The 57,671-nt window shown below is 35.1% G+C and carries 48 protein-coding genes, 1 tRNA gene, 1 pseudogene and 1 riboswitch (2 of these 51 only partly in view); of the genes and pseudogenes, 32 read left to right on the top strand and 18 right to left on the bottom strand.

Annotated features, from left to right (window positions below):
* Positions 1-1,030, top strand: partial view of a TonB-dependent receptor domain-containing protein gene (locus tag ACQ65V_RS06375; protein ID WP_430467302.1) — the 3' end only. The gene continues 1,805 nt to the left of window position 1, outside the view; only the last 1,030 of its 2,835 coding nucleotides appear in the window; its start codon lies beyond the left edge, outside the window; its stop codon occupies positions 1,028-1,030.
* A gap of 87 nt (positions 1,031-1,117) precedes the next feature.
* On the opposite strand, the gene ACQ65V_RS06370 is transcribed toward ACQ65V_RS06375, so the two are convergent.
* A complete protein-coding gene (locus ACQ65V_RS06370; protein ID WP_155088829.1) occupies positions 1,118-1,477 on the bottom strand; it encodes a nicotinic acid mononucleotide adenyltransferase in 360 nt (119 codons plus the stop codon).
* Between the two features lie 401 nt (positions 1,478-1,878).
* Between ACQ65V_RS06370 and ACQ65V_RS06365 the strand changes: the two genes are divergently transcribed.
* Both ACQ65V_RS06365 and ACQ65V_RS06360 read left to right on the top strand, forming a co-directional pair.
* The gene (locus tag ACQ65V_RS06365) at positions 1,879-3,084 is read left to right on the top strand and encodes a porin (protein WP_273290535.1); all 1,206 of its coding nucleotides are present in this window, start codon (positions 1,879-1,881) and stop codon (positions 3,082-3,084) included.
* A gap of 79 nt (positions 3,085-3,163) precedes the next feature.
* The gene (locus ACQ65V_RS06360; RefSeq protein ID WP_273290533.1) at positions 3,164-5,467 is read left to right on the top strand and encodes an inorganic phosphate transporter; all 2,304 of its coding nucleotides are present in this window, start codon (positions 3,164-3,166) and stop codon (positions 5,465-5,467) included.
* A gap of 54 nt (positions 5,468-5,521) precedes the next feature.
* Here ACQ65V_RS06360 and chrA read toward each other — a convergent pair whose 3' ends face one another.
* Positions 5,522-6,649 (bottom strand): chromate efflux transporter, encoded by a 1,128-nt coding sequence (gene chrA, locus ACQ65V_RS06355; protein WP_430467301.1) that lies wholly within the window; start codon positions 6,647-6,649, stop codon positions 5,522-5,524.
* A gap of 197 nt (positions 6,650-6,846) precedes the next feature.
* On the opposite strand from chrA, the gene ACQ65V_RS06350 reads away from it, so the two are divergent.
* Positions 6,847-7,698: an OmpA/MotB family protein gene (locus ACQ65V_RS06350; RefSeq protein WP_155088836.1), complete on the top strand. Its 852-nt coding sequence runs from the start codon at positions 6,847-6,849 to the stop codon at positions 7,696-7,698.
* 81 nt (positions 7,699-7,779) lie between these two features.
* Here ACQ65V_RS06350 and ACQ65V_RS06345 read toward each other — a convergent pair whose 3' ends face one another.
* Together ACQ65V_RS06345 and ACQ65V_RS06340 are read right to left on the bottom strand one after the other, a co-directional pair.
* Positions 7,780-8,538 (bottom strand): CPBP family glutamic-type intramembrane protease, encoded by a 759-nt coding sequence (locus tag ACQ65V_RS06345; protein WP_430467300.1) that lies wholly within the window; start codon positions 8,536-8,538, stop codon positions 7,780-7,782.
* A gap of 17 nt (positions 8,539-8,555) precedes the next feature.
* Positions 8,556-9,125 carry a hypothetical protein gene (locus tag ACQ65V_RS06340; protein ID WP_430467299.1) on the bottom strand — a complete coding sequence of 190 codons (570 nt, stop codon included), beginning with the start codon at positions 9,123-9,125 and terminating at the stop codon, positions 8,556-8,558.
* 16 nt (positions 9,126-9,141) lie between these two features.
* Between ACQ65V_RS06340 and ACQ65V_RS06335 the strand changes: the two genes are divergently transcribed.
* On the top strand, positions 9,142-9,864 hold the full coding sequence (locus ACQ65V_RS06335; protein ID WP_430467298.1) for a DUF6503 family protein: 723 nt from the start codon (positions 9,142-9,144) through the stop codon (positions 9,862-9,864).
* 181 nt (positions 9,865-10,045) lie between these two features.
* On the opposite strand, the gene ACQ65V_RS06330 is transcribed toward ACQ65V_RS06335, so the two are convergent.
* Positions 10,046-11,845, bottom strand: a complete 1,800-nt coding sequence (locus tag ACQ65V_RS06330) for a ribonucleoside-diphosphate reductase subunit alpha (RefSeq protein ID WP_430467297.1) — start codon at positions 11,843-11,845, stop codon at positions 10,046-10,048.
* A 6-nt stretch (positions 11,846-11,851) separates the two neighbouring features.
* On the bottom strand, positions 11,852-13,141 hold the full coding sequence (locus ACQ65V_RS06325) for a ribonucleotide-diphosphate reductase subunit beta (RefSeq protein WP_273290521.1): 1,290 nt from the start codon (positions 13,139-13,141) through the stop codon (positions 11,852-11,854).
* Between the two features lie 839 nt (positions 13,142-13,980).
* On the opposite strand from ACQ65V_RS06325, the gene ACQ65V_RS06320 reads away from it, so the two are divergent.
* Both ACQ65V_RS06320 and ACQ65V_RS06315 read left to right on the top strand, forming a co-directional pair.
* Entirely contained in the window at positions 13,981-14,715 is a 735-nt protein-coding gene (locus ACQ65V_RS06320) for a LytR/AlgR family response regulator transcription factor (protein WP_430467296.1), read from the top strand.
* A gap of 18 nt (positions 14,716-14,733) precedes the next feature.
* Positions 14,734-16,662 (top strand): tetratricopeptide repeat-containing sensor histidine kinase, encoded by a 1,929-nt coding sequence (locus tag ACQ65V_RS06315; RefSeq protein ID WP_430467295.1) that lies wholly within the window; start codon positions 14,734-14,736, stop codon positions 16,660-16,662.
* Between the two features lie 3 nt (positions 16,663-16,665).
* Here ACQ65V_RS06315 and ACQ65V_RS06310 read toward each other — a convergent pair whose 3' ends face one another.
* Positions 16,666-17,238 carry a DUF3109 family protein gene (locus ACQ65V_RS06310; RefSeq protein WP_155088848.1) on the bottom strand — a complete coding sequence of 191 codons (573 nt, stop codon included), beginning with the start codon at positions 17,236-17,238 and terminating at the stop codon, positions 16,666-16,668.
* A gap of 90 nt (positions 17,239-17,328) precedes the next feature.
* Here ACQ65V_RS06310 and ACQ65V_RS06305 point away from each other — a divergent pair, with 90 nt between their 5' ends.
* Genes ACQ65V_RS06305 through ACQ65V_RS06295 form a run of 3 tightly spaced genes read left to right on the top strand, consistent with a single transcriptional unit; the run spans position 17,329 to position 18,732 of the window.
* Positions 17,329-17,910 (top strand): MarC family protein, encoded by a 582-nt coding sequence (locus ACQ65V_RS06305; protein ID WP_155088850.1) that lies wholly within the window; start codon positions 17,329-17,331, stop codon positions 17,908-17,910.
* A gap of 10 nt (positions 17,911-17,920) precedes the next feature.
* Positions 17,921-18,124 carry a hypothetical protein gene (locus ACQ65V_RS06300; RefSeq protein ID WP_430467294.1) on the top strand — a complete coding sequence of 68 codons (204 nt, stop codon included), beginning with the start codon at positions 17,921-17,923 and terminating at the stop codon, positions 18,122-18,124.
* Entirely contained in the window at positions 18,121-18,732 is a 612-nt protein-coding gene (locus tag ACQ65V_RS06295; protein WP_430467293.1) for an FAD-dependent oxidoreductase, read from the top strand. The genes ACQ65V_RS06300 and ACQ65V_RS06295 overlap by 4 nt, the downstream gene beginning before the upstream one ends.
* Here the strand turns inward: ACQ65V_RS06295 and ACQ65V_RS06290 are convergent.
* The 3 genes from ACQ65V_RS06290 to ACQ65V_RS06280 form a co-directional block, all read right to left on the bottom strand.
* The gene (locus ACQ65V_RS06290) at positions 18,722-20,329 is read right to left on the bottom strand and encodes a S41 family peptidase (RefSeq protein WP_430467292.1); all 1,608 of its coding nucleotides are present in this window, start codon (positions 20,327-20,329) and stop codon (positions 18,722-18,724) included. The two genes, ACQ65V_RS06295 and ACQ65V_RS06290, sit on opposite strands and share 11 nt — an antisense overlap.
* Positions 20,329-20,760: a deoxycytidylate deaminase gene (locus tag ACQ65V_RS06285; RefSeq protein ID WP_430467291.1), complete on the bottom strand. Its 432-nt coding sequence runs from the start codon at positions 20,758-20,760 to the stop codon at positions 20,329-20,331. Before ACQ65V_RS06285 ends, ACQ65V_RS06290 begins: the two co-directional genes overlap by 1 nt.
* 76 nt (positions 20,761-20,836) lie before the next feature.
* Complete coding sequence (locus tag ACQ65V_RS06280) at positions 20,837-21,424, bottom strand: HupE/UreJ family protein (RefSeq protein WP_412561833.1); 588 nt, start codon at positions 21,422-21,424, stop codon at positions 20,837-20,839.
* Between the two features lie 135 nt (positions 21,425-21,559).
* A riboswitch (SAM riboswitch) is annotated at positions 21,560-21,684 on the top strand.
* 103 nt (positions 21,685-21,787) lie between these two features.
* Here ACQ65V_RS06280 and ACQ65V_RS06275 point away from each other — a divergent pair.
* From ACQ65V_RS06275 to metF, 4 genes and pseudogenes are all read left to right on the top strand, one after another.
* On the top strand, positions 21,788-22,801 hold the full coding sequence (locus tag ACQ65V_RS06275; RefSeq protein ID WP_430467290.1) for a homocysteine S-methyltransferase family protein: 1,014 nt from the start codon (positions 21,788-21,790) through the stop codon (positions 22,799-22,801).
* Positions 22,801-23,592 (top strand): annotated as a pseudogene (locus ACQ65V_RS06270) (dihydropteroate synthase); the annotation flags it as partial. The gene ACQ65V_RS06275 and the pseudogene ACQ65V_RS06270, both read left to right, overlap by 1 nt.
* A gap of 207 nt (positions 23,593-23,799) precedes the next feature.
* Positions 23,800-25,914: a vitamin B12 dependent-methionine synthase activation domain-containing protein gene (locus ACQ65V_RS06265; RefSeq protein WP_430468621.1), complete on the top strand. Its 2,115-nt coding sequence runs from the start codon at positions 23,800-23,802 to the stop codon at positions 25,912-25,914.
* Between the two features lie 125 nt (positions 25,915-26,039).
* Positions 26,040-26,996, top strand: a complete 957-nt coding sequence (gene metF, locus ACQ65V_RS06260; protein ID WP_430467289.1) for a methylenetetrahydrofolate reductase [NAD(P)H] — start codon at positions 26,040-26,042, stop codon at positions 26,994-26,996.
* Here metF and ACQ65V_RS06255 read toward each other — a convergent pair.
* Both ACQ65V_RS06255 and ACQ65V_RS06250 read right to left on the bottom strand, forming a co-directional pair.
* Positions 26,993-28,378: a tetratricopeptide repeat protein gene (locus ACQ65V_RS06255; RefSeq protein ID WP_430467288.1), complete on the bottom strand. Its 1,386-nt coding sequence runs from the start codon at positions 28,376-28,378 to the stop codon at positions 26,993-26,995. The two genes, metF and ACQ65V_RS06255, sit on opposite strands and share 4 nt — an antisense overlap.
* Positions 28,379-28,522: 144 nt before the next feature.
* Positions 28,523-28,604, bottom strand: a tRNA-Leu gene (locus tag ACQ65V_RS06250).
* A 143-nt stretch (positions 28,605-28,747) separates the two neighbouring features.
* On the opposite strand from ACQ65V_RS06250, the gene ACQ65V_RS06245 reads away from it, so the two are divergent.
* The 3 genes from ACQ65V_RS06245 (at position 28,748) to pth (ending at position 31,273) form a co-directional block, all read left to right on the top strand.
* Complete coding sequence (locus ACQ65V_RS06245; protein WP_155088869.1) at positions 28,748-29,689, top strand: ribose-phosphate pyrophosphokinase; 942 nt, start codon at positions 28,748-28,750, stop codon at positions 29,687-29,689.
* 207 nt (positions 29,690-29,896) lie between these two features.
* Positions 29,897-30,565 (top strand): 50S ribosomal protein L25/general stress protein Ctc, encoded by a 669-nt coding sequence (locus ACQ65V_RS06240; protein ID WP_155088871.1) that lies wholly within the window; start codon positions 29,897-29,899, stop codon positions 30,563-30,565.
* Between the two features lie 75 nt (positions 30,566-30,640).
* Entirely contained in the window at positions 30,641-31,273 is a 633-nt protein-coding gene (gene pth / locus ACQ65V_RS06235; protein ID WP_430467287.1) for an aminoacyl-tRNA hydrolase, read from the top strand.
* 44 nt (positions 31,274-31,317) lie between these two features.
* Here pth and ACQ65V_RS06230 read toward each other — a convergent pair whose 3' ends face one another.
* The gene (locus ACQ65V_RS06230; protein WP_430467286.1) at positions 31,318-32,220 is read right to left on the bottom strand and encodes a PorP/SprF family type IX secretion system membrane protein; all 903 of its coding nucleotides are present in this window, start codon (positions 32,218-32,220) and stop codon (positions 31,318-31,320) included.
* A gap of 29 nt (positions 32,221-32,249) precedes the next feature.
* Positions 32,250-37,199, bottom strand: a complete 4,950-nt coding sequence (locus ACQ65V_RS06225) for a thrombospondin type 3 repeat-containing protein (protein WP_430467285.1) — start codon at positions 37,197-37,199, stop codon at positions 32,250-32,252.
* Positions 37,200-37,302: 103 nt separating this feature from the next.
* Between ACQ65V_RS06225 and ACQ65V_RS06220 the strand changes: the two genes are divergently transcribed.
* The 13 genes from ACQ65V_RS06220 to ACQ65V_RS06160 all read left to right on the top strand — a co-directional run bounded on the left by ACQ65V_RS06220 (position 37,303) and on the right by ACQ65V_RS06160 (position 49,681).
* Positions 37,303-38,211: a bifunctional riboflavin kinase/FAD synthetase gene (locus ACQ65V_RS06220; RefSeq protein WP_430467284.1), complete on the top strand. Its 909-nt coding sequence runs from the start codon at positions 37,303-37,305 to the stop codon at positions 38,209-38,211.
* The gene (locus ACQ65V_RS06215) at positions 38,204-39,511 is read left to right on the top strand and encodes an HTTM domain-containing protein (RefSeq protein ID WP_430467283.1); all 1,308 of its coding nucleotides are present in this window, start codon (positions 38,204-38,206) and stop codon (positions 39,509-39,511) included. The genes ACQ65V_RS06220 and ACQ65V_RS06215 overlap by 8 nt, the downstream gene beginning before the upstream one ends.
* Before the next feature lie 78 nt (positions 39,512-39,589).
* On the top strand, positions 39,590-40,861 hold the full coding sequence (gene serS, locus ACQ65V_RS06210; RefSeq protein WP_430467282.1) for a serine--tRNA ligase: 1,272 nt from the start codon (positions 39,590-39,592) through the stop codon (positions 40,859-40,861).
* Between the two features lie 564 nt (positions 40,862-41,425).
* Entirely contained in the window at positions 41,426-43,213 is a 1,788-nt protein-coding gene (locus ACQ65V_RS06205; protein WP_430467281.1) for a tetratricopeptide repeat protein, read from the top strand.
* 53 nt (positions 43,214-43,266) lie between these two features.
* Positions 43,267-43,587, top strand: a complete 321-nt coding sequence (locus tag ACQ65V_RS06200; protein ID WP_430467280.1) for a DUF4286 family protein — start codon at positions 43,267-43,269, stop codon at positions 43,585-43,587.
* Positions 43,588-43,748: 161 nt separating this feature from the next.
* Entirely contained in the window at positions 43,749-44,522 is a 774-nt protein-coding gene (gene rsmA, locus ACQ65V_RS06195; protein WP_430467279.1) for a 16S rRNA (adenine(1518)-N(6)/adenine(1519)-N(6))-dimethyltransferase RsmA, read from the top strand.
* 87 nt (positions 44,523-44,609) lie between these two features.
* Complete coding sequence (gene mgtE / locus ACQ65V_RS06190; protein WP_155088888.1) at positions 44,610-45,998, top strand: magnesium transporter; 1,389 nt, start codon at positions 44,610-44,612, stop codon at positions 45,996-45,998.
* Positions 45,999-46,231: 233 nt separating this feature from the next.
* The gene (locus ACQ65V_RS06185; protein WP_430467278.1) at positions 46,232-46,813 is read left to right on the top strand and encodes a hypothetical protein; all 582 of its coding nucleotides are present in this window, start codon (positions 46,232-46,234) and stop codon (positions 46,811-46,813) included.
* Between the two features lie 33 nt (positions 46,814-46,846).
* Positions 46,847-47,212 (top strand): cupin domain-containing protein, encoded by a 366-nt coding sequence (locus ACQ65V_RS06180; RefSeq protein WP_430467277.1) that lies wholly within the window; start codon positions 46,847-46,849, stop codon positions 47,210-47,212.
* A 90-nt stretch (positions 47,213-47,302) separates the two neighbouring features.
* On the top strand, positions 47,303-48,298 hold the full coding sequence (locus ACQ65V_RS06175) for a 2-hydroxyacid dehydrogenase (protein WP_430467276.1): 996 nt from the start codon (positions 47,303-47,305) through the stop codon (positions 48,296-48,298).
* A gap of 28 nt (positions 48,299-48,326) precedes the next feature.
* Positions 48,327-48,785 (top strand): DUF1801 domain-containing protein, encoded by a 459-nt coding sequence (locus tag ACQ65V_RS06170; RefSeq protein WP_273289237.1) that lies wholly within the window; start codon positions 48,327-48,329, stop codon positions 48,783-48,785.
* Between the two features lies 1 nt (position 48,786).
* Positions 48,787-49,173, top strand: a complete 387-nt coding sequence (locus ACQ65V_RS06165; RefSeq protein ID WP_155088895.1) for a VOC family protein — start codon at positions 48,787-48,789, stop codon at positions 49,171-49,173.
* 61 nt (positions 49,174-49,234) lie between these two features.
* A complete protein-coding gene (locus ACQ65V_RS06160) occupies positions 49,235-49,681 on the top strand; it encodes an NINE protein (RefSeq protein WP_430467275.1) in 447 nt (148 codons plus the stop codon).
* A 48-nt stretch (positions 49,682-49,729) separates the two neighbouring features.
* Here the strand turns inward: ACQ65V_RS06160 and ACQ65V_RS06155 are convergent, their stop codons facing one another.
* The 3 genes from ACQ65V_RS06155 to ACQ65V_RS06145 are packed head-to-tail and all read right to left on the bottom strand — an operon-like array spanning position 49,730 to position 53,314.
* Complete coding sequence (locus ACQ65V_RS06155) at positions 49,730-51,568, bottom strand: lysophospholipid acyltransferase family protein (protein ID WP_273289239.1); 1,839 nt, start codon at positions 51,566-51,568, stop codon at positions 49,730-49,732.
* 19 nt (positions 51,569-51,587) lie between these two features.
* Complete coding sequence (locus ACQ65V_RS06150; RefSeq protein ID WP_430467274.1) at positions 51,588-52,838, bottom strand: aspartate kinase; 1,251 nt, start codon at positions 52,836-52,838, stop codon at positions 51,588-51,590.
* Positions 52,838-53,314, bottom strand: coding sequence for an N-acetyltransferase family protein (locus tag ACQ65V_RS06145; RefSeq protein WP_430467273.1), 477 nt, complete (start codon positions 53,312-53,314; stop codon positions 52,838-52,840). The genes ACQ65V_RS06150 and ACQ65V_RS06145 overlap by 1 nt, the downstream gene beginning before the upstream one ends.
* A 226-nt stretch (positions 53,315-53,540) precedes the next feature.
* On the opposite strand from ACQ65V_RS06145, the gene fbp reads away from it, so the two are divergent.
* Positions 53,541-54,554, top strand: coding sequence for a class 1 fructose-bisphosphatase (gene fbp, locus ACQ65V_RS06140; RefSeq protein WP_430467272.1), 1,014 nt, complete (start codon positions 53,541-53,543; stop codon positions 54,552-54,554).
* Between the two features lie 47 nt (positions 54,555-54,601).
* Here the strand turns inward: fbp and ACQ65V_RS06135 are convergent, their stop codons facing one another.
* Positions 54,602-55,033 carry a TerB family tellurite resistance protein gene (locus ACQ65V_RS06135; protein WP_155088907.1) on the bottom strand — a complete coding sequence of 144 codons (432 nt, stop codon included), beginning with the start codon at positions 55,031-55,033 and terminating at the stop codon, positions 54,602-54,604.
* A 112-nt stretch (positions 55,034-55,145) separates the two neighbouring features.
* On the opposite strand from ACQ65V_RS06135, the gene mfd reads away from it, so the two are divergent.
* Positions 55,146-57,671 carry the 5' portion of a transcription-repair coupling factor gene (gene mfd, locus ACQ65V_RS06130; protein ID WP_430467271.1) on the top strand. The gene runs 906 nt beyond the window's last position, so 2,526 of the gene's 3,432 nt are visible here — the first part of the coding sequence; its start codon is at positions 55,146-55,148; its stop codon lies beyond the right edge, outside the window.

Below are 57,671 nucleotides of genomic sequence, written 5' to 3'. Positions count from 1 at the left end.
AATTGATGCCTATGAGGGAGAGCAACATATTGCAGCAACTTATTTTTCTGCCGAATTTAATTTAAGTGAAAAATTAAAAACTGTATTGGGTCTAAGAGCTGAGCTTTTTAATTCATTTTATACAGGGACGCCAGACAATTCAATTTTCTTCAATAGAACGCCTATTTTAGATGAGTTTGATTTATTTCCTTCAGCAAATTTAATTTACACGTTAAATGACGACACTAATTTAAGAGCTTCATACTCAAGAACGACGGCAAGACCATCATTTAAAGAAGCTTCTGAGGCCAATATATTTGATCCTATTACCAATCGTTTATTCATAGGTGATTTGGATTTACAACCAACGTATGTCAATAACTTTGATGTAAGATACGAGCATTTTGGTGACAATGGACAAATGTTTGCAGTAAGTGGTTTTTATAAGGATTTTACAGACCCAATTGAGCAGCGATTTTTTCTTGGTGCATCTACACAGTTAACAGTAGATAATTTAGGTAATGCTGTTGTCTATGGTGCAGAATTAGAAATGCGCCAACGCTTAGGGTTCATCACTGAAGCTTTAGACAACTTAAAGTTAACTGCTAACTTCTCATTAATTAAATCTCAACTGACAATGTCACAAGAGGAATTTGATGGAAGACAAGCAGGTGCAAGGGATGGGGAAACTATAGATAGAGAAAGAGATTTACAAGGTCAAGCACCATATTTAATTAATGTTGGTCTGGACTATAACTACTCCGATATAGGTTTGCAAACTGGTCTTTTTTATAATGTACAAGGAAAAACATTAGAAGTTGTTGGTATCAACCAAACACCAGATGTATATACCAAACCATTTCACAGTTTAAACTTCACCATCAATAAGTCTTTTGGAGAATCAAAAAATTCTTCTGTAGATTTAAAAGTTTCAAACATACTAAATAGTAACAGGTTAAGCGAATTCGAATCTTTTGGCGCACAAGATCAAACCTTTACTTTAAGAGAGCCTGGTACTGAAATATCATTAGGTTACACTTTTAAGTTCTAAAGATCAGATAACGGTTACTAATTGAGTTATAAAAACAAGAAAGGCTTTCTGATGCAGAAAGCCTTTTTTGTTAGTGTAGTTTCATACTTATTTATTGTTAATAGCAACTTTTGTTTTGTTATCCCATTGGTTAACATTGACAATTCTTGAGTCAATATAATCGACTTCCTTTAAAGAATCATCTTGCCAAAAGAACCATTTCCCAACTTTCTTCCCATTGTCATAAGACCCGAGAGCAATTTTCTTTCCAGTTACATCATACATCTTCCATTCACCATGCACATTACCTTCAGCATTAAACATTCCTTTCTGACTAATTTCTCCATTATCGTGATAATAGGTAATCAAGGTAACATCACCTTTCTTTTCTAATTTAGGTTCCTTTTTATCTTGAGCGTACGTAAAACCTACGCACAACATCACGAGTATTATTACTATCTTTTTCATGTTACTTTGGGCTATGTTAATTAAACGTTACTCAAAGATAACTAGTTTTTTACAATAAATCAACATTTACATAACATTAAATTAACATTAGAGTTTTATATAATTGATATTCAGTTATTTATATAAATATTGTCTTAAGGTTATGTTCTTAATAATTAAATAATATTAGCTTTACAATTGAGTCATTTTTGGTTCTCATATTTGTAGCGTTGTTATACAACATTTTTAGTATTTCATAACTTTTATTAGTTTTTGTCGACTAAAATTATGAATTCTAATGAGGCTGTTTATTAATTTAAGCAGCCTTTTTTTGTCAAAAATATGTGATTAAATTAATAATTAGGAAACATTTACTTAACATTAGAGTTGGTTATTTGCAGCGACAAAAACTAATAACTATAATGAAATTTAAAATCACTTTAGGAGCAATTCTATTATTCGCTCTAAACATAACCACTGCACAAGAAATCAGTGACACTTCCTTTGGTAAAGGCTTAATTAATTTTGTTGCAAAAGACAGTTCCTTTAGCGTGAAATTTGCCCCTCGATTTCAAGTTAGAACTATCTCTGCTTGGGATCATAATGGGAGTCAATATGGCAGCCCAGAACACAATTTTATAGTTCGTCGTGCAAGACTAAAATTTGATGGTTTCGCATACAGTCCAAAACTTAAATACAAAATAGAGCTAGGCTTATCCAATAGAGATATCTCTGGTGCTAATCAATTTAACAGAAATACACCTCGTTACATCTTGGATGCCGTTATTATGTGGAATTTTGCTGGCAATTGGGAATTGTGGGCAGGACAAACAAAACTTCCTGGTAACGTAGAGCGTGTTGTTTCTTCAGGGAATCTTCAATTGGTAGATCGTTCTCTATTAAATAGTAGGTTTAATATTGACCGTGACTTGGGTATTCAATTACGACACAAAACAAATTTGGGAGGTGATTTTTTAATGCGTGAAAAGCTTTCAGTTTCACAAGGTGAAGGACGTAATGTCACTGAAGGCAATGAAGGTGGTTTACAATATACCGCTCGTTTAGAGTTCTTACCATTTGGAACTTTTAAATCTAAAGGTGATTACAGCCAATCTGATTTAAAGCGCGAAGAAAAACCAAAATTAATGGTTGGTTTTACCTATAATTTCAATCAAGATGCCGTTAGGGAAAGAGGATTTGCTGGTGATTATATGATAAGAACCGATGGTACTATTTACGAAACTGACCAAACCACAATTTTTGCTGATGCCATGTTTAAGTACAATGGCTTCTCATTTATGGGTGAATATGCGAAACGAACAGCAGACGATGAAATCGCAACCGAAGCAGATGGTGTTACTCCCACAGGCGACATCGTCTTAACAGGAAATGCCTTAAATTTACAAGCCGGATATTTATTTAAGAGCAACTATGAAGTAGCAGCAAGATTTACAACTTTAGATTTTGAAGCAGTAACCAATGCACTACCAACGAAACAATATACGTTAGGAGCCTCAAAATATTTGGTTGGTCATAAATTAAAAGTTCAATCTGATATAAGTTATACAACAGTAGATGGTAACGAAGATGGCATTAGATTTAGACTTGGATTTGATATTCACTTTTAATCAATATAAAAATAACATTTAGGTAACGTTGTACTTAAATTCTATAAAGATATTTGCAAACTTATTTTAACTAAAAATTATGGATAATATTTATTTATTAATGCTAATTGCCATAACTACACTAGCTGTATTCGATATTATAGTTGGCGTGAGTAATGATGCCATTAATTTCCTAAACTCTGCTATTGGTTCTAAGGCCATTTCCCTACGAACTATAATGATTGTAGCAAGTTTAGGTATTTTCATCGGAGCGGTGTTCTCTAGTGGTATGATGGAAGTAGCCAGAAAAGGGATTTTTGTTCCAGCACAATTTGAGTTTGGGGAGATTATGCTCATTTTTATGGCTGTAATGATTACTGATATTTTGTTATTGGATTTTTTCAATACGCTTGGACTTCCTACCTCAACAACAGTTTCTATAGTTTTTAATTTATTAGGAGCAGCAGTTGTAATGTCACTATTAAAAATAAATCAGTCAGAGACTGAAACTTTAGCGGATTTAACCAATTATATTAATACCTCTAAAGCCTTAGAAATAATCTCTGGTATATTGCTATCAGTTGTTATTGCATTTTCTGTTGGTGCATTGGTGCAATGGGTATCACGACTTATTTTCACTTTTAATTATGAGAAAAAAGTAAAGAGTTTTGGGATGATTTTTGGTGGTGTAGCCTTAACCGCTATAACGTATTTCATTTTCTTAAAAGGACTCAAAGGAACTCCATATTATAGTGACTTAAAAGGTATTGTAGAAGGTAATGAAGTTTATATTATTCTTGGAAGCTTCGCCTTTTGGACACTATTTTCTTTCATATTTGAAAAACTGACCAAGAAGACCGTTTTACTGGTTGTAATTGCAATAGGTACTTTTGGTTTGGCTCTAGCCTTTTCTGGTAACGATTTAGTTAACTTTATTGGTGTCCCTATGGCGGCATACCACTCTTATGAAGCTTGGGTTGCTGGGGGAATGGATGTCTCTATGTCTATGGCTGTTTTAGAGAAAAAGGTACCTGCAGAGCCTTTATTACTATTTATTGCTGGTGCCATCATGGTATTAACGTTATGGTTCTCTAAAAAAGCGAAAACCGTAGCAGAGACCGAAATTAGTTTATCACGCCAAGGTGAAACTCACGAGAAGTTTGAACCAAATGCACTGTCTAGATCTGTCGTTAAATTCACAACACAATTGTCTAATTACTATAGTGCTGTGATGCCTAAAGCTTTTAGAATAAGCATTGGCAGAAGCTTTGAAAAACCAAATGTATTAATCACAAAGGACCAAAGTATTGATGCTCCTGCATTTGATATGATTAGAGCTTCGGTTAACTTAATGGTCGCCGGTGTGTTGATTGCTATTGCCACATCCATGAAATTACCTTTATCTACCACTTATGTAACATTTATGGTGGCTATGGGTACATCTTTAGCTGACAGAGCTTGGGGAAGAGAAAGTGCTGTATATCGTGTTGCTGGTGTATTAAACGTTATTGGTGGATGGTTTGGTACCGCTATTGGTGCATTCGTAGCAGCAGGAACTGTAGTGTTCTTAATTAATTGGAACCCATCGGTAATGATTCCAATTCTATTATTAATTACTGTGGTTTTATTATACAGAAACTATAAAGCCCATAAAGAAAGTTCTAACAAGATCGTTGAGGAAGACAGCCTAAAACAAACAGGCAGTAGATCTGTTCAAGGAGTTATTCATGAAAGCGCAGGAAACATTTCTAATGTTGTAAAACGCGGAAACAAGATCTACACCAATGCTGTGAACGGTTTAGCTAAGCAAGATTTAGGGTTATTAAAGAAGAATAAAAAACAGATTGACAAATTGTCTAAAGAGGTAGATAATCTTCGTGATAACATTTTCTACTTTATTAAAAACCTAGATGATTCAAGTATACAGGCAAGTAGTTTCTATATCAACATATTGGGCTATTTAGAAGATATGACGCAATCACTTGAGTATATTTCTAAAGTAAGTCACAAGCACGTTAACAATAATCATAAAAAGCTTAAATTTAGCCAAATAAAAGAGCTTAAAGAGGTTGATGACGCTATGGAAATGATGTTCAGTGATACAAAAGCTGCATTTGATTCGCGTTCGTTTGAGCAAATAGAAATGATCATTAATCGCAAAAGAGAAGTTCTAGATTTAGTAACTGATAAGATAGTAAAGCAAGTAGCGCGTACGCGCACTGAAGAATCTAGTCCAAAAAATACAACGCTTTATTTTGGACTGTTACTAGAAACAAAAGACTTACTTAATGCTACTATAAATCTATTAGAAGAGTATTACGATTCTTTTGATAGCTCAATTGAGCCTGCAACTATTAATGTTGTAGATGAAATTGTTGAAGACAACGGGTCTTCTAAAGAATAACAGTTTATTATACCTCTAATTTTTATAAGCCAGCATTTATTAATGCTGGCTTTTTTATGTTGTAATTGATAACAAAACGAATCCCAAGACTGCTCCAATTACAATCGTCCATATAGTACTGACCTTTGTTTTAAAGGTTAAGAAAACAGCGATTAAAGAAATAACAATACCTTGCCACTCCACTAAAGTATCTTTTGCCATAATTATAAGTACGGCTAGCATTACGGCTACCGCAGCTACATTTACAGAATCCAAAAAATATCTTAGAATCTTTGATTTTTGCATTCTTGGTATAAAAGGGTTTAGTATGAGAACAAAAAGGAAGGAAGGTAAAAATATACCTGCTGTGGCTACCAATGCTCCTGTAAACCCTGAAAGCTGATAACCAATAAACGTTGACGTAGATAGTACTGGCCCTGGTGTAAATTGCCCTATAGCAATTGCATCTATTAATTCTGCTCTTGTCATTAAGCCACGTGTAACCAATTCTGCATCTAAATATGCGAAAAGGACATAACCACTACCATAGAGAATGGCGCCTACTTTAAGAAATATTAAAAACAGTTTTAAGGTAGTAACTTTTGCTATCGTTGTATTAAACCCTAAAAATAAAATCAACGGAGAAATAGAATTTAGGTTAGAAACTGTTTTAGATTTTATATAAAAGTACAGCATGCCCAAAACGCCTGCCGCCAATAATGCGACAACTTCATTTACACCAAATATGCTCACGACTAAAACCAACACACCAATTATAATAAGTTCAGTGCTTTTTATGGCTTTCTTACCTAATTTTAAAATGGCACTTGCAATAATTGCTAATACTGCTGGCTTTATACCATAAATGAATGGTTCTACCTCTGGGAGTTGGCCATATTTTACATACAAATATGCCAACAATGCAGTAATAAAAGTGGCCGGAAAAATAAAGGCTATGCCGGCAACAAACAATCCTACTTTACCTGCTCTTTCATACCCACAATGCATGGTCATCTCAGTTGAGTTAGGTCCTGGAATTAAGTTGGTCGTTCCTATTAAATCCAGAAAATAATCTCGTGTCATCCATTTACGCTTTTCAATGATTTCATCTTCCATCATGGCAATATGAGCGGCTGGTCCACCAAATGCAAAACATCCAAGTTTAAAAAACACTAATGCAACTTCCTTTAATTTAGAATTCATTTTAATGTATTATTCGGTTGTATATAAAATTGTAAATCTACTTTAACTTAAAATAATAAAGTGGATAAAAGCCTTAAAATCATTAAAGCTTTTAACCATTTGAGTTAAACAATACTTTAAATAAATCACAAACAAAACATCCATCGTATTATTTTTAACGTATATCATTTTGTAACAAACTAATTTAAAACATAAACATGAAAAAAATTTCAATTCTTTTATTAACAACGATTCTTTTGAGTTCTTGTGTTTCAAAAAAGAAATATATGGCATTAGAGCAAGAGAATGGTGAGATTAAAAGTGAACTGGCGAAAACAAGAGTAGAAAAAGAAGACCTAGAAGACAAGTTTGCTAAAATTCAAGCGCGTGTTGATAGATACAATGAAAAAATCAACACCTTAAATGAAGATGTTGAAGGTCTTAAAATAGAAAACGATATTAAATTAGATGTTAACGCAGACGGAACTGTAATGTCTAATGAGAGTAAGCGTAAAATGATGGCGACATTAGAAAATGTTGATCCTGCAAAATTAGCTGAAGCTAAAACTTTAAAAGATTCCATGAACTTAGCGGTTCAGTACAATCTTTCAAAGACTATGGATACATCAGACTTAAATGAAGATGAGGACATTGCAGTAAATATTAATGAAACTGTGGTTATGATTTCAATTTCTGATAAGATGTTGTTTAACACAGGTAGCTACAGAATTAGCAATAAAGCCAATAATATCCTTCAGAAATTAGCAGATGTTATCAATTCTGAAGAAAGTATTGATGTTATGGTAGAAGGACATACAGACTCTAGAACCATTAATACTGAAAAAATCGCAGATAACTGGGATTTAAGTGTATTGAGAGCTACATCTGTAGTTAGAAAATTACAAAACAAATATGGCGTAGCACCAGAAAAGATGATTGCATCAGGTCGCAGTAGCTACCAACCTTTAGTTGAGAATGACTCGAGAGAAAATCGTTCTAAAAACAGAAGAACTCGCATTATCTTAATGCCAAATATTGACAAGTTTTTTGCTTTAATGGAAGCAAATTAAGATATAGGTTTTATTAACTTATAATAAAGCACCCTCCCGTACAGTTCGGCATTGGGTGCTTTTCGTTTTTATACGATTTGTTTACAGCTCTAGTAATGTAGAATTGTAGGTATAATAATCTATCATTATTATGATGAAATTGTGGATAAAGTGGATGACGATCCCATACCACAATGTATTGTACTTACTTCTTATATATCCCAAGATTAAACCAAAAGGTAAAATCCAGATTAGGGATATAAACGAAAAATGGACCAAAGCAAAAATGAATGCAGTTGCTATGATGGTTACTTTTTCGCTTACTAATTTTTGTAATTGATTAAACAAAAAACCTCTAAATGCCAATTCTTCAAAAATTGGTGGTAGTATAGCTGTAAATAGTATAGCCCAAAACAAAGGATGATCTAAAAAGGTATAACCTCCATAGTAATTATCTTCAAACGATTCAAACAAATGTGTGTTCGCATATTCTACGGTGAAGTACACTGTGAATGCCGAAAAAATTGGAAAGACAACAGAGAATGTGACTATTTTCCAATCAATTTTGGGCAGTTTGTATAGCTTTAAAATAGCTTTGTAGTCTAATGCCGAAAACCCCAAAACCAATAACGCAAAGATGCTCTCTATAATTATTTCGACTTTTAAACTAAATGGATATTGCTCATACAGAAAATAAGCAGCTACAGCAAAGAGCAAGAAGATGACATAGAACGCTAAAATAATATTAAGGGAGGTCGTTCTTGTCCCAACTTTAGATTTGAGAAGTGATTGACCACAATTGGTACAGAACTTTACCTCTTCAAGAAATACTGTTTTACAGCTAGAACAACTTTTATCCATACTAAAACCCTATTCCTTTATTTTTTTATTGACGAGGCAGAATATACTCCCGCTCCTAGATAAGCAATAATGAATATCTTAAAAATAAGACCTCTAAAAAGTGTTGAAGGCTCAAAAATTGCTGAGATAATAATTGTTGTTAAGTAAAGTAAAAGCCCTAATAATATTGCTACAAGAGGTTTCTTCGATGTCCAAGAGCCTAAGGCCAAATAAATAATACCAACGATAACATTGCTTATTAACAGTGCTATATCCTGATCATTAAAAAAACTGACAACGCCAAATAGAATAATAATTCCTGCCATAACGTAAAGCACATTTCTTGCCGATCTTATTTTTTTACCCGCATCCATATTCTGGTTTTTTTTCATCGCATTTCTCGCATGGAATTTTGCGACATCGCTATCGGTACCATTTTCTGGAAAGCCACATTCTGGGCAATAAATATTTTCGGTCTGCATTGGAGTTTTGCAAATAGAGCAGCTCGATTCGCTAACTTCTAGTATGGTCATATCTTCCATATTTGGAGCGTGTTTTTTTGGTTGAAGCATCCAATATAGAAAAAAAGCCAGTACTTTAGTAAACATCAAACAAATTATCGATATGATAAGAAAAATCTTCGTTGCACTTCTTTTTTGTGCTTCAATTGGCGCAAATGCTCAAGACCTATCTGCAGAACAGTTATTGGAAAACACCATTGCCTATCACGACCCAAATAACAATTGGGAAACTTTTACTGACGAATTTACAGTAGTGATGACTACACCAAATGCATCAAAAAGAACGAGCAAAATTAAGATTGATTTACCAGCTGAGTATTTTAACGTTATTGCGACAAGAGACACTGTAACTACTCAATATACCATTGAAAAAGAGAAATGTACAATGGTTTATAACGGCAAAGTTTTAGACAGCATAAAAGCAAAGGACAAAAATATGTCTTGTAATAGAGCCAACTTATATAAAAACTACTACACCTATTTGTACGGTTTACCAATGAAGCTTAATGATCCTGGTACCAACCTCAGCCAAAAAATTGAAAAGAAAACCTTTAAAGGTAAAGACTATCTAGTTTTAAAAGTGACTTATGATGAAGCTGTAGGTAGTGATGTTTGGTACTTTTATTTCAATCCCAAAACTTACGCCATGGAAGTCTATCAGTTTTTTAAAACAGATGAGAATGGCAAAGAGCAACCTGACACTGGCGAATATATTTTACTGTCGGAAGAAACTATTGTTAATGGCATTAAAATGCCAAAAGTGAGGGCTTGGTATTATAACAAGGATGGTAAGTATTTAGTGACGGATACTTTGGTTGACAAATAGAGGTTACTATCTCTTTTTATGTCTTTTGTCATTCTGAACTTGTTTCAGAATCTAAAATATGATATTCAAGATGCTGAAACGAGTTCAGCATGACAACTAATTATATTTTAGTTAAACTAAAAAAAGCATCCCTTTACAGAGATGCTTCTTATCATTATAAATTGAGGCTTTTTAAAGGATTTTACCCTTCGCAACTAGCACATTCTTTCTTTTGTTTAAATTTCTGTGCTGCGTTCATACTGTGCTGGTAATACAATGACTTTACTCCTAGTTGCCAAGCCGTAACATAAATTTTGTTGATGTCCTTCACTGGCATATCTGGATGAACCATAATATTTAAGGATTGTCCCTGGTCGATATGGTTCTGTCTGTTTGCCGCTTGATAAATGATGGTCATTTGGTCAATTTCAGAATAGGTTTTAAACACATCTTTTTCAAGTTCTGTAAGTCCTTCTAAATGTTGTACCGAGCCATCGTAGTCACGGATGCTTTTCCAGATTTCTGGTGTATCCATTCCTTTTTCTTTTAAAAGTGCTTTTAAGAACGGATTCTTAATCGTTGTTTTAATTTTAGCAATATCCTTAACATAGCTATTAGACCAAATTGGCTCTATACCTTGTGATACTTGTCCTAAGATAAATGCAGACGATGTTGTTGGCGCTACAGCATTTAATGTAGCATTACGTCTTCCGTAGCCTTTTAATACTTCTGGCTCACCAAATAACTCTGCCAATTCTTCAGAAGCTTTAACCGACTTCGCTTTAATGGTCTTAAAGATTTCACTGTTAAGGTTAAATGCTTCAGCGCTATCAAATGGTAACATCTTAGACTGAAGTAACGAGTGCCAACCTAAAGCTCCCATTCCCAATGCTCTGTTTTCTTTAGCAAAGTTGTAAGCTTTCTCCATAAACATGAACGTTTGTCTATCATCTCTATCTGGTGAATCTCTATAGACTTCGAGCTTGGTTACAAATTCTTCTAACACGGCATCCAAGAAATAGATCATCGTTTCTACAGCATCTGTGTTCTTCCACTTATCGTAATGCAACAAGTTTATTGAAGACAGTACGCAAACAAAAGACCATCTGTCATTGGTTGGTAACATAATCTCAGAGCACAAGTTACTTGCGTAGATTTCGTGCTTATTTTCTTGATAACACTCAGGTGCAGTGTTATTAGCATTGTCCTTAAAGAAGATATATGGATACCCTATTTCTCCTCTTCGTTGTAATACTTTTGCCCAAATGGCCCTTTTTTCAGTATCACCATCAATCATTTCTTGCATCCACTCATTACCAACAGTAACACCGTGTGTTAGCTCTTGTATTGGATTACCTTCTGTACCGATTTCTAAAAATTCGTGTATATCATTATGTTCAATTGGTAGATATGGGGAAAAACGACCACGTCTTACTGAGCCTTGGCTCACAACGTCAACCATTTTTTCAAACAATTGCATAATGTGTACAGCTCCTGATGATTCACCGTTGTTTTTTACTGGTGCACCTCTATGGCGAAGCTTACCGAAATAACCCGAAGTACCTCCACCTAGTTTAGACATCATGCCTACTTCTGACTGCGTGTAAAGGATATCTCCCATATCATCAGAAATATGCGAACCGAAACAACTGATTGGTAAACCACGTTTTTTACCAAAATTAGACCACACAGGTGATGCCAGAGAGTAAAACCCTTCTGCCATATAGCCATAGAACTTATCTGCAAAACCATCAATTTTTAAGATGCGCTCTGCGTTATCTGCTATTTCTCTTATTCTTGCTTCTGGTGTTGTACCTTCTGTAAGGTAACCCGATGACAAAAATTTGCGACTATGGTCTGTTAACCATTTTATTTCTGGCTCAGATTTAGCCTCCTTAATGGCTTCTTTTCTAGCTTTTAGTAGTTCTTCGTGAGGTAAGGTTTTAGTAGCTTGAGGATTCTCTACGTTGTTGTCAATTTTTAGTTTAGTGTTGTCGTTCATGGTTAATTAAAATAAGTCGTCGCTGGTTATACTTTTAGTTCTTTTGCTATAGTTGATAGAGCGTTTCACAAAGAAATCACCGTGTTTAGTACCAATGATTTCATCGTCAAACCATTCGGTTTGCTCTAGTAAGCTTTCATCGATATCGAATACTTTATCGATGCCAATACTTTCGAGGGAATTATTAAATCTTTGCTTAATAAATTCATTGATCACATTCTTTGGAAGGAAATCCAATTCACCTGCTTCAAAAATCCAATCGATGATTCTGCTTTCAGATTCAAAAGCTTCTTCACACATTACCTTTACAATGGTGTTGTGCTCTTCTCCAAACCAAGTTGGGTTTTCGTCTTTTATAATTCTTATGACATCAATCCCAAAATCTCCGTGAATTTGTTCTTCTTTAGACGTTGCTTCCACAACATTAGAGATACCCTTAAGCATATTCTTGTGCTTGTTAAAAGCCATTATGATTAGAAATTGAGAGAACAACGATACGTGCTCTATAAACAGAGAGAACAGTAAAATAGATTCCGCATACTCTTTGTTATCTTCACTTTTTGCATTTTTTAACGCCGTTTCCAGATAATGCACACGTCGCATTATTACAGGATTTTTCTTTAGTCTCTTAAATTCATTATTAAGTCCAAGAATTTCTAGTAAATGAGAATACGCATCATGATGACGCACTTCACTTTCTGCAAACGTTGCTCCTACAGACCCAATCTCTGGTTTTGGCATCTTTTGGTAAATATCTCCCCAAAATGTTTTTACCGCAACTTCGATTTGCGAAATGGCAAGCATGGTATTTTTTATAGCATTCTGCTCTACAACAGTAAGCCTTGTTTTAAAATCTTGTATATCGCTCGTAAAATTAAACTCTGAATGAATCCAGTATGAGTGTCTAATCGCATCCACGTATTCGTTAAGTGCCGGATACTCATAAGGCTTTAAATTGATACGCTTTTCAAAAATATTGGTCTTTCTGTTTCTGGCTTGCTCGTCTCTGTAAAGGATATACGCCTTTGCAACATCCAAAAACTGACTGTCCATTAATTTAACCTCTACGAGATCTTGTACCTCCTCAACAGTTGGGACATAGTTTTGGTCATCTGCTCTTCGCTCCAATAAAGCCTCAAAAACTTTTGCCGCTATTCCTTTTGCATCTTCCTTGGTACCATTGCCAACAGACATCATAGCTTTTTCGACAGCGTTAGAAATTTTATTTAAAACAAATGGAGTTGTTTCGTAATCCCTTTTAATAATTTCTGTGATTTCTAGTTGTTTGGTTTCCATGGTTTTTGTTAATTTTTGAAGCTAACAGTCCTAGGGAGTAAAAGTGCGAATACTCCGAATTCAATTAGCAAATGCCGTAAATTGAGTTAAAAATTTTCCTATTCGAGGAATAAAAAAGGGCTCGAAACTTTCAAAAACAGAGATTTTTAAAGTTGACTTAAAAACCGCTATTAAAATCTATTTTTTACTTTGCCCTGAACAAATATTGACAATTGTCGTTAAAATTAAAAGGCATAATCATAAACATTGTCAACAAGTTTTTAACAAACTGCGGTAGCGCCTATAAAACCTAATGTTTTGTGAAATTATTATATAAATATTTGATTTTCAGTTATTTATAAATACGTGGTCATTCATTTACATGTAGGATTAATCATATAAAAACAATGGCTAGTAGGCGTGTTTATTGATAGTTTTATAATTTGTATATGGTATGTAGATAACGAAAAAGAGCGTTTTAATAAACGCTCTTTTTCTCCCTAATAACTAACTAAGTAATGAAAAAGCAATCCCTAAATTGCTTGTGACAAATTAACACTGAAATAAAAAGGCAGAATTAAAAACAAATCCTGACTTTATATGATTAATAGCGTTTAACCTTTTTATTAAGAGCAAACCCCCATTCACTCCTAACTTGGTCAGTTTCATTACTCAAATATCAAAATAAACTTGTACATATTTTAATAGCAATGTATAACTGGTAAAAAAAAGTGTATAGGTGGATATTTGAAATTTAACATTCCAATTTTAAACACACTATACATAAATCTCTACATGATATACATAAAAAAACGACATCATTTAATATATGTATATATTTATAACTTAGAATCTCAATTATGTTAAAAGCTGTAATTATTGATGACGAGCCTAAGGCCATTCAAAGTTTAATTTGGGAATTGGGCAACTTCAAAGAAGAAATTGAGGTAACACAGTCATTTACAAACCCAGAAGAGGCTTTAAAATATTTAGCATCGCATACACCAGATTGTTTGTTCCTGGATGTACAGATGCCAACCATTGGTGGTTTTCAGTTTTTAGAACAGTTAGAACAAATAAATTTTGCGGTTGTAATTACAACGGCTTATGATGAATATGCAATAAAAGCACTAAAGCACGAAGCTATTGATTACCTCTTAAAACCTATAGATTCTGACGATTTAAGAGAAACCATAGATAAAATAAAAAAGCATAGTGATCGGTTTTTGAATGCAACCAAGTTAGAAAACATGCTTTCTAATTTTAATTCGAAATTCGATAAAAAACGTATTACGATAAATACAGATGGTAAGCTTTTATTTTTAGATGTCGATGATATTATCTATGTAGAATCTGACGGTAATTATAGTACGCTTTTTCTACAAGATCAAAAAAAGATAGTAGTCACTAAAAAGCTAAAAGAAGTAGATGCCATTTTACCTGAGCACTATTTTTTTAGAATTCATAATTCATTCATCATTAACCTAAATAAGATAAAAGCCTTTATAAAAAATGAAGGCTACGTGATTATGGATAGCAACCATAAAATCCCTGTTGCTAGGCAGCGTAAATCTGATTTCCTTGAAAAACTTTAATAGAATAGCTTAATATCCTTGAAAAATAACATTACATATAAAATTTTATTTTTTGTCGCAGTATTTGCGATGGGTTCTTTAATAAGCAATGCCCAAGATTTAGATTTTGAAGCTGCGCTAGATCACCTTAGTAAAACAAAACCTGCAACTTACACTGGCATTGATTCCATATTAAAACCCTTTGAAAGGGATAGTATAAAAATGAAGCGTGTTTTAGAAACTGCTAAGCTAAACACCTATCATGAAGGTGCCAGCTATGCACTCAACGCACTTGGAGTAATCAACAGAAATATTTCTAACTATGATAAAGCCATCGAGCTTCACGAACAGGGAAAATCTTTTGCAGATAAAGCAAAAAACAATGAATTACGCATTGTAAATCTTAACATGATAGGTGTCGCTTACAGACGTATGGATATTATTAAACCTGCACTAGATTATCACACCGAAGCTTTAAAAATTGCTTACGAAGTAAAAGACCCATCACCAACGGTAAACTATAATATCGCCGTTTCACAAAATAGTATTGGAAACATTTATTTGGCATTGCAGCAGTACGACATAGCCATAATGCAGTTTAAAAAATCACTTGAAATTGAGGAAAAAGCCAATAATAAATTAGGCTTGGCGATTAACTATCACAATATTGGCTATGCAGAAGAGGCCAAAGGGAATTTAGACATTGCATTAGCGAACTACGAAAAATCCTTGTACTACAACGAAGCTATTAATTCTGAAGTTGGTCGTATGATATGTTTTAATAGCATTGGAGGTATTTATCTTAAGAAAGAAAATTATGAAAAAGCAGAACCTATTATCAAGGATGCTCTAAAAAAATCATTGGCACTAAAGGATCAGTTCTATATTGCATCCTCTTATATTAATCTCGGCCAGCTAGAAATTGCCCTTAATCAAATTTCCCAGGCAGAAAACACATTAAAAAAAGGACTTGAGGTCGCAAGTACTTACAATTTAAAATCATCTATTGCATCCTCTAGTAAATTACTTTCTGAAGTCAATAAGTTAAAAGGGAATTATAAAACTGCTTTAGAGTATTATCAAAATGCCGTAGATATTGAAAACACTATTCTTACAGAACAAAATCTTCAATATGTTAATGATATCGTTATTGAATATGAGAACCAAAACAAGAACAATCAAATTAAAGCCTTAGCATCAGAAAAAGAAGCTATGAGGCTACGTCTGGAGCGCAACAAAAGTATTTTTTGGTATTCTATGTTAGCTTTAGCCATTTTTGGAATTGCCTTATTCATCATTAACAGAAATAGAAGTTTGGAGCAAGACAAACAAATCCTAACCTTAGAACAAGATATGTTGAGAAGCCAAATGAATCCTCACTTTATCTTTAATTCACTCAACTCCATAAAACTCTATATCATTAATAATGAAAAGGAAAATGCGGTGTATTACCTCAATAAGTTTTCCAAATTAATTCGTAAAATCTTAATCGCTTCAAAAGAAAAAGAAACGACGTTGCATGACGAATTAGAAACCATGAAGCTTTACATGAATATAGAAAACATAAGGTTTGACAATGAGATAGATTTTAACATAAACGTTGATGAATCCATAAATACTGAAGTCACTAAGGTGCCATCATTAATCCTTCAGCCCTTCTTAGAAAATGCGCTATGGCATGGCTTATCGTCTAAACCTGATAACAAAAAAATAGATTTGAACGTGTTTAAGAATTCTTCAGATTATATCACTGTTGAAATCATTGATAATGGGATTGGCAGAATCGCTTCAAAGAGAATTAAGGACAATAAAAAACTAAAACGAAAATCAGTGGGTATAGATATTACAAAAGCACGCTTAGCCAATTTCTCAAAAGCCTTTCAAAATTCTTATACTCTAGATATTGATGACCTGTACGAAAGTAACACCCCTTCAGGTACTCGAGTGACGCTAAATATCCCTGTGTAAAAATTACTTCCCAAAGTTTTTCTCAGCAACCTTCTCCAGTTCAGCATACCAATCTTCACCAAACTTTCTAATTAGCGCTTCTTTTACAAACTTATAAACAGGCACTTGAAGTTCTTTTCCCAATGAACAGGCATCATCGCAAATTTCCCATTTTTCGTAGTTAACTCCAGAGAATTCAGAGTAGTCTTTTACACGTATAGGATATAAATGGCAAGACACAGGTTTTTTCCAATCAACCTCGCCTTGATTGTATGCTTCTTCAATAGCGCAAAGAGCCGTGTTTTTTTCATCAAAAATCACATAAGCACATTCTGCTCCATTAATCAATGGTGTTTCCAGCTCTCCATAATCTGTTTTTACGGAAGTGCCCTGAGCCTCTATGACTTCTATGCCTTCTTTTCTAAGGAATGGTTTTACTTTTGGATAAATGTCTTCTAAGATTTTGACTTCTGCTTCCTCAAGAGGTGCACCTGCATCTCCATCAACACAACAAGCACCTTTGCAAGCAGAAAGGTTGCAGACAAAGTCCTTCTGTATTATATCTTCTGAAACGATTGTTTTTCCTAGCTGAAACATGCCGCAAAAATAGTTAAAGTTTACTGTAATTTAATATTGAAAATCAGTAATTAAGTCGCACCTTTGCGGCGAATTTTAGAATTAAATGTCATGGAGTTAAATTTTAAAGAGATTTTTACAGCGTTTATGGTACTTTTCGCGGTAATTGATATTATCGGAAACGTTCCAATTATCATCGATTTACGTAAAAAAGTTGGTCATATTCAGAGTGAAAAGGCGTCACTTATCGCTGGTGTGATAATGATTATTTTTCTGTTTGTTGGAAAGAGTTTACTCAACCTCATTGGTATTGATGTTAATTCTTTTGCCGTAGCTGGTGCCTTTGTTATCTTTTTTATAGCCCTAGAAATGGTTTTGGGCATTACATTATACAAAGACGAAGAGCATAATGCATTGACAGCTTCGGTTTTTCCTTTGGCATTTCCTTTAATCGCTGGCCCAGGAAGTCTAACAACCTTACTATCCTTACGTGCAGAATTTGCAATTGAAAATATTATTGTTGCCGTAATTTGCAACGTCATTTTTATATATATTGTATTGAAAACGTCGGCAAAAATTGAAAGAATATTAGGTGCAAACGGTATTAAGATTATAAGAAAAGTTTTTGGTGTAATTTTGTTGGCAATAGCAGTGAAACTTTTTGCTGCAAATATTAAAGCATTATTGGTTTAAAAACTAAACTATGAAAGTATTTACTTGGATAATAACCATTCTTGCATTAGGACTAATTATTTTTAATGCTACAAAACTAGATTTTGAGGCACCTTTTGAAGGAGAAAGCTACACAGCTGTTCTTACTATTATAGCTTCATTATGTGCTGTAATTTTACTTCAAATTCTTAGAATTTCTAAGAAAATTGAAACCCTAAGTAAGAAACATAAATGAATTTTGATGTTTTAATCATAGGAGGTGGAGCAGCGGGTTTGTCTTGCGCATTGGTTTTAGGTTCGGCAAAAGAAAAGGCCTTTGCTAAAGATAAGTCTATTGGTATAATAGCCCATCAAAAAGCGTCGCACTTACAAAATGCGCTTTTCAAGAATGTGTTAGGATTACAACCTGGCACTTTGGGTAAGGATATCTTAGAAAGCGGAAAGGAACAGCTCAAAGAGCTATATCCTCATATATCCCAAATTGAAAAGGAGAAAGTAACGCAAATAGAGAAACTTTCAGGTGGATTTAAAGTCATTACCAATAAAGGCATTTATCATTCAAAAATTGTTGTTGTTGCGGTTGGTTATACAAATCTTATGACCATAAAAGGCCTTGAAGATTATATTGAACCTCATCCTAGAACAAAACCTGAAAAAAATAGAATCTGGTTAAAAAACACTGATCATTTAATTGAAGAAAACCTTTATGTTGCTGGTACCTTGGCTGGTTGGAGAAGTCAATTTTCAATGGCTTGTGGAAGCGGATCGCATGTTGCTACAGATATTCTAACACTTTGGAATGATGGGCAGCACACTAAAGTGCATGATAAGATTACTGCTTAAAATTTGGGTATTCTGTACTTAAGAGTATCACCTCCTGTACCATTACATCTTCTTTATTAAGGATTTCTTCAAAAGCATTGTCATCATACAATTGCCTTGCTAAAGTAGCTTTAATCAATCGTCTGATTTCGTCGTTATAAGCAACAAAGGTTAAATTTGTGCCTTCTCTTCGGTTAACAAATTCCTGAAAGCGAACAACAATATCATCACTCACTTCAAAATTATTAATGAAATCATATTTAGTAACGTGGTCGTATGCATTTCTATCCTTATCCAATTCTTCAAAAACAAAATAACCAAAATGCCCTCTTCTACGTAAATAGTTTATGGTTTCGTTATCAAACGAACGGTCAACAGGTACAAAAACATCTGGTATAATACCGCCGCCTCCATAAACAATCTTACCCTTTGGTGTTGTAAATTTTAAGGAATCATCTACTTTAATACTCTCCTCGTCAGCCAGCTCACCAGTTCTAAGGCGTTTGTAATAATCGTTGTAATAGGATCTATTGTCACCATTGGTATAAGGTCGTTGTATTGATCGACCTGTTGGAGTATAATATCTTGAAACCGTTAAACGTACCGCACTACCATCACCCAATGCCATTTCACGTTGTACCAAACCTTTGCCATAAGATCGACGTCCTATAATAATACCTTTGTCATTATCCTGAAGTGCACCAGCTATAACCTCACTTGCCGAGGCTGAGTTCTCATTGATTAGAATATAAATCTCACCATCCTCAAAATCACCTCTGCGTGTGGCATAAGTACGCTCTTCCTTTCCTTTTTTATCTCTGGTAAACAAAATAAGCTTATCGTCCTCCAAAAATTCATCAGCAATTTGTTCTGCAATTCCCAAAAATCCTCCTGGATTATCCCTCAAATCTAGGGCTAATTTGGTTGCACCTTGTTCCTGTAGTTCTTCTAAAGCCGATTTAAATTCTTTAAAACTAGATTCTGCAAAACGGTTCATTTTGATGTAACCTAATTCATCAGTTAACATGTAAGCCGCTTCAATGCTTTTAATTGGAATATCTTTTCGTCTTACATCAAATTCAAGTAATTTACCCTCGCTCTTTCTATAAACCGTAAGTTTAACTTTTGTGTTTTTATCGCCTTTAAGTTTTTTTGAAATAAAATCGCTCGTAATATCCTTTCCGAAAATAGTGTCGCCATCTGCCATTAATATGCGGTCACCGCCTAAAATTCCGGCACGTTCACTCGGGCCATCTTCTGTAGGTTTTACAACTGCAATGGTATCTCTATATGGATAGTAGTTAATCCCGATACCGACAAAATCACCTTTCATGTTTTCGGTTATTCGCTGTAAATCTTCTTTTGGAATGTAGGTAGAATGTGGATCTAGATTATCTAAAATACCGTTAACGGTTACATCCACTATGCTATCCGTATCAACTTCATCTACATACTCATAATCTATGTAATCTATTAATCGGTTGAGCTTGTCTTTTTTACTATTGGTAGTAAAAAGATTATCAGAAGTGTCAGTAAAATTCAACTTACCACCAATGACAACACCTGTTGCTATTGCAACACCGATGATAAGTGGTATGTATTTATTTTTTGTTGCCATTAGGCTTTTAAATCTTCAATATGCTCTAATTCTATTCCGGCTTTTCTTAAAAATTGCAGTCCAGAATCATCTTTATAACCTTCTTGATACACTACACGAATTATGCCAGCCTGATGAATCAACTTACTACATTCCTTGCATGGTGATAACGTAATATATAATGTTGCTCCTTTACAAGATTGTGTTGAGGATGCTACTTTTAAAATAGCATTGGCCTCAGCATGTAGCACATACCACTTGGTATAGCCTTCCTCATCTTCGCAATAATTCTCAAAGCCTGTTGGCGTGCCATTATAGCCATCAGAAATAATCATTCTATCTTTTACAATCAGCGCACCAACCTGTTTGCGCTTACAATGAGAGAGCTTTCCCCACTCTTGTGCAATTCTTAAATAGGCCTTATCGTAACGTAATTGTTTTTCCTTGGACATTAAGCATTAATGTAAGTAACGAATATAAAAGGTTAGAATTGTATAAACAATTTACTTGCCGTTAAAGTTTTATCAATTATGAAGCGTTTAACAAATCACTACCTATTATCATTGGGATCACCAATCCAATAACAATAGCAGAAAGGACCATGACCCAATCTCTACGCGAAAATCTAAAGATAGTTTGAAACAAGAACCCTAAAAATAAGATAATGAAAACCACAATGATTTGAGCTATCTCTATACCAATGGCAAACTCAATAAGAAATGCCAAAGAGCCATCGTCTAACATCTTTGCTTCACGTGCAAAACCTAATCCGTGAATAAGTCCGAAAAAAAGCGTGGTAATAAAAAGCACACTAATTTTATTGTTTCGTTCTTTTTTGCCTGCGGTAAATACATTATAAATAGCCGCTATTAAAATGGTTATCGGTATTAAAAATTCTACCAATTTGCTGTTAACGGTAACAACATCATAGGCACCTAGAAATAGAGAAACTGTATGGCCTACTGTAAAGAGTGTCACCAAAACCAAAACACGTTTCCAGTCCTTAAACACATAAGGCACAGCTAATACCATCAAAAAAAGCACATGGTCGTAGCCATTAATATCTAAAATATGGTTAATGCCTATTTTAACATTAAACCAGAAGTTTTCTAACATAATTAATTCATTTGGGATAGTCCAAAGTTACGATTAAAATGCAATATGCTCTAGTTAAAATAAAGTGAATAAAATTTGCTTATTGATAATTTCTTTCGGAATATTGTGTACACAAAGTTCAATTAACTTATTGAGATGTTATCAAGAAAGGTGGAGGGATTAGACCCTATGAAACCTTAGCAACCCTTAAACTTATTAAGAAGGTGCTAAATTCTACTGTTTATAGCGAATCATTTCTCGCAAATTCGGATAGATAACCCAAACGAAATTACACATCTGTAATTCCCTATTTTCTTATAACATTTTTCTATTAAGTACACCTTTACGGTGGAATTGACTTTTGGTTTTACCAAAAAAACAACTATGACCAAACGCAATAGTAAAGTAGAAATCGAATTGTTAAAACGAATATTAGTCCTCGATGGAGCCATGGGAACCATGCTTCAGCAGTATAATTTCTCAGAAGAAGATTTTAGAGGCGAACGTTTTAAGGATTACCCTTCGCCACTAAAAGGCAACAACGATTTGTTATCCATAACACAACCAAAAGCCATAGCAGAAGTACATGCTAAATACTTTGAAGCTGGTGCAGACATCGTTGAAACCAACACATTTTCTGGTACAACAATCGCCATGGCAGATTACGATATGGAAGATTTGGTGTACGAACTCAATTTTGAATCCGCCAAAATCGCTAAACAAGTTGCAGAAGAATTCACAAAAGCCAACCCAGAAAAACCACGTTTTGTGGCAGGTAGTATTGGTCCAACCAATAAAACCGCAAGTTTATCACCAGACGTTAACCGACCAGAGTACAGAGCGATTACTTTTAACGAATTACGAATTGCCTACAAACAACAAGTTGAAGCCTTAATTGATGGTGGTGTTGATATCCTTTTAGTTGAAACTATTTTTGACACGCTTAATGCCAAAGCAGCTTTATTCGCTATTGAAGAAGTTAAGGAAGAACGAAACATAGACATTCCGATTATGGTTTCAGGAACGATTACAGATGCTTCGGGTAGAACTTTATCTGGTCAAACGGTTGAAGCTTTTTTAACGTCAATTTCGCATATTCCATTATTGAGTGTAGGTTTTAATTGCGCACTTGGTGCAGAACAGTTGAAACCATATTTACAAAGGCTTTCTAACGAAACTGAATTTTTTACCTCAGCACATCCCAACGCAGGCTTACCAAATGCTTTTGGCGAATATGATGAATCACCAAAACAGATGCAAGGCTTTATTGAAGACTATCTTAAGGATGGCCTCATCAATATAATTGGTGGTTGTTGTGGCACAAGTCCAGACCACATCAAAGCTATTGCTGAAGTTGCTCAGAAATACGAACCAAGATTAATTCAAGAATTTGCATAATGGCAGAAAGTGACTGTAAGAAATATTTAACCTTATCTGGATTAGAACCACTGGTTGTAACTCCAGAAAGCAATTTTATAAATGTAGGAGAGCGAACAAACGTAACTGGATCCCGAAAATTTTTACGTTTAATAAAAGAAGAAAAATACGATGAAGCCCTTGATGTTGCTAGAGATCAGGTAGAAGGTGGCGCGCAGATTCTAGATGTTAACATGGATGAAGGTATGCTCGACGGAGTGCATGCCATGACGACCTTTTTAAACCTCATCGCATCTGAACCAGATATTTCTAGAATCCCATTAATGATCGATAGCTCTAAATGGGAAATTATCGAAGCTGGTTTGCAAGTCGCACAAGGAAAATGTGTGGTCAACTCTATAAGTTTAAAAGAAGGCGAAGCCGAATTTAAGCGTCAAGCAAAATTGGTAAAACGCTACGGAGCTGCTGTCATTGTCATGGCTTTTGATGAAGATGGACAAGCAGACACTTACGACAGACGAATTGAAATCTGTAAACGCTCGTACCATATTTTAGTAAACGAGCTAAACTTTCCACCTCAAGATATTATTTTCGACCCTAATATTTTTCCTGTGGCAACAGGTATGGATGAGCATCGTAGAAATGCCATAGACTTTTTTGAAGCCATAAAATGGATTCGTGAAAATTTACCTTATGCCAATGTTTCTGGTGGAGTGAGTAACGTCTCATTTTCTTTTAGAGGAAACAATGTGGTTAGGGAAGCCATGCACTCATCATTTTTATACCATGCCATTAAAAACGGAATGAATTTAGGTATCGTTAACCCAACCATGCTTGAAATTTATGATGAAATAGACAAAGAGTTATTAGAACTAGTTGAAGATGTGCTATTCGATAGACGCGATGATGCAACAGAACGCTTATTGGATTTTGCGGAAGAACTTAAGGCAAAAGGTTCCACCTCTACAAGTAAAGATGCAGCAGTACAGGAATGGAGAAACGATCCTCTACAAGATAGAATCACGCATGCTTTGGTAAAAGGTATTGATGCCTTTATCATAGAAGATGTTGAAGAAGCACGATTGGCATCTAAAAAACCAATTGATGTGATAGAAGGTCATTTAATGATTGGTATGAATATGGTAGGAGATTTATTTGGTAGCGGAAAAATGTTTTTACCACAAGTGGTGAAATCGGCACGTGTGATGAAAAAAGCGGTTGCATATTTACAGCCGTTTATTGAAGAAGCAAAAAAAGCCCCTAAATCCCCTAAGGGGACTTTTTTCTGGAAAACTGCAGATCCTTTGTTGTACGGTTTGATGAAAGAACATGCCAAAACAATGAGGAATAAACCAACAGAAGCAGAAGCTTTGCTATGGGATGTTTTGAGTAACAAAAAATTAGATAATCATAAATTTAGAAGACAACATATTGTCGGGAGTTATATCGCAGATTTTATTTGTTTAAAAAAAGGGTTAATTGTCGAAATTGATGGGCTAATACATCAATTACCTGAAAATAAAGCTTCAGATGAAGAACGAACAAAATGGCTAAACGAACAAGGTTATAGAGTAGTTAGATTTACAAATGATGAAGTTTTATCAAATCTTGATGATGTACTAGAAAGATTAAAAGAAGCGCTAAAAGTTTCCCCTTTGGGGACGGAAGGGGTCAGATATGCAGGCAAAATTTTAATGGCTACCGTAAAAGGTGATGTTCATGACATTGGCAAAAACATAGTTAGTGTGGTTTTAGGCTGCAATAATTACGAGATTGTAGATTTAGGAGTTATGGTACCACCTGAAAAAATCATTGAAACTGCAAAACGAGAAAACGTAGATGTCATTGGTTTGAGTGGTTTAATTACCCCATCGTTAGATGAAATGGTCTATGTCTCAAAAGCCATGGAAAAGGAGCAATTGAATATCCCACTTATTATTGGTGGCGCTACAACATCTAGAGCACATTCTGCAGTAAAAATTGCACCACATTACAGCAATACGGTTGTTCATATTAATGATGCATCAAGAGCTGTAACGGTTGTTGGTAACTTGCTTCAGGAAAACAATCAAGTTTTTAAAAATCAAATTCGTGAAGAGTATGATTTGTTTCGTGAGCAATTTATGAAACGAGGCAAAAAGAAAGAATATCTTTCTATTGAAGACGCTAGGAAAAATAAATTTAAAATCGACTGGAACACTTCTGAAATTGTAAAACCACAACAATTGGGAGTTCAGGTTATAGAAGATTTTGATATTACAAAACTTGAAGATTTTATCGATTGGACACCATTTTTTAGAAGTTGGGATTTGCATGGTAAATATCCAGCGATTTTAACTGATGCTATTGTTGGAGAACAAGCCAAAGAATTATTTACTGATGCTCAAGTTTTACTCAAACGTATTTTTGATGAAAAGCTTTTGAAGGCCAAAGCCGTATTTGGAGTGTTTCCTGCAAATACTGTAAATGATGATGATATTGAAATAGATGTATCCCAATGTCACACTGAGCACAGTCAAAGTGCATACAAGTTTCTTACCCTTCGCCAACAATCCAAAAAGGCTAAAGGCAAACCAAACTTAGCCTTAGCCGATTTTATAGCACCTAAATCATCTGGCAAACAAGATTATATGGGTTGTTTTTGTGTTTCCACAGGATTTGGAACTCAAGAACTAGCAGCACAATTTGAAAAGGACAATGACGATTACAACGCTATAATGATTAAAGCGCTTGCCGATAGATTGGCAGAGGCTTTTGCCGAATATTTACACAAAGAAGTAAGAACAAAACATTGGAATTACGCTAAAAACGAAAACCTAACGAACGAAGACCTGATTAAAGAAAATTATAAGGGAATTCGCCCAGCACCAGGATATCCAGCTTGTCCAGATCATTTGGAAAAAACAACCATTTGGAAACTTCTTAATGTAAAAAAAGCTATTGGAGTAGAGCTTACGGATAGTTTGGCCATGTGGCCAGCAGCAAGTGTAAGTGGCTACTATTTTGCAAATCCTGAAGCTAAATATTTTGGGTTAGGGAAAATTAAAGAAGACCAAATTAAAGATTATGCGACGCGCAGAGACATTAGCGAGGAAGAAGCAATAAAATGGTTGAGCCCAAATTTAGCGGATTAGTGCGTTAGCGATTGCAGTGGCATCCTTTTTTGAGGTACGAGAAAAAGATATAACGGAAAGCGCGACCCTTGTGGTAACGCCAAAATGAAATTAATAAATGAAGTTCCCTTTGGGGATTTAGGGGAATGAAAGTAACAGAGCACATAAAAAAAGCCAATGGAAAAACACAATTTTCCTTTGAGATATTGCCACCTTTAAAAGGGCAACATATACAGTCTATTTTTGATAATATTGATCCTTTAATGGAATTTAAACCCCCATTTATTGATGTCACTTATCATCGCGAAGAATATGTTTTTAAGGAAGTTGAAAATGGGTTATTGAAAAAACAAGTGGTTAAAAAACGACCAGGTACAGTGGGTATCTGTGCCGCTATACAAAATAAATATGGTGTGGATGCCATTCCGCATATTTTGTGCGGAGGCTTCACCAAAGAGGATACCGAAAATTTCTTGATTGATTTAGATTTTTTGGACATTGATAATGTGATGGCACTACGTGGTGATGCGGTAAAAAGCGAAACTTATTTTAAACCTGAAAAAGAGGGTCATAATTACGCTAATGAATTGGTTGCGCAAATTGAAGATTTAAACAAAGGTATTTATCTAGACGAAGAATTATTGAATAGTTCTAAAACCGACTTTTGCATTGGTGTTGCGGCATACCCAGAAAAACATATGGAAGCTCCTAACCTAGATAGCGACATCCATTTTTTGAAAAAGAAAATAAAAAATGGTGCCACTTACATTGTCACCCAAATGTTTTTTGACAACCAAAAATATTTCGATTTTATAAAAAAATGCCGAAAGGAAGGTATTACCGTACCTATTATCCCTGGATTAAAACCCATATCCACAAAAAAACAACTGAATTTAATTCCACATCGCTTTCATGTTGATTTACCAGAGGATCTTATCATAGACGTTGTAAAATGCAAAGACAACAAGGAAGTGAGACAAGTTGGTATAGAGTGGTGTATTGAACAATCCAAAGAATTGCAAAAAGCTGGTATCCCTGTATTACATTATTATTCCATGGGTAAAAGTGATAATATTAGGACTATTGCTAGCGCGTTGTTTTAATCAAGTTTGGGAACGACAACAGATCTATTAATCCAACATTTTATTTCTATTGTTTTTCCCTGCATAGTTTTTAAGAATACTTCTTCTTTTGTTGGTGCTTTTGCCATATAGTTGGCAACAGATTGATTGACCAGTTTTTGCAATGTTGGGTCAACTCTAGACGCTTTTTTTGCTTCTTTAACCGCTAACCAATAGACTGCGCGTTGGTGAAAATTGTCCTTGCCGCAGTTCTTTGCACTACTTTTATACATTTCAGCAATTATTAAATGTGGCTTTCCGTTTGATGGGTTTAATTTTACAGCTTCCCATAAAAACACTCTTGCCTTAGCGTTTTGTCTTTTATTTTTAAGGATAACACCAATTCTAATGGCTAAATTAGATTTCTTATAAGGTCTGGTTTCTAATTTATAGCCATCCTCAAGGTATTTATAGGCCTCTTCATCCTTTCCATTTTTATATAAAACCGTTGCCACAAAAATTTTGGTATCAGCAGATGGTGCTACCTTGTCGTATTGTTTTACAAGCTTCTCATAAAGCGCATCGTCCGTGCATTGTTTATGGTACATTCTGTTAACAGCACGTTTTAGCCATACGCTATCATTTTGATGAATTTTGAAGTCTCTAGAATACAACGGAATTAAATTATCGCAATTAGCTTTTTTGTCCGCTATGGCATCTATATTATTCTGAATGAGCGCATAATTTTTAAGATAGCTCTCATAGGCTCTTTTCTTGTTTTTTTCTTTTCTTGTAAGGGTTTTTCCGCTTTCAAGTTTTAAAATGAGTACATTAAGTTTTTCAGAATAGTTCTGAACTTCAACGTCAATCTTTTCGCTAACATCGTCATAAGTATTAAACAATTCAGTTGCAGATTTTTTGCCCTCATCAAACAATTCTACCATTAAATAAAAATAAGTATATAAGCTTTTAGGGTGTGTAAACGATGCTTTGTCTGCATTAAATGCTACATTGAAACAATCGTATAAATCTGCATTGGTTTTTCCTAATTCGTCTTTATAATCATATTGCAACTGGCATGCTTTAGCGTCATATTCACCCTTTGGCGTATTACTTGCAAAATATTGGCTTCTATCTTTCCATAAAGCCAAAAGGGTTTCAATAAAACTCTTCTTTTCGTCACCTACGGCTCCATCAATTTTGTGTTTTAGAATTTTTTCGCCATCCACATAAATTGCTAAGCTTAAATCTGGACAATTGGTTTTTACGTACAACCATGGCTCATAGGCAGCGTCGTATTTTTTAGCTTTAACCGATTCATGAAAGTTTGAAAGCTTAGTCTTGCACTCTATATCTATTTGGGCGTTGGTAATTCCTATACCTAATAGCAAAAAGGTATAAAAGAGAATTGTTTTTCTTGACATAATGAAGTTGATTATAGTTAGTCTCTAACCAAAAAGTCACAAAAAACATACCAAAAGACCTGAAAGACAATACTATATCTGCATAGGATAGAATTCTCAAATTACAGTAAATAAAAAAGCCTCAACATACGTTGAAGCTTTTAGTACTCAAGGTGGGAATCGAACCCACACTTCCGAAGAAACTGGATTTTGAATCCAGCGCGTCTACCAATTCCGCCACTTGAGCAAATTTTGGACAGCAAAAATAGAAAATATTTTTCGCTAACCAACTAAAAATACTAGGTTTTATATATTCCCTAGCAAATAATTTTCCTAAATTTGACCCTAGCTAAAAACACAACTAACAACTCTTTTTAATTACTCATCGCAATGCCGAATAATACCATAGAAGCCAAGGTTTTTCCATGTACCCAAAGTAAAGATTTAGCAGAACAAATTGCTGACGCCTATGGAGTTAAATTAGGTAAGGTTATAACATCTACGTATAGCGATGGTGAGTTTCAACCCTCTTATGAAGAATCTATCAGAGGAACTCGAATTTTCATCATCGGTTCTACACATCCAGGTCCGCAAAACCTTATGGAAATGCTTTTAATGATAGATGCTGCCAAACGTGCATCTGCAAGACATATTACAGCTGTGATGCCTTATTTTGGATGGGCGAGACAAGACAGAAAAGATAAACCAAGAGTGCCAATCGCTGCTAAATTAGTAGCAAAAATGCTTGAAGCTGCTGGTGCTACTCGTATCATTACAATGGATTTGCATGCGGATCAGATACAAGGTTTTTTTGAAAAGCCTGTAGATCATTTATACGCTTCCACTATATTTTTACCATATTTAAAAAGTCTTAACTTAGATAACCTAACAGTTGCATCACCAGACATGGGAGGTTCTAAACGTGCCTACGCTTATTCTAAAGCATTAAAAAGTGATGTTGTTATTTGTTATAAGCAACGTGCAAAAGCCAACGTTATCTCACACATGGAACTCATTGGAGATGTTACAGGTAAAAATGTGGTTTTGGTAGATGACATGGTAGATACTGCAGGTACGCTGACGAAAGCTGCTGATTTAATGATGGAACGTGGAGCTAAAAGTGTAAGGGCAATATGTACACATCCTATTTTATCTGGTAGTGCTTACGAAAGATTAGAAAACTCTAAACTTGAAGAGTTAATCGTTACTAATTCTATTCCTCTAAAACAAGAAAGTAAAAAATTAAGAGTTTTAAATTGTGCTGAATTGTTTGCAGAGGTTATGTATAATGTGCATCATAACAAATCCATTAGTAATAAGTTTGTGATGTAACCGGTTTTTTTAGTCCTTGATAACATCTTTTTTCTAGCTAAAATGTCTTTTTTCTTATCATTTTTTTTCAAGTACTAAAAAATAGTGCTTAAACGCTAGTATTTCCGTATTATATTTTTAAATTTGCAGCCCTTTAACGCAGGATCTGCTTAGAGAGGACAAACCCTCAAAATGAGGTAATTAATAATATAAATTAAAATTTCTAAAATGAAATCAATTACAATCAATGGATCTCAAAGAGAAAGCGTGGGCAAAACGTCAACAAAAGCCTTACGTAATGCTGGTCAGGTTCCTTGCGTATTATACGGAGGAGAAGCTAAGCCAGTGCATTTTGCAGCGCCAGAACTAGCGTTTTCAAAACTCGTATACACACCAAATGCGCATACGGTTGTGATAAAACTAGATAACGGAGACAGTTTTAATGCTGTAATGCAAGACATTCAGTTTCATCCTGTAACGGACAGAATCCTTCATATAGATTTTTATGAAATCTATGAAAACAAGACCATCACCATGGAAATTCCTGTCAAAACAGAAGGTGTATCAAAAGGAGTGCTGAATGGTGGAAACTTAAGAATGCCTTACAGAAGATTAAGAGTAAAAGCTATTCCTTCTAAATTACCAGATTTTATAGAGATAGATATTACACCTTTAAAAATCGGAGACAAAGTTTACATTGGCGACTTAAAGAACGATGATTACGATTTAATTCACCCAGAAAATACAGTTGTATGTCAAGTAAGACGTAGTAGGTTGGCCATTGTTGATGCAGTTGATGAGGACGAAGATGAAGAAGGAGTTGAAGGAGAAGAAGGAACAGAAGCAGGAGAGGTGCCAGCAACAGAAACGGATGACGTTGCTGCTGTAAAGGAATAAATTTTCCTGATATTAGATATTGAAAAGCATTCTTTAACAAGAATGCTTTTTTTATTTTTACACAAATAGAAATAGATGTTTGGATTTTTAAAAAAATGGCTTGGTTTTAGCAATACTAATGAGCAAAATGAAGAAGACAACATGAAAAAATTCTTAATTGTTGGTTTAGGAAATATTGGCGAAAAATATAGTAATACCAGACATAACATCGGTTTTAAGATTTTAGATTACCTGGCAGATAAAGAAGATATTTCTTTTGAAACATTAAAGCTGGGTGATGTTTCTACCCTAAAAGTAAAAGGGAGAACTCTGATTCTTCTAAAACCAAGTACCTATATGAATCTAAGTGGAAAATCCGTAAAATATTGGTTAGAAAAAGAAAAAATTCTATTAGAAAATCTACTCGTTATTACCGATGATCTCAATTTACCTTTTGGTACTTTACGGTTAAAAACAAAAGGTAGTGATGGTGGGCACAATGGTCTCAAGGATATACAAGATAAATTACAGACCACTAAATATAATCGCTTTAGGTTTGGTATAAGTGATGCTTTTAGTAAAGGAAGACAGGCAGATTATGTTTTAGGTGAATGGGGTGATGAAGAAAACGCGAAGCTCAATGAACGTTTAAAAACTTCTGTTGAACTCATAAAATCCTTTGCTCTAGCAGGCGTAAATACTACCATGAACCAATTTAATGGAAAATAAAAAAGACCGCAATTTGCGGTCTTTTTTATTTTATAAGAACTGTCTTAATCAGATTTATTCTTAAAATTAAATCTCACTAAAACTTCATGTGTCCCATTACTCATATTAGAAATATCATCTCTAGTAGAACTTTCATAAGCATAGCCAATATCCATCCAGTCGGCTAAGTTAACCATCATTAATCCAGCGAAAGCTTCATCTGTTCTATAAGCAGCTCCAACTTCAAACCTCTTGTAAAATCTAAAAGCTGCAGTAATATCTGCTGACAATGGAGTTCCACTTACATATCTAATAATAGTAGAAGGTCTAAATTCTGTGTTTTCACTTATGGAAAAATTATAACCACCAGACAAATACACATGAGCCTCTTCTGTAGCTTGAGTTACTCTTCCTTCTGATTCATCAATTCTTTCGCTAGATAGAATACTAGGTACAGAAAGAGAAACAAAATAATCATCGTTCATTAAGTATGCACCAGCTCCAAAATTTGGTCTAAAACCAGTATCTATATTACTTAATGCCGGATCGGATTGAAAACCAAAATTCGATAGATTATCTCTATTTATATCATATGTACTTCCTCCTGCCTTTAAGCCCAAAAACAGGTCTGTAGCTTCTGAGATTTGCAGTCGATAAGAAAAATCAATATTAAAAGTTGTTTGACTTTCAATAAATACTTGATCCGCTACCAATGACACACCTACTCCTATTTTATCACCAATAGGCTGAGAATAAAAGAAACTCTGAGTTTCTGGCGCACCTTCCACATTAACCCATTGACTTCTAATATTTGATGTAAGGCTCGTGTTACCATCGGCACCTGCATAAGCAGGATTTATAATATTCATTGTATATCTATACAAAGTATAGTTGGGTTCTTGTTGAGCATATACAGACCCAAACAAAAGAATTGCAACTATTATTAAAGTGTTTTTATAAAAATTCATTGTGTTCATTTTATTTAAGTTATATGCTATTAAAGAGTTAAATATATCCATCCTGTAAGCACCACTGTACCATCACCGTTTTGGTCTATAGAATAGTAATAAGAACCTGTTGGTAAAGTTTCACCATTATAAGATCCGTTCCAATCGTTGCTATACCCTTTAGTGCTGTATACTTCATTACCCCATCTATTATAAACTTTAACAGATGCGCTTGGGAATCTTTCAGCATTAATTACAATCCAGGTATCATTAATACCATCACCATTAGGTGTTAGCACATCATTAGGTAACATATTATCACAAACATCACCAACTCCATTTCCATCAAGGTCTGATTGACTAGGGTTAGCCTCCAAAGGACAATTATCTTCTTCGTCTAACACATTATCATTATCGTCATCATCGTCACAAATATCTCCTATACCATCAAGATCGTTATCTGCTTGGTCTGGGTTAGGTATCATTGCACAATTATCATCAACGTTTAAAATACCGTCGCCATCCATGTCATCATCACACAAATCACCAATTCCATCACCATCTATATCAGACTGATCAGTATTCGCAACTAACGGACAGTTATCATCATCATTTAAAATAGTGTCACCATCAAAATCATTTGGGTCTCTTGTTCCACAAACCTCAATTGACAATGAATTGATCACACCTCCATCAAGCGCTCCAAATGTATCAGAAACTGTAATCGTCCAAACTCCGTTAGAAAAGTCACCATTAAATGAATTTAAATCACCTTCTGGTTGGAAAGAACCAGTAAATGGTGGTGATCCAGCTGTGATAGGTGAAGTTGCATCATCATCAAATACCGTATCGATATAATCATCGCCACCTCCACCGTTTCCAGAGGATAAATCAACCGTTACACCATCAGGGCTTGTTATAGAAATATCTAAATCTGCATCCCAATCGTGCTCAATATTGATTGTTACGTTAACGTCTGTGATTATTAAACTTTCCACGATATCAATAGTAGCAAAGTAATCTGCATCATCTCCTGAAGAAGCAATATCAATTGGTGTATCTAGTGAAGTTCCATTGGTACACTCTTCGTCACACTCATCACCAATTCCATCACCATCAAAATCTGTTTGCTCTGGGTTAGCATTTTCTGGACAATTATCATCAACATTTAATACCCCATCACCATCTATATCATCATCACAGACATCACCTATTCCATCATTATCTAAATCTGCTTGATCTGTATTGGCAGTATCAGGGCAGTTATCCTCAGCATTAGGAATACCATCACTATCATTATCATCTTGCTCAAATCCACAAACTTCTAGTGTCCAACTATCAATTGTACCTGTATCAGCTCCAAATCCATCAGCAACATTAAGTGTCCATACACCACCCGAAGGTTCGCCATTAAAGGCAGATAAAGCTTCCTCAGGTATAAAAGACCCAGTAAATGGTGGTGCGCCAGCTTGAATAGCTGTATCTCCATCATCATCAAATACGGTAGCAGTATAGTTGTCTCCACCTCCACCGTTTTGGTCTGATAGAATCACTGAAGTACCTGATGGACTCGTTAACACCAATGTTAAATCGCCATCGAATGTGTGTGTTATGTTTACTGTAACATTGACATCTGTAATTTCATAGGCGCCAGAAAAATCAATGTTAGAATCCGCTCCACCTTCAAAATTATCTGGTATGTTAACAGGTGTATCAGCAGAATCAAAAGTTCCACATAATGTATCACATAAATCTCCTATACCATTTCCATTTTCATCTGCTTGATCAGCGTTAGCAATCAAAGGACAGTTATCATCAACATTTAATACTCCGTCACCGTCAATATCATCATCACAAACATCTCCTATACCATCGTTGTCTAAATCTTCTTGATCAAAATTAGCAACATCTGGACAGTTATCTGCATCGTTCGGAATGCCATCATCATCATTATCTGCTTGAGGAATTCCACAGATTTCCAAAGACCAACTATCTAATGTTCCTGCAATAAAAGCTATAGTATCTGAAGCATTTAAGGTCCAATCACCACCAGAGAATCCTCCGTTAAGAACAGATAAATCTCCATCGGGTTGAAAACTCCCAGTAAAAGGAGCAGTACCAGCTCCTATAGGAGTAGATGCCTCATCATCAAAAACTGTATTTGTATAGTTATCACCATCTGCACCATTGCCTGCCGTGAGTAAAACTTCCGTTCCATCTGGTGCAATTAACTTCAGCGTAATATCCTCTGTCCATTCGTGAGATACATTTACCGTTACATTTACATCTGAGATTATAGATGTAGTCGGAACATTAATTACTGAATTAACCCCAAATGTGTTGGAGTCAGGGATATCAATAGGTGTGTCTGTAGAATCAAAAGATCCACAAATAATATTTGCTGTAGTAAAACTAGCTTCTGAATAAGCTCCTGTACCACAATCATTAACTCCTCTAACTCTCCAAAAATATTCTGTTACAATATTTAAGTTTGTTGCTGTAAATGTTGGGTCATTTACCACTGTACCTGCTACTATGTTTGTAAAAGCAGCATCTGTAGCAACATCTATTTCGTAAGCAGTTGCATTTAGATCTGCATCCCATGTAAATACTACTCCGTTAGATGCATCAACATCTGTAGCACCATCAGCAGGTGTCAATATATTAAGTGTCGCCAAATTAGAGTCATAAACATTAAACTCTACATCAGCTGTTTTAGTTATTCCTCCTGAGGTTCCAACTAAGGTAAAAGGATAGTTGCCAATAGCTAAACTGCCAGTTCCTGATACTGTTACAGTTACTGCAGTTCCATCAGCTGTTGCTGATGTCGGTGAAAACACAGCAGTAGCACCAGCTGGCAATCCAGTAGCACTAAAAGTGGTCTCATCTGTGAACCCAAGGAAGGTGTTATAAGTAAAGTTATATACCACGTCATCTGGCGTACAAACATCAATTGAACTATCTGCTACATTTAATACAAATTCTGATTCTTGTAGCGTAAAGTTTGTTGAATTAATAGCGTAAAAAATGTTGTTATTCCCTTCTACTTTAACTCTTGCTGTTGAAGAGTCACCTCCTGTAATAGGTACAGTTACATCATGCGAACCATCATTTGGTACGTCTGTTGCCATTACAAATGGATAGGTAAAGCCTCCATCGGTTGATAATAGAATATTTACAGTTGGAGTGTTTACAGCACCTCCATCTGTACCAGCTACATCCCAAGTTACTGTCTGGTTTGAGCCAGCATCCCAAGTTTCGTTGGTGGTTTGGGAAGTAACTACAAATGGCCCAGCGGCACCTTCTACATTAACTGTCATGGTATCATAGTCGCTCTGTGGTGTTTGTCCAACACCATTTGCTTCACTTCGGTCTCTTACCGTTAAGGCAAAATTTAATGCTCTTCCAACATTAGATACAGTTTCCCAAGACGTATTATCCACAGTTTCCACTGGGTTCGTTTCTGTCAATTGACCAGCAACTACACGCTCTATAATTGGCATATAACGATCTGGTGATGTATTTGGTGGTCTAGATCGCCAAACAGCACCTGTAGTTTTATCAGGTCCAAAATTTCCTGATGTGGTTGTACCATCATCAATTTGTTCCCAAGTATAAGTTAAGATGTCGCCTCCATCAGCATCAGTAGCTGCACCTCTTAAAACAAATGCTGTTCCTGTTGGAATTGTATAATCCGAGCCAGCATCTGCCACTGGTGGATTATTACTAATAGCAGTACCAACCCAACAAGTTCGAGTTTCTAAATTGGTTAAAATCTGAAGAATTGTATAATAATGAAAATAAGGATCTGAATGATCTTGTACATCATTAGCACCAGTAATACCTGCATAACCCATAATGGTTGTACCACTACCAGGCTCCGCATTTACACCTTGTCCTTCATTACCTTGAGAAAAAGTATGATTCCCACCCATCTGGTGACCAATTTCATGTGGTACATAATCAATGTCGAAGAAGTCTGACATATAAGGCCCTCCATCATTATCTTGAAATGAATGAGATGAAAATCCACTTCCTTTTTGTCCATCTACACAGACACATCCAATACAACCCGCGTTACCGTTATTACCTCCAAAAGCGAATAGATGTCCTATGTCATAATTGGCTTCACCTACATTTGCTGTTAAGGTTGACTGTAATTCACCATTAAAATTTCCGCTATAAGGGTCTGAAGAAGCATCTGGATATATAATTTCAGTACCTGTTACTAAGGTAAATGTTACTGCCATATCTACTTCAAATACTTCATTACTTCTATTTAACGTAGAAACGACTTGGGCAAGCGCATCTGCCTGAGCATCTCCATTAGAATTATCACCATCATCCCAAAAGTTGGTATATTCACCATTAGTTGAAATCGCAATTCTAAACGTTCTCAAGGTTTGGTCATCCGCATCTCTACTTGCCAGTCCACTTGTATCAATAGGCAAAAACTCATTTTCAGTAAGGCACTCATAATCTTTTAAGCCCACCGTTCTTACTTCTCTACTGTAAACGATGTATGAACCATTATCAGTTTTACTTAACGGCACCGTAAAGTTCATTGGTTCGTTAGGATAGGATATTAGCGTTTGCAATCCTTGAGGTGTAACACTAAAACGTGCTCTGGTTCCTGGGTTTTCCATACTGTATCCTATGTAAGTTTTTATCTCAGGATACAACTCAGAGAGTTCTTCTGATAATACAGGTGCTTCAACAACCATAAATTGCTCAAGTTCACCCTTAACATTGGGAAGGTAAACCCTTGCGTTTGACGACGTCGTCACATCAGAACGCAATGGAGCATTTACAAGTTCAGCTTTAAATGCATCTAAATCTAATTGATATGTCTGATAAAATTTTTGATTTAGTGTCGTTTTTTCATCATTACTGTTTAAATCTATTCCATTGGTTTGCTGCCAATAACCCTGTTGAGCTAAAGCAGAAAATACCGATAAAAACATGGATAATGACAAAACAAAATGTAGCTTTGTTTTCATAAGTTTTTGTGTAGAAAATTAAAATTCCTCGAATTTATGGTTTTTTTAACAAAGACGAATTAGATTATTAAAAAAAATATTAGAACTTCATAAGATTAAGCTCTTGATTGCGAATTCAGCAAAAATTGTTACTGTCGGAACCTTTGATGGTGTCCATATTGGACATCAAAAAATACTAAAACGTGTTGTAAATTTAGCTACAGCAAATGACTACACACCAGTTGTTTTAACGCTTTTCCCACATCCACGAATGGTTCTGAAAAAAAATGACAAGATTAAATTGCTCAACACAATTGATGAACGTATAGAATTATTAAAGTCATTTGACATTGAAGAGGTCGTAGTTAAAAAATTTACTGAAGAATTTGCAGATCTCTCAGCTAAAGATTACGTGAAGAATATTTTGGTCGATGAACTAAATATTAAACAAATTGTAATCGGCTATGACCATCATTTTGGAAAAAACAGAAGTGCCAATATTGACGACTTAAAAACCTATGCAAAAAAGTACAACTTTAAAGTTGAAGAGATCTCAGCTCAAGATATTGAAGATGTCACTGTAAGCTCCACTAAAATTAGAAATGCACTGGAAACTGGACAAGTAGCTATTGCAAATTCGTTTTTGGGCTATAATTATTTTATTACTGGGAATGTAATCAAAGGTAAAGGTTTAGGGCGTACACTAGATTTTCCAACAGCTAACATATTCATTAAGGAGTCTTACAAATTAATTCCATGTGACGGCGTATATGTGGTTAAATCAATGATTGCAGACTCTACTGTGTACGGCATGATGAACATTGGCACCAATCCTACTGTCGATGGTAAATCGCGTTCTATTGAGGTTCATTTTTTCAACTTCAACAAGGATATTTACAATCAAGAGTTAAGAATTGAATTCCTCAAACGTTTAAGAAGTGAACAAAAATTCGGTAACCTGGAAGCACTTAAAACGCAGTTGCATGACGATATGAACAACGCCATGGAATATATAGAAAAGCAAAATGAATAACTTCCTATTTAAACATATTGACAATTCTGGTCTTATTGTATTTAGAATTGTCTTTGGGTTTCTTTGCGCCTTAGAAGCCATTGGTGCTGTGTTCACAGGTTGGATTAGACGTACGCTTATTGAACCTGAATTTACCTTTTCGTTCATCGGCTTTGAATGGCTGCAACCTTTACCAGGTAATTGGATGTATGTTTATTATATAGTTATGGGCCTATTCGGTTTGCTCATAATGGTTGGCTACAAATACCGCTTTAGCATGTTTATGTTCGCTACGATGTGGACGGCCACCTACCTGATGCAGAAGTCATCATACAACAACCATTACTACTTGTTATTTATCCTCAGTTATTTAATGGTGTTTTTGCCTGCCAATCGCTATGCCTCTCTGGACGTAAAATTGAATCCATCGTTAAAACGATTATCCATGCCCAGTTGGTGTAAGTGGGTTTTTATCATACAGTTATTTATACTTTATACGTATGCTTCTATTGCAAAATTATATCCGGATTGGCTGGATGCTTCTGTACCTGCACTACTGATGAAAAGCAAGGCCGATTACCCTTTAATTGGTGATTTATTACAGCAAAGCTGGGTTCATTACGGCATCGCTTACGGTGGCATTTTGTTTGATGGATTAATTATTCCGTTATTGCTCTTTAAACCTACAAGAAAGTATGCTTTTTTTGCTTCTATATTCTTTCATCTGTTTAACTCCATAGTGTTTCAAATTGGTATTTTCCCGTATTTATCTTTAGCCTTTAGTCTGTTCTTTTTTGAACCTAAAACTATTAGGGATATATTCTTGAAAAAGAAACCTTATTATAATTCCGACGAAGTGATTGTGCCAAAGTACGGCAATATTTTGGTTTGGTTTTTTTCAATTTACTTTTTAATTCATATTGCGCTTCCACTTCGCCATCATTTTTTTAAGGATGATGTGTTATGGACAGAAGAAGGGCATCGTCTGTCTTGGAGAATGATGCTAAGGGCAAAGAGTGGCTCCACAAAGTATAGGGTTATTGATGAAGCAACTAATCAACAAATCCCTATAAAATTAGATGATTATCTTACCAAAAAACAACAACGTGGTGCAATTGCAAAACCTGACATTATTTGGCAATTTGCTCAACGTTTAAAAGAAGATTTTGCCAAAAAAGGGAAATCGGTTAAGGTATATGTAAGGTCTTACGTTAGCGTAAATGGTAAACCTGCAAAACAACTTATAGATCCAAAAGTTGACCTCGCCAGCGAAGAATGGCATCATTTTAAACATCACGACTGGATATTGCCTTCAAAATAGTTTTTATCCGCTTAAAATCTTATTACTTTTGTGGCTTGTTTTTCTTGCGCTAATTGGCGTAAATTCAAATTTAGAACTATGTTACAAGTTGCCTTTATTAGAGAACATAAAGAAGATATCATAAAACGTTTAGCCAAACGAAATATTGATGCTACTCAAATGGTCAATGACGCTATTACTTTAGATGAAGAACGCAGAGCACTTCAAACTAAATTAGATAATGTAAAAGCAGAATCTAACACGTTATCAAAGGAAATAGGCAATTTGTTTAAGTCTGGTGAAGCACAAAAAGCAAATCTTTTAAAAGAGAAGACAACCCAACTCAAGGAAACAACAAAAACCTTAGAGCAAGAACTCAATGATAAAGCAGATGCGCTTTCTCAGCTGTTGTATCTTATACCTAATGTGCCAAATGACACAGTGCCAGCTGGTAACACAGACGAAGATAATGAGGAAACGTTTAGAGAAGGAGATGTGCCAACACTATATGAAGGTGCTTTACCGCATTGGGAACTCGCCAAAAAATACGACATCATAGATTTTGAATTAGGTAACAAAATCACAGGTGCTGGCTTTCCAGTTTATAAAGGAAAAGGAGCAAAGTTACAACGTGCCCTTATTACTTATTTCTTAGATAAAAATACTGAAGCTGGTTATACAGAAATTCAAGTACCTCATTTAGTAAATGAAGCATCTGGCTTTGGTACTGGTCAGTTGCCAGACAAAGAAGGACAAATGTATCATGTCACGGCAGATAATCTGTATTTAATCCCAACGGCCGAAGTTCCTGCAACTAATATTTTTAGGGATACCATCTTAAACGAAAGTGATTTGCCAAAAAGTATTACAGGTTACACACCGTGTTTTAGACGAGAAGCTGGTAGTTACGGAGCGCATGTTAGAGGATTGAATCGTTTACACCAATTTGATAAGGTAGAAATATTGAGAGTTGAGCATCCAGATAATTCCTATAGCGCTTTGGATGGCATGGTAGAACATGTAAAGGGTATTTTAAGAGAATTAAAGCTACCATACCGAATCTTAAGACTATGTGGTGGCGATTTAGGATTCACTTCTGCATTAACCTATGACTTTGAAGTGTTTTCAACTGCACAAGACAGATGGTTAGAGATTTCTTCGGTCTCAAATTTTGAAACTTTCCAAGCCAATCGCTTAAAATTACGTTTTAAAAACAGCGAAGGTAAAAATGAACTTTGCCATACACTTAACGGAAGTTCGTTGGCTCTACCAAGAGTATTAGCCGGAATTCTAGAAAATTACCAAACCAAAGACGGTATTAAAATCCCCGAAGTTTTAGTCCCATATACTGGTTTTGACATGATTTCCTAATTACTGAAACTTAAGGGATTCTGACTGAATTGTTAAAAAAAAGTGCTTTTTATCGAATTTTAGTGTATTTCTTCGTTTATTTTAATTATTTTCGGCTATGTTAGCATTCCAAATCGACACATAACCTAATTATGAAAAACATTAAACGCATTGTATTACTCGTTGCATTAGTGGTTATGGTAAGCAAAGTTTTGTTTTAACTATAATTAGTAACAATATTAAAAATAGTAAAACACCTAGACAAAGTAATTGAATCATATTTATAACGAATAATGGTTAATAGCACATTTATTTTGCTGGTCAAAATGCCTAAACGAACGTTTAGGCATTTTTTTATAAACTGATTTAACTAAGATTTCACAATATCTAAAATCCGCATTAGTTATATTTACAAAAACTATCCGTGGTGCATTTTGAAGACAACTCTTTAAATAATATAGGTGAAATTTTTGCTTTTTTGCCTCAATCCTAAAGGATGAACCAAAAATTTCATCAATATACCCTTTAGGGATAGGGAAAATTGATGAAAATGCGCAAAATGCACAACGGATAAAAACTGCTTCAATGCAAAAGATTTTTTTATTTATAGTATTCCTTTTCGTGCTCAATTTTGGTTTTGGTCAAAATAGTGAGGTGCTTGCTGACAGCTATTATAAAAAAGGTGAGTTTAAAAAAGCACTTGTCATCTACCAGAATCTTAATAAAGAAAAGCCCTATAGCTACAAATATGTCTATAAACTTGTTGAAACACATCAGCAGTTAGAGCAATTTGAGGAAGCCGAAAATATACTTGTACAGCGTTTAGCCAAGCGACGAAATCCAACTCTAATTGTAGAATTAGGTTATAATTACCAACTACAGGATAGTTTAGCCAGAGCAAAAAAATTATATAATGAAGCCATTGCTTTTGTTGACGAAAACCCGAATTACATCTATAGCATTGCAAAAAAATTCGAAGATCATTCGCTTTTAGATGAAGCCATACAAGTGTATGACCGAAGCAAATTATTAACTCCGGATAAAAACTACAGCATTCAATTAGCACGCATTTATGGTGACCAAGGTAAGATTGAAAAAATGTTCGAAAACTACATCGATTATGTTGCCTATAGACCCAATTACCTCAACAACATTAAGCGAGCCGTTAGCGATTTTATATCCGAAAATAAGGATAACGAAAACAATATTTATCTAAGACGGCTGTTGTTAAAGAAAATTCAGCAAGAGCCGAGCCCATATTGGTACGATTTATTAAGCTGGCTCTATGTCCAGGAAAAAGCCTATAATAAATCCTTTATTCAAGAAAAAGCGCTTTACAAACGTAATCCAGAAAGTTTAGATCGTATCATAGAACTTGCTGTTACGGCACTAAATGACAATGACGACGAAACCTCTAAAGATATTTATAATTTCATTTTAGAAACCACGCAAGATGCCAGTACAGCGTTGACGGCACATCAATATATTTTAGAAATTGATACCAAAAATGCAACCACTGAAAAAGAACTTGAGCGCATCGACGAAGCTTTCAATACCTTGTTTGAAGACTACGGGAAATCTGAACTGACTTTACCTTTACAGCTCGCTTATGGTGAATTTTTAGCGTTTCATCAAAAAGATACAGAAAGTGCAACAGCCTTTTTGCGCCAAAGTTTAAAGTTGAATATTTCCGAATTCCAGGAAGCGAAAGTAAAATTACTGTTGGCTGATATTTTGGTGCTACAAGAACGCTTTAATGAAGCCTTAATTTTCTATTCTCAAATTCAACTGAGTTTAAAGAACAGTACCATTTCGCAAGAAGCACGATTCAAAGTTGCAAAAACAAGTTATTATAAAGGCGATTTTGATTGGGCAGAATCACAACTTAAGATTTTGAAATCTTCAACCTCACAATTGATTGCCAATGATGCGCTGGATTTAAAACTTCTGATTTCTGATAATAAGTTTGAAGACAGCTTACAAACCGCATTAAAACATTATGCCAAAGCAGATTTGTATGCCTTTCAGAATAAAACAGATGAGGCTGTTTCGCTATTGGATAAAATCCTAGAAGAACACGAAGGCGAAAGTATCATTGACCAAACCTTGTTTAAACAAGCCAAACTCTTTGAAAAGAAAAAGCAATACAACAAAGCCGAAGCGAATTATCTTCTCATAATTAAAGACTGGAAAGAAGACATATTAGCGGACGATGCACATTACTATTTAGCCGAACTTTATAACACCCATTTGGCAAAACCCGAAGAGGCCAAACAACTTTACGAAAAAATCATCTTTGAATTTGAGGACAGTATCTACTTTATTGAAGCGCGAAAGAAGTTTAGGATGCTTAGAGGTGATACAATAAACTAAATCTCAAAAACTAAATTCCAATAGCACTATTTGGAATTTGAAAATTAGAAATTATGATAATTTACAACGTCACAGTAAACATAGATAAAAGCATTAAAAATGAATGGCTAGAGTGGATAAAAGAACATATTCCACAAGTATTGGCTACAGGTAAATTTAAAGAGGCTAAGCTCACCAAGGTTTTGGTTGAAGATGATGAAGCGGATACCTATTCCATTCAATACAGAGCGCACAGTAGAGAAGCTTTAGAAGATTATTATGCCAATGATGCCGAAGGACTCAGAAAAGCAGGCTTAGAAAAATTTGCAGATAAAATGTTAGCCTTTAGAACAGAACTGGAAGTTATTGATGAGTATTCTGTAGATTTTAATTAAACCATGCACACAAAGACGCTAAGGCGCAAAGTTCGTCCAAGTCACTCTTTTGTGAATTAAAAACAGATCTCAGCAAATCTCTGTATAGCTCTACGTATCTTTGTAGAAATAGATCAAAACACCGCTTTGCGCCTCTGCGACTTTGCGAGAACCCATAACTTATGTCAGTAAAAGCAAAAAAACATCTAGGTCAACATTTTCTAAAAGACGAAAACATTGCCCAAAAAATAGCCGACACCTTATCCTTAGATGGCTATAATGATGTCTTGGAAATTGGCCCAGGTATGGGAGTACTGACTAAATATTTGCTCAAAAAAGACATCACCACACACGTCATAGAAATCGATACAGAATCCGTTGAGTATCTAAAAAATAACTACCTCAACCTTTCTAACAGAATCTATGAAAAGGATTTTTTAAAATACGACTTAACCCAAATTTTTAAGGATCAACCCTTCGCTATCATTGGTAATTTTCCATATAATATATCCTCGCAGATTGTATTTAAGACTTTGGAGATGCGAGATCAAATTCCGGAATTTTCCGGGATGTTTCAAAAGGAAGTCGCACTGCGAATTTGCTCTAAAGAAGGGTCTAAAGTTTATGGCATTCTTTCCGTATTGACCCAAGCTTTTTATGATGCTGAGTATTTGTTTACCGTGCCACCAAGTGTTTTTAATCCTCCACCAAAAGTAGATTCAGGCGTATTACTTCTAAAGCGAAAAGAGAATTATAAGTTGCCTTGTGACGAGAAACTATTTTTCAGGGTAGTGAAAATCGGATTCCAACAACGCCGAAAAACATTGCGCAACAGTTTAAAAAGCTTCAATCTTTCCGATAATTTAAAAGCAAATACTATCTTTGGGCAGCGACCAGAGCAATTAAGTGTTTCACAGTTTATTGAGCTGACGTCGCTTATAGAAAATGACATCTAGTAATGTATCGTCATTGCGAACGTAGTGCGGCAATCTGTTAAATAGAATACTTAACTTAATGAGATTACCACGTCCTTCGTTCTCTTAATGACAAAAAACCATCATGTGGAAGACATCCAAGACAACATACAGTTTCAGCTTACTGATGAGCTCATAGAAAAAGTAGAAATTCTTATCGAAGACGAAAACGATAAAGAGATAAAACTATTTTTAAATGAATATCACTACGCAGATATAGCAGAGATTTTAGATGAGCTAGATGTTGAAGATGCCGTATATATTATAAAACTGTTAGACTCAGGGTTGACTTCAGATATTTTAATGGAACTCGATGAGGACAATCGAGAAAATATCTTAAAACACCTATCTGCCAAAGAAATTGCTGAAGAAATTGAGGAATTAGACACGGATGATGCTGCAGATATCATTGCAGAACTGCCTGAAGATCGTAAAGATGATGTCATTTCAAAAATTGAAGACCAGGAGCATAAAGCCGAAATTGAAGAGCTATTAGCTTATGATGAAGATACTGCTGGTGGATTAATGGCAAAAGAACTTGTTAAGGTTTATGAAACATGGACGGTTGCTGGTTGTTTGCGTCGTATAAGAGGACAGGCCAAAGATGTCACTCGTGTGCATTCTATCTATGTAGTTGATAAAGCTGAAAAACTGATTGGCCGTCTATCGCTAAAAGATTTGATCGTTGCCAAAAGCGAACAGAAAATTGCTGAAATCGCTAAAGAGAATGTAGATTGGGTAAACGTTAACGACGATGCAGAAGATGTTGCAAGAGTAATGGCGAAATACGATTTAGAGGCCATCCCAGTTGTTGATGATAACCAGACCTTATTGGGAAGAATCACCATCGATGATATTGTAGATGTCCTTAAGGAAGAAGCCGATAAGGATTACCAATTAGCGGCAGGTATTACCCAAGGTGTAGAAGCGGACGACAGCATCCTTCAGTTGACAAGAGCACGTTTACCTTGGTTGTTTTTAGGACTAGTTGGTGGAGTTGGTGCCTTTTTAATTATGGAAGGTTTTCAGGATGCATTTAATAAGTATGCTGTTTTATTCTTCTTTACACCTTTAATTGCTGCGATGGCTGGTAATGTAGGAGTACAATCAAGCGCTATTATCGTACAAGGTTTAGCAAATGACGATGTTAAAGGCAGCGTTAATAGTAGATTAATAAAAGAGATGTTATTAGCGGCATTAAACGGAACCATTTTAGCCTTATTCTTGTTTTTATTTGTTTGGGCAACCAAAGGAGATTTTAGTACAGCTCTTGCTATTTCCGTATCATTGATTGCCGTCATCATTGTAGCAGGTTTAATTGGCACATTCGTACCTTTATTTTTAGACAAAAGAGGCATTGATCCTGCCATTGCTACAGGTCCCTTTATAACAACAAGTAATGATATCTTCGGGATATTGATTTACTTCTGGATTGCTAAAATGATTTTGGGAATATAGGTTTTGGGCGTTACCCTTAATACCTACAAGGTTTTTAAAACCTTGCGGGAAACGGGTCGGGCTTTCCGTTGCAATCTTTTGCGAAAAGCAAAAGGATTTTCACTGTAATCCCTAACGCGAAAACGAGAACATTTAATCTTTCACATTAAGTTTGTCATGCTGAACTTGTTTCAGCATCTCATTATTAATACTTTTATGAATATGAAAGCTATAAACATTAAAGACAAGCATCTGTGGAAAGTTTAAAAAACATATCTGGCTTAAAATTTTCACTTCTATTAATACTTTTTATTATTTTGACTTCCTGTGAGACTAGAACAGAAAAATCACAGTTTGAGAACATAATAATTGATAAAAATCTAAGTAGTAACCTTTTTGATTCACAAGAATTTATTCTTAATCCGTTAACTTTAAAAACAGAGCATGTATACGATAATGTACCTGATTCTACCATGTATGTTGTAAAATCAAACGCTATTGTAAATAAAGACAGTTCTAGATTGATGAGATTTGCAGAGCTTAAGCAATTAGATTCTGACACTCTCAAGCTAAGAATACATGAAACTAATCCGATGTACAGTCAAAATTTTATAATTACAATAAATGGTGATAAATTTAATACTGAATTTAACTATAATGCTTCAGGACCTCCAATAAAACCAAAAATAAAACGACTTAAACAGAAGCTTATCATTAAATCAGTCCCAACACAATTAGGTGATACAATTTACGGTAGATTCTATTTTAAAGGTGTTTGTGAATCTGGCTGTAAAGGCAATATAGAAATTGAAGGAGATTTTAAAGTTGAACTTTAATTAATAAGATACCTGCTTTCGCAGGCATAAATTATGAAACCAATAAACATTAAAGAGAAGCACGCGTTGTTTTCAAAGCAATGGCATCCACATCGTATTGCAACTGTAGATGATATGCAAGTGATTCTGGCAAAAATCAAAGGTGAATTTGTATGGCATAGCCATGATGAGGAAGATGAATTATTTCAAGTGATCAAAGGAACCCTATATATGCAGTTCCGTGACCGTACAGAGGTCGTTAAAGAAAGCGAGATCATTGTAGTTCCAAAAGGTGTTGAACATAATCCGTCAACGAAAGATGGCGAAGAAGTACACCTTTTGCTGTTTGAAAAATTGAACACAGCGCATACTGGCAATGTAAAAGATGAAATGACGCAAACTGAATATCCCGAAATTTAATACTAATGATTTGACATACTGATTGTTTCAGCACCTCATTTTAAATTGATAACATACAAAAGATTCTGAAACAAGTTCAGAATGACACCTATGAAGATTCTCCACTTAGATACCAACCATCCCTTACTCATAAATCAACTCAACGATTTAAGCTTCACCAATCACGAAGATTACACCTCTTCTAAAACTGAAGTTGAAGCAAAAATCTCTGATTACGATGGTATCGTTATCCGCAGTCGTTTCAAAATTGATAAGCAATTTTTAGACGCAGCAAAAAACCTAAAATTTATTGGTCGTGTTGGTGCAGGATTGGAAAACATAGATTGCGATTATGCAGAGCAGAAAGGAGTCTATCTTATCTCAGCTCCAGAAGGCAACAGAAATGCCGTTGGTGAACATGCTTTAGGAATGTTGCTTTCACTTTTCAATAAGCTCAATAAAGCAGACCAAGAAGTTAGACAAGGCAAATGGAAAAGAGAAGCCAATCGTGGATTGGAACTCGATGGTAAAACCGTTGGACTCATCGGCTACGGGAATATGGGAAAAGCTTTCGCTAAAAAACTAAGAGGGTTTGATGTAGAGGTACTTTGTTATGATATTAAAGACAACGTTGGAGATGAAAATTGTAAACAAGTCTCGTTAGAAGAGCTTCAAGAAAAAGCTGATGTGCTAAGTCTTCATACACCACAAACACCATTGACTTCAAATATGGTGAATTCTGAATTCATCAATAGCTTCAAAAAACCGTTTTGGCTGATTAACACTGCGCGTGGCAAAAGTGTAATCACCGAAGATTTAGTAAGTGCATTAGATACTGGTAAAATTTTAGGAGCTGGACTTGATGTTTTAGAATATGAAAAGTCATCATTCGAAAATTTATTTAAAACAGCCGAACCAAGATTCAGGTGGATGCGAAAAAGAAAAAAGACTGGGTTGCTGAGCGCAGTCGAAGCACCAGAAGCCTTTCAATATTTAATTAACGCAGATAATGTGTTGTTAACACCTCATGTTGCAGGTTGGACCGTTGAAAGCAACATAAAATTGGCTCAAACCATTGTAGATAAGATAAAAGTAAAATTTTGTTAACTTAGATACCTACTAAATCAATCATACTATGCAATACGACGCAACATCACCAGAAGACTATATAAGCCAAGTACCTGAAGAAAGACAAGAGACTTTAAAAAAATTACGCAAAGTCATCAATGATAATCTACCTAAAGATTTTGAAGAAGGCATGATCTACAAAATGATTGGTTATTATGTGCCACATTCTGTATATCCAGATGGTTATCATTGCAGCCCAGAGGTACCACTACCATTTATGAGTTTTGCATCTCAAAAAAACTCAGTGAATTTATATCATAGTGGTATTTATGCCAAACCCGAGTTACATGATTGGTTTGTCAACGAATATCCAAAACATTGTAAACGCAAATTAGATATGGGCAAGAGCTGTATTAGATTCAAAAAAATGGATGAAATTCCTTTTGAGCTTATAGGCGAACTTACCAGAAAAATGACTTGTGAGGAGTGGATAGATATTTATGAAACCGCTTTAAAGAAAAAATAAGATGAAAAAGAGAGTAACAGGAATTGGAGGTCTATTCTTTAAAACCAAAGACCCAAAAGCCTCAAAAGATTGGTATAAAAAACACTTGGGTTTTAATACAGATGATTATGGCTGTACCTTTTGGTGGAAAGACAAGGAAGGAAACGATTGTTCTACACAATGGAGTCCATTTGCCGAAGACACCAAGTATTATGAGCCATCTAAGAAAGACTTTATGTTTAACTACAGAGTTGAAAATCTTGAAGAACTTTTAAAGGTACTGAAAGAAGAAGGTGTTACTATAGTTGGTGAAATGGAAGAATACGATTATGGTAAATTTGGTTGGATAATGGATAATGATGGCAACAAAATTGAACTGTGGGAACCTATTGATGCCGCTTTTCAATAATTGCATCCGTTTTTTTATTAATTTTAGCGAAGACTATTAATCATTAAAACCATTTAAAATTATGTCAGACGATAATAAAGATTTGGGTGACGATCTTAACGATATGTTAGACGACGCCAAGGACGGTGCTAAAAAAACAGGAGATAAAATTAGCCAAAAGGCAAAAGAATTTTCTAACGAGGCTAAAGAAAGTGCGCAAGAGTTTTCGGATGGAGCAAAAGAGGTGTTCGAGAAATCAACTGGTGAAAACAAAAAAGTGTTAGCTGGTGTACTTGCAATTATTTTTGGATGCCTTGGAATACATAAGTTCATTTTAGGTTACAACAAAGAAGGTGGTATTATGCTAGGGATTACATTGGTTGGCATAATTCTATCTTGTGTTGGTGTTGGAGTTTTTGTTGTCTGGATTATGAGTATAATCGGACTTATAGAAGGAATTATTTATCTCACCAAATCTGATGCAGAATTTTACAACACCTATCAAATCGGTAAAAAACCTTGGTTCTAATCTATAAAAAACATAGACAGATAACCTAGAACGAGAGTTCTGGGTTTTTTATTTGTCATCATCTCCGTTACCGTTCATAAACTTGCGTTCCAACTCAGCCTGAAATTCTTCCATCACAGGTCTAACTGTACTTTCTGGTAAGTCAGCAATTTTTATATACATTAAACCATCTACCGCATTATTAAATAACGGGTCTACATTAAACGCTACAAGTTTGGCATTCTGTTTAATATACTTCTTAAGCAGAACAGGCAATCTCAGTGCTCCAGGTTCTACCTCGTCAATCAGTTTGTCGAGTTTGTTTAAATCGGCTTCGGCTTCATCAAAAACAAATTCCTTATCGGCGTCTTTTAACTTTACCTTAAATTCTTTTTTAGGATGTACATACTGTGCCACATAAGGGTCATAGTAATGCGATTTCATAAACTCAATCATCAAGCTTTTTGAGAAGTTTGAAAATTGATTGCTGATACTCACGCCACCAATTAAATATTTGTGCTCTGGATAACGCAATGTGGTGTGTACAATACCTTTCCAAAGTAAAAATAATGGCATTGGTTTTTGTTGGTATTCCTTTATGATAAATGCACGTCCCATTTCTATGGATTGGCTCATCATTTTGTAAAGTTCTGGTTCAAAACGGAACAAATCCTGTAAGTAGAAACCGTCTATACCAAAACGTTCAAAAATATGTGATCCCAAGCCCATTCTATAGGCACCAGCAACTACATTTTTTTCGTTATCCCATAAAAACATATGATGATAATACGTATCAAAGGTATCTAAATCAGTAGCTTCATTAGTGCCTTCTCCAACTTCCCTAAAAGTGATTTCACGCAACCTTCCCAGTTCTCTCAATATATTAGGCATCTCTTTAGCTTCGGCTAAAAACACCTCATAATTTTTACTTACCAAAAGTCTACAATCCTTTTCTCTAAGGTTTTCTACTTCAGAGACCATAATTTCTGTCGCTATCGGAGTAACGATACGTTTTGGTGGTTTGTGTACTTTTAACTGAGCCTGTATATTATCTAATATCTTTGGCTTGTCCTCAAAAGTTTTTGAGAGCATATAGGTTTTTCGTCTTAAAAAATCTGAAAAATCCGTTAGTGTTTCATGTTCTTTTTGATCATTCACAGAAATTGGTCGCCCTATCCTAACTTTTATCGTTCTACGCTTTTGAGTTAAGAGTTCTGAAGGTAATTTCGCTGTTCTTAACGTATCACTGATTTTAGACAATCGGTAAAACAATCGACTGTTCTTAGCATGGAAATAAATAGGCACCACAGGCACTTCTGCCTTTTTAATCAGTTTCATAGCAGCCTCTTCCCAAGGTCTGTCCACTACTAATTTTCCGTCTCTATAGGTTGACACTTCACCTGCCGGAAATACACCCAAAGGATGTCCTTCCCTTAAATGCATTATAGCGTTTTTAAATCCTGAAATGCTGCTCTTTACATCCTTTCGGTCTTCAAAAGGATTTACTGGCATTATATATGGTTTCAAGGGTTCTATACGGTGTAATAGAAAATTGGCGATGATCTTAAAATCATTGCGTTGCTCTAGCATCAACTTTAAAAGCAAAATACCATCGATACCACCTAGTGGATGGTTAGAAATGGTAATGTAAGATCCATCTTTAGGAAGTCGTTTTAGGTCTTCTTCAGGAATTTCGAACTTAATCTGAAATTCATCTAAAATACCATCTAAAAATTCGAGTTCGCTAAGATGTTTGTTTCGGTTATAGATTCTGTTTAATGTAGAAATTTTGAGAACTTTCATCATTATCCATCCGAAAAAAGTACCCAAGAAACCGTACTTATCTGCATGAATAGCTTTGGCAACTTCTTTGGCAGTAACTAATCCTGTATCAGATGATTTCCCCATGTAACAAATGTAGTAAATGTTATTTAGTAACGATTTGCACCGTTTCTTTTGTTAACTGCTTCAACAATACGGTTTTATCTTTTTCCATTTCTTTTATTGAAGAATCACTATAGTGTCTAATAGTGTAAAGACTCACATTTTCGTGAGATGTTACTTTGAATTTGGCTTTTAAATGCTGCAATAATTTTTCGAGATTATCGTAAATATTGTCTATACAAACTGAAAAACTAATGGCTGAATTCTGAATCACATCTACCTTCATTTTATACAAGTGCAACAGGCTAAAAATCTCACTTATGTTTTCTTCAACGATGTATGAAAAATCCAAAGATGACAACGAAATTAAAATCTGGTTTTTCTTAACTATAAAACAAGGGATTTCGGGTTCAATAGCTTTTCCCTTACTAACGCATGTACCATTTTCTTTAGGATTTAAAAACGATTTTACATACAACGGAATTTCCTTGCGCTGTAAAGGCTGAAGTGTTTTTGGGTGTATCACCGAAGCTCCATAAAATGCCAGCTCGATAGCTTCCCTATATGAAATCTGATGTAATAACTGAGCATTTTCAAAATATCGTGGATCGGCATTTAACACACCTGGCACGTCTTTCCAAATGGTTACGCTGTTGGCATTTAAACAGTAAGCGAAAATTGCCGCTGTGTAATCACTACCCTCTCTGCCTAGCGTTGTGGTAAAGTTATTCGCATCACTACCTAAGAATCCCTGAGTGATATTTAGAATTGACTTATTAAAGTTTGAAGAAATTTGTTCTTGGGTCTGCTCCCAGTCTACATTTGCCCTTCTGTAATAATTATCGGTTTTAATATATTCTCTTACGTCTAACCAATTATTTTTTAGGCCAACTTCATTCAAATAGTGGCTTATTATTGTTGTAGAAATTAATTCGCCAAAACCAATGGTTTGATCATAAACATAATTATAATCCGGTGACTTGTTGCTTTTAAAAAACATGGTCAGTTCATCAAAAAAAGCTTTAACGTCCGCAAAGACTTGGTGTCTTTCATTAGCAAACAGATCCAACAGAATTTCATTATGAAACTTTATAACATCATGGAGAGAGCTCTGTAATTCGTCTTTATTTTCAAAATAGTTTTTAATCACTACTTCGATTGCATTGGTGGTTTTGCCCATTGCCGACACTACAACCAAGGTTTTATCGTGACCTGTTGTCTTTAATACCGAGACTAAGTTTTTAACACCTTTGGCATCTTTTACCGAAGCACCACCAAATTTAAAAACACGCATTATATTTTGTTTAAATAGTTTTCAATTCCTTTCTCATTGAGTTGTACCACATCCCAATCTCTCATTACGTTTGCACCTTTTTTTTCGTAGAATTTTATGGCAGGTTCATTCCAGTCCAAAACTTCCCAGTTTATTCGTTTTACACCTAAATCTTTTCCGTATTTAACGACTTGGTCCAAAAGTTTAGTTCCTAAATTTTTACCTCTTTGCGATTGGCTTACTATTAAATCTTCAAGATGTAAAACCTCACCTTTCCATGTAGAATATCTCATATACACCAGCGCCATGCCTTCAACCTTGCCATCAACTTCTACTACGAAGCAAGTGAATTTAGGATGCTCACCAAATCCATCAGACTCTAACATATCAACTGTTACCTCAACGGCATCGGGTTCTTTTTCGTAAACAGCCAATTCTTTTATGAGTTCTAAAACCCTTGGCATATCTTGCTTAGTGGCTAATCTTAGTTGGTTCATTTTTGGTTTTAAAAAAAGGAATTCAAATATAACCTAAAACTCGCTTTACTTTATAATTAATCTTTATCATAATTGAGATTGAAACCTATGGAGTATTACTTATAATAGCAGTAACCTCTTAAAATATTTATAGTTGAGCTTTATCTAATTTCGTTTACATTTTACGAAAACGTTGTAGTTTGCTAAAAAATGCGATATTTGTCCCATCTAATCAATAAAATGCTTCATGGCCAATTCCAAATTAAACCAAACCTTAGGTGAATTTATCATAGAAAATCAAGCGTCTTTTAAATATACCTCTGGTGAACTTTCTAGATTAATAAATTCCATTCGTTTAGCTGCAAAAGTCGTCAACCACGAAGTAAACAAAGCTGGCTTGGTAGATATCATTGGAAATGCAGGTGATACCAATATACAAGGCGAGGACCAACAAAAATTAGACGTTTACGCCAATGATAAGTTTATACAGACGATGACCAAACGAAACATTGTTTGTGGTATTGCCAGTGAAGAAGAAGATGATTTTATTGCAATTAACAGCCAGGATGAGAACAACCAGAACAAATATGTGGTGTTGATTGATCCCTTGGATGGATCTTCTAATATCGACGTAAATGTTTCCGTCGGCACTATTTTTTCAATTTTCAGACGTGTAACACCTGTTGGAACGCCTGTAACCATTGACGATTTTTTACAAAAAGGAAATCAGCAAGTTGCTGCAGGTTATGTGGTTTATGGAACATCGACAATGTTGGTTTATACAACAGGCCATGGTGTTAACGGCTTTACTTTAAACCCAGCCATAGGAACATTTTATTTATCTCATCCTGATATGGAATTCCCTGAAGATGGCAGAATCTATTCCGTTAATGAAGGGAATTATATTCATTTTCCTAAAGGCATTAAAGATTATATAAAATACTGCCAAATGGAAGAAGGTGACAGACCATACACCTCACGTTACATAGGATCGTTAGTGTCTGATTTTCACAGAAATATGATTAAAGGAGGCATATACATGTATCCTAAAAGTTCATTGAATGCTAAAGGAAAATTGAGATTGCTCTATGAGTGTAATCCTATGGCATTCTTAGCTGAACAAGCCAATGGTAAAGCCAGTGATGGCTTTACACGTATTATGGACATTGAACCAACTGAGCTTCATGAGCGTGTACCTTTTATCTGTGGTAGTAAAAACATGGTGGGAAAAGCTGAAGAATTTATGCGCAATGCTGAATAAAAAAAGCGAACATCTCTGTTCGCTTTATTTTTTATTGAAATATTACATTACTCATTCATGGATTTGATACCATCTATAAATGTATCCAAATCTACTTTATCGTGAGCCAATACCAATGCTTTGTCAGCGATGTATTTTACATTAGCAGAATTAAATCCTAAACCAATACATAATTTTTCCAATAACCAATGCTGGTTAGGGCCTTCAATATCATCAGCCCATACCATACGTGCTAAATCATACAGACGCTCTAAACGCACATCGTAAGACGTAGGTGGATTTATAGGATGACTTTTATAATCTTTTAATATTTGCTTGTATTCGCTCTCTGTAACATCTAAGCGCACAGCTAAACGGTCTAAAAATGCTTTTTCGGTATCTGTAATGATACCATCGCTCATTGCTACTCTAACTATTGAGGCAAAGTGGTCTTCATTACGCTTTTTAAATCCGCTATCGAATAAATCTGAAAATGACATATATATGGTTTTAAGTCTTGTTACTATTAACTAAGCAAATATAAATCTATTCATAGTTTTTACCATAAACAAAGCTTCAAAAATTTTATATTTGCACCTCAATTAAAGGAACTTGAGTAAAACACAGATTACCCAAACCTATTTACAGACTTTGCAACTGCAAAATCTGCAGACCGCTATTGCCCAAACTGACCAAAATACCCACTTAAAAGGCCTTGTTGGTTCATCATTGTCAATAGTGGTTTCCGAAGCATTTAAAACTGCTGAAAAACCTTTTCTGCTGGTCTTTGATGATAAGGAAGAAGCCGCTTACTACCTCAACGATTTAGAGCAACTCATCAATGACAAGGATGTGCTTTTTTATCCTGGGAGTTATAGAAGACCGTATCAAATTGAAGAAACCAATAATGCCAACGTGCTATTACGTGCAGAAGTTCTTAACCGAATCAATTCACGAAAAAAGCCTTGCATTATTGTGACATATCCTGATGCTTTATTCGAAAAAGTCGTCACGAAAAAAGAACTCGAAAAAAATACCCTTAAAATTTCCGTTGGGAATGAATTGAGTATCGATTTTGTGAACGAAGTCTTGTTTGAATACAAATTTAAACGTGTAGATTTTGTAACCGAACCTGGTGAGTTTTCTGTACGTGGAGGTATCATTGATGTGTTTTCATTTTCTCACGACGAACCTTACCGTATTGAATTTTTTGGTGATGAAGTGGATAGTATAAGAACTTTTGATGTTGAAACGCAGTTGTCCACGGAACGCATCAAAAAAGTCAGTATTATCCCAAACGTTGCCAATAAGCAAATTGCAGAGCAACGTGAAAGTTTTCTGAAATACATTTCCAATAAAACCGTGGTTTTTACGAAGAATTCATCATTGATATTTTCAAGAATTGATGAGTTTTTTACCAAAGCAGAAGAAGCTTTTAAAAGTCTATCATCTGAGGTCAAACATGCATCGCCAAAGGAACTGTTTTGTAATTCAAATTTATTGAAACGACAGTTTTTGGATTATAATTTGGTTGAGTTTGGTACTTCGGCTTTTTTTACAAACGTCATTGCGAACGAAGTAAAGCAATCTGTCACTAACAAAGAGATTGCCACGTCACAAAAAAGTTCCCTGTCTGCCGACAGGCAGGCTCGCAATGACAGTATAATTCAATACAACACCAAACCACAACCAGCATTCAACAAGCAATTTAATTTGTTGATTGACGACCTCAATGAAAATCACAACAAGGGCATTACCAATTACATTGCTTGCGTGAGCGAGCAACAAGCTAAGCGATTCCACGATATCTTTGATGATGTTGAGGAAGATGTTCATTACAAAACCGTAGTTCTTTCGTTGTATCAAGGTTTTATTGATGAAGAACATAAAATTGCCGTTTATACCGATCATCAAATTTTTGATCGTTATCATAAATTCCATTTAAAAAATGGCTACGCTAAGAAGCAGGCTATTACTCTAAAGGAACTCACTAATCTTGAAATTGGAGATTATGTTACACACATAGACCATGGTATTGGAAGATTTGGTGGTCTCCAAAAAATAGATGTTGAAGGCAAAAAACAAGAAGCCATAAAATTGGTTTATGGAGAGCGCGATGTGCTATATTTGAGTATTCATTCCTTACATAAAATCACGAAGTTTAATGGTAAGGATGGCAAGCCACCTAAAGTATATAAGCTAGGAAGCAAGGCTTGGAAAAACCTTAAACAAAAGACGAAGTCTCGTGTTAAGGAAATTGCATTCAATCTTATTAAACTCTATGCTAAACGAAAGCTAAAAAAAGGCTTTCAATATGCGCCAGATAGTTATATGCAACATGAGCTTGAAGCCTCTTTTGTTTATGAAGATACTCCAGATCAAATTACATCTACTGCAGATATAAAAGCCGATATGGAAAGTGAGCGACCAATGGATCGCTTGGTCTGTGGTGATGTTGGTTTCGGTAAAACCGAAGTTGCTATAAGAGCGGCCTTTAAAGCTGTGGATAACGGAAAACAAGTTGCGGTTTTGGTGCCCACGACCATTTTGGCTTATCAACACTACAGAACATTTACCGAGCGTTTAAAGGATTTTCCCGTGACGGTAGATTATGTCAATCGTTTCAGAACCGCCAAGGAAAAACGCGAAACTTTAGAAGGTCTTGAAAAAGGAAGCGTTGACATCATCATTGGCACGCATCAACTCGCAAATAAAAATGTGAAGTTTAAAGATTTAGGACTTCTGATTGTTGATGAAGAACAAAAATTTGGTGTTGCCGTAAAGGAAAAACTCAAGACCATTAAAGAAAATGTGGATGTATTGACCTTGACCGCTACTCCAATTCCGAGAACGCTACAATTTAGTTTAATGGCAGCAAGAGATTTATCCGTCATTACGACTCCGCCTCCCAATCGCTACCCAATTGAAAGTCATGTCATTCGTTTTAATGAAGAAACAATTAGAGATGCTGTTAGTTATGAAATTCAACGTGGCGGACAAGTATTTTTTATTCATAACCGAATCGAGAATATAAAGGAAGTTGCTGGAATGATTCAGCGTTTGGTGCCTGATGCAAAGATCGGTATTGGTCATGGGCAACTCGATGGTAAAAAGTTAGAACACCTAATGCTTGCCTTT

This window comes from Winogradskyella ouciana (assembly GCF_965284585.1).
Classification (GTDB): Bacteria; Bacteroidota; Bacteroidia; order Flavobacteriales; family Flavobacteriaceae; genus Winogradskyella; species Winogradskyella ouciana.
This window is presented reverse-complemented; position numbering and strand designations above follow the sequence as displayed.

Coding starts and splice junctions, on each gene's coding strand:
- ACQ65V_RS06370 (WP_155088829.1), bottom strand. CDS start 1,477: ATGAAAAAGATAGTAATAATACTCGTGATGTTGTGCGTAGGTTTTACG.
- ACQ65V_RS06365 (WP_273290535.1), top strand. CDS start 1,879: ATGAAATTTAAAATCACTTTAGGAGCAATTCTATTATTCGCTCTAAAC.
- ACQ65V_RS06360 (WP_273290533.1), top strand. CDS start 3,164: ATGGATAATATTTATTTATTAATGCTAATTGCCATAACTACACTAGCT.
- chrA (WP_430467301.1), bottom strand. CDS start 6,649: ATGAATTCTAAATTAAAGGAAGTTGCATTAGTGTTTTTTAAACTTGGA.
- ACQ65V_RS06350 (WP_155088836.1), top strand. CDS start 6,847: ATGAAAAAAATTTCAATTCTTTTATTAACAACGATTCTTTTGAGTTCT.
- ACQ65V_RS06345 (WP_430467300.1), bottom strand. CDS start 8,538: ATGGATAAAAGTTGTTCTAGCTGTAAAACAGTATTTCTTGAAGAGGTA.
- ACQ65V_RS06340 (WP_430467299.1), bottom strand. CDS start 9,125: ATGTTTACTAAAGTACTGGCTTTTTTTCTATATTGGATGCTTCAACCA.
- ACQ65V_RS06335 (WP_430467298.1), top strand. CDS start 9,142: ATGATAAGAAAAATCTTCGTTGCACTTCTTTTTTGTGCTTCAATTGGC.
- ACQ65V_RS06330 (WP_430467297.1), bottom strand. CDS start 11,845: ATGAACGACAACACTAAACTAAAAATTGACAACAACGTAGAGAATCCT.
- ACQ65V_RS06325 (WP_273290521.1), bottom strand. CDS start 13,141: ATGGAAACCAAACAACTAGAAATCACAGAAATTATTAAAAGGGATTAC.
- ACQ65V_RS06320 (WP_430467296.1), top strand. CDS start 13,981: ATGTTAAAAGCTGTAATTATTGATGACGAGCCTAAGGCCATTCAAAGT.
- ACQ65V_RS06310 (WP_155088848.1), bottom strand. CDS start 17,238: ATGTTTCAGCTAGGAAAAACAATCGTTTCAGAAGATATAATACAGAAG.
- ACQ65V_RS06305 (WP_155088850.1), top strand. CDS start 17,329: ATGGAGTTAAATTTTAAAGAGATTTTTACAGCGTTTATGGTACTTTTC.
- ACQ65V_RS06300 (WP_430467294.1), top strand. CDS start 17,921: ATGAAAGTATTTACTTGGATAATAACCATTCTTGCATTAGGACTAATT.
- ACQ65V_RS06295 (WP_430467293.1), top strand. CDS start 18,121: ATGAATTTTGATGTTTTAATCATAGGAGGTGGAGCAGCGGGTTTGTCT.
- ACQ65V_RS06290 (WP_430467292.1), bottom strand. CDS start 20,329: ATGGCAACAAAAAATAAATACATACCACTTATCATCGGTGTTGCAATA.
- ACQ65V_RS06285 (WP_430467291.1), bottom strand. CDS start 20,760: ATGTCCAAGGAAAAACAATTACGTTACGATAAGGCCTATTTAAGAATT.
- ACQ65V_RS06280 (WP_412561833.1), bottom strand. CDS start 21,424: ATGTTAGAAAACTTCTGGTTTAATGTTAAAATAGGCATTAACCATATT.
- ACQ65V_RS06275 (WP_430467290.1), top strand. CDS start 21,788: ATGACCAAACGCAATAGTAAAGTAGAAATCGAATTGTTAAAACGAATA.
- metF (WP_430467289.1), top strand. CDS start 26,040: ATGAAAGTAACAGAGCACATAAAAAAAGCCAATGGAAAAACACAATTT.
- ACQ65V_RS06255 (WP_430467288.1), bottom strand. CDS start 28,378: ATGTCAAGAAAAACAATTCTCTTTTATACCTTTTTGCTATTAGGTATA.
- ACQ65V_RS06245 (WP_155088869.1), top strand. CDS start 28,748: ATGCCGAATAATACCATAGAAGCCAAGGTTTTTCCATGTACCCAAAGT.
- ACQ65V_RS06240 (WP_155088871.1), top strand. CDS start 29,897: ATGAAATCAATTACAATCAATGGATCTCAAAGAGAAAGCGTGGGCAAA.
- pth (WP_430467287.1), top strand. CDS start 30,641: ATGTTTGGATTTTTAAAAAAATGGCTTGGTTTTAGCAATACTAATGAG.
- ACQ65V_RS06230 (WP_430467286.1), bottom strand. CDS start 32,220: ATGAATTTTTATAAAAACACTTTAATAATAGTTGCAATTCTTTTGTTT.
- ACQ65V_RS06225 (WP_430467285.1), bottom strand. CDS start 37,199: ATGAAAACAAAGCTACATTTTGTTTTGTCATTATCCATGTTTTTATCG.
- ACQ65V_RS06215 (WP_430467283.1), top strand. CDS start 38,204: ATGAATAACTTCCTATTTAAACATATTGACAATTCTGGTCTTATTGTA.
- serS (WP_430467282.1), top strand. CDS start 39,590: ATGTTACAAGTTGCCTTTATTAGAGAACATAAAGAAGATATCATAAAA.
- ACQ65V_RS06205 (WP_430467281.1), top strand. CDS start 41,426: ATGCAAAAGATTTTTTTATTTATAGTATTCCTTTTCGTGCTCAATTTT.
- ACQ65V_RS06200 (WP_430467280.1), top strand. CDS start 43,267: ATGATAATTTACAACGTCACAGTAAACATAGATAAAAGCATTAAAAAT.
- rsmA (WP_430467279.1), top strand. CDS start 43,749: ATGTCAGTAAAAGCAAAAAAACATCTAGGTCAACATTTTCTAAAAGAC.
- mgtE (WP_155088888.1), top strand. CDS start 44,610: ATGACAAAAAACCATCATGTGGAAGACATCCAAGACAACATACAGTTT.
- ACQ65V_RS06180 (WP_430467277.1), top strand. CDS start 46,847: ATGAAACCAATAAACATTAAAGAGAAGCACGCGTTGTTTTCAAAGCAA.
- ACQ65V_RS06175 (WP_430467276.1), top strand. CDS start 47,303: ATGAAGATTCTCCACTTAGATACCAACCATCCCTTACTCATAAATCAA.
- ACQ65V_RS06170 (WP_273289237.1), top strand. CDS start 48,327: ATGCAATACGACGCAACATCACCAGAAGACTATATAAGCCAAGTACCT.
- ACQ65V_RS06165 (WP_155088895.1), top strand. CDS start 48,787: ATGAAAAAGAGAGTAACAGGAATTGGAGGTCTATTCTTTAAAACCAAA.
- ACQ65V_RS06160 (WP_430467275.1), top strand. CDS start 49,235: ATGTCAGACGATAATAAAGATTTGGGTGACGATCTTAACGATATGTTA.
- ACQ65V_RS06155 (WP_273289239.1), bottom strand. CDS start 51,568: ATGGGGAAATCATCTGATACAGGATTAGTTACTGCCAAAGAAGTTGCC.
- ACQ65V_RS06150 (WP_430467274.1), bottom strand. CDS start 52,838: ATGCGTGTTTTTAAATTTGGTGGTGCTTCGGTAAAAGATGCCAAAGGT.
- ACQ65V_RS06145 (WP_430467273.1), bottom strand. CDS start 53,314: ATGAACCAACTAAGATTAGCCACTAAGCAAGATATGCCAAGGGTTTTA.
- fbp (WP_430467272.1), top strand. CDS start 53,541: ATGGCCAATTCCAAATTAAACCAAACCTTAGGTGAATTTATCATAGAA.
- ACQ65V_RS06135 (WP_155088907.1), bottom strand. CDS start 55,033: ATGTCATTTTCAGATTTATTCGATAGCGGATTTAAAAAGCGTAATGAA.